This window comes from Rhodococcus coprophilus NBRC 100603, from assembly GCF_001895045.1.
GTDB lineage: Bacteria > Actinomycetota > Actinomycetes > Mycobacteriales > Mycobacteriaceae > Rhodococcus > Rhodococcus coprophilus.
Genome location: NZ_BDAM01000009.1, coordinates 171,214 through 227,301, shown reverse-complemented (window position 1 = coordinate 227,301; position 56,088 = coordinate 171,214). Strand labels below are relative to the sequence as shown.

Here is a 56,088-nt window from a genome sequence, read left to right as displayed (position 1 = left end):
CGCCCGAAGATCGGGCCGCGGCGCGACGAGGCGCAGCGGGTGCTGTCCGACGTGCTCGGTGCCCCTGTCTCGGTGTCCGCGACGACCACCGACGGCCTCGGATTGACCGGACGAGGCGAGGGTGTGGCGGCCGTCGCCACCGCGCTCGTCCTGCAGCAGAGCGACGACCGGTAGGATCGACGGTCGTGACCTTGCGCCTTTACGACACCGAAACACGGGATGTGCGGGAATTCGTGCCGCTCGTCCCCGGCCATGCCTCGGTGTACCTGTGTGGTGCCACCGTTCAAGGCGAACCCCACATCGGCCATGTGCGCAGTGGCGTCGCATTCGACGTCCTACGCAGATGGCTCGCGGCTCAGGGGATGGATGTCGCGTTTGTGAGAAACGTCACAGACATCGAAGACAAGATTCTCCGCAAGGCCGCCGAGGCCGGGCGTCCGTGGTGGGAATGGGCCGCGACATTCGAGCGCGCGTTCAACAAGGCGTACGACGTGCTCGGTGTCCTCCCTCCGTCGATCGAGCCCCGCGCTACCGGGCACATCACGCAGATGGTCGATCTGATGGAACGACTCATCGCGGCGGGTCACGCGTACCCCTCCGACGGCAACGTCTACTTCGACGTGAAGAGCTATCCCGAGTACGGGTCGCTGTCCGGGCACAAGCTCGACGACGTGCACCAGGGTGAGAGCGCCGGGCTCGGCAAGCGGGATCCGCGCGACTTCACCTTGTGGAAGGCAGCGAAGCCGGGCGAGCCCTCGTGGCCCACTCCGTGGGGACGCGGCCGTCCCGGATGGCACCTCGAATGCTCCGCGATGGCAACGTTCTATCTGGGCGGAACCTTCGATATCCATTGCGGCGGAATGGATCTCGTCTTCCCGCACCACGAGAACGAAATCGCCCAGGCTCGGGCGGCAGGCGACGGCTTCGCCCGGTACTGGCTGCACAACGGCTGGGTCACCATGGGCGGCGAGAAGATGTCCAAGTCGCTCGGCAACGTGCTGTCGGTGCCGAACGTGCTCACCAAGGTGCGACCGCAGGAGTTGCGGTACTACCTCGGCAGCGCGCACTACCGTTCGATGCTCGAGTACTCCGAGGCAGCGCTCCAGGAAGCGGCCGCGGGCTACCGGGGACTCGAAACCTTCGTCCTCAAGACCCGTGATCGTGCGGGCGAGGTTCCCGTCGGCACATGGACGGACGCCTTCGCCGACGCACTCGACGACGATCTCGGTGTGCCCAAGGCGCTCGCCGAGATCCACGGACGACGCAGCGAAGGCAACAAGGCACTCGACAACGGTGATCTCGACGAGGCCGTCCGGATCGCGTCGCAGGTGCGCGCGATGCTCGGAATTCTCGGAGTCGACCCGCTCGATGCACACTGGAGTGACTCCACCGCCGACCGATCGGCGGCCCTGGAAGCGCTCGACGTGCTCGTCTCCGCGGATCTCGTCCGGAGACAGAACGCGCGGGCAGACAAGAACTGGGCGATCGCCGACGAGGTGCGCGACCGGTTGACAGCGGCGGGTATCGAAGTGACCGATACGCCGAACGGACCCGAGTGGTCTCTGAAAGCAGGACAGTGATGGCAGGCAATTCCCAGCGCCGCGGCGCGATTCGTAAGGGCGGAACCAAGAAGGGGCAGGTCGTCGGCTCCGGCGGGCAGCGCCGTCGTGGTCTGGAACCGCGCGGTGCGACACCCAAGGCCGAGGATCGTCCGTACCACGCCGCAGCACGGCGTTCCCGTGCCGCGGCAAAGGCGACCGACACCTCCTCGCGTGGCGGCGGACGGCGACCCGCCGGCCGCAAGCCCGAGGACGGTCCGGAGATGGTGCTGGGCCGCAACCCGGTCGTCGAATGCCTGCGCGCCGAGGTTCCCGCGACCGCGCTGTATGTCGCGGTCGGAGCGGAGGCGGACGAGCGACTCAAGGAAGCCGTGCAGCGTGCGGCCGACATGGGCATCTCGATCCTCGAGGTGTCGCGCGCCGAACTCGACCGCTTGTCCACGAACGGAATGCACCAGGGCGTGGGTCTCCAGGTGCCGCCGTACCGGTACGTGCATCCCGACGACCTGATCGCGCGGGCCAAGGAGCACCACGAGCGGCCGCTGCTGGTCGCGCTCGACAACATCTCGGATCCGCGCAACCTCGGTGCCGTCATCCGTTCGGTGGCGGCCTTCGGCGGTCACGGCGTGGTCATTCCGCAGCGACGTTCGGCTTCGGTGTCCGCTGTTGCCTGGCGGACCAGCGCCGGTGCTGCGGCACGGCTGCCGGTCGCACGCGCCACGAACCTGACCCGCACGCTCAAGGACTGGCAGGCGCAAGGTGTGCGCGTGGTCGGTCTCGACGCAGGCGGAGACACCACGCTCGACGAGTTCGACGGCACCGATCCGGTGGTCGTCGTGGTGGGCTCGGAGGGTAAGGGCTTGTCCCGGCTCGTACGGGAAACCTGCGACGCCATTCTCTCGATTCCGATGGCCGGTGACGTGGAGTCTCTCAATGCGTCCGTCGCCGCGGGCGTGGTCCTCGCCGACATCGCCCGGCAGCGCCGCGCGTAAGCACCACATAGCTGGAAACCGCGACCGCCGCTGCTGCGGCGGTCGCGGTCGTCTTTCTACCGCGGAGGTGCGGTGGGTGACCAGCCGGTGAACGGCGGGACCGACACGCACGGCACCGGGCGCGGGTTGTCCGGGTCGAGCGCGTTGAGGACGACGGCTGCGGCAACGGGGTCGTTGACGATGGCGACGTGTTCGGCCCAGTCCGCCTCGCAGTGGTCCTGCAGCACGAAGTTGGTCGCGTTGTCGGCTTCGCGGTATCCGCTGGTGTGCGGGAGCACCAGTTCGTCGTAGCGGGAAATGATGTTGGTGTACTGCACCCCCGGCGCGTAGACCCCGTCTGCGTGCAGATCCCGGAACCACTGGGATCCGGCGAGCACCTGCGGGCACGCGCCGCAGCCCACGGTTGCGACGAGTTGTTCGAGTTCGTCGCGCAGACCGGCCTGACCGAACAGGGAGAACGTCGCCTCGAGCAGGAACGCGTGGCTACCGTCCCACAGCGGTGCGAGGGAGATGAGGTTTCGCACCTCGGTGCTGCCGCCCAGGCGATTGAGGTAATACGTGGGCATGAGCGTGCCCTGTGAATGGCCGACGAGGCTCACCTTTTCCGCACCCGTGACGTCGAGTACCCGGTCTACGAATGCCGCCAGTTCGACGGCACTCTGTTCCATGGGCTTGAGGCCGCCGACCGCACTGAACGGCCACGGCAGCTCGGGATAGTTGCCGTACGTGAGCGCGAAGACGCAGTAACCCTCGTTGGCGAGCAGCGGCGACAGGTAGGCCCAGTTGTCCTGTCGATTAGCCATGGTTCCGTGCACGAGGACCACCGGTTCCGGGTGCTCGTCGGAGGGCTCGCACGACCAGTCGTTGGAGCCGGGCGCCGAACCTCCGGGGTTCGCGAGTTCCATCCCGATGCCGTCGAGGAAGGTAGGAGCGAGCGGATATTGCTTCGTAGCAGTGTCTTCGGCCTGTGCGATGCCGCCGCCTGTCACCGCTCCCGCTGCGACTATCACCGTACCCATGACTGTGGCCATTATTCGACGCAGCATGTCCCTACCCTGTCCCGGCTGTGGATGTACCCGGGAAGTTAACAGAAATTCTCATGCCTCACGTGCGTTTGTCCCGATTCGTGCGAATTGTCGGCTCCGACCGGTGTGGAACGGCTCCGAAGGGGGTAAAGGAGAGCAGTCGACGTGGGGAGGCACCGTATGTACAGCGCTCGATTCGACGGTCGGTTCGAGGTGTCACCTCCTCTGAATGCCGACGAGATCGAGTTCCTCCGAGGCTTCGCGGGGCCCGCGAGCGGGCCGCACAACGCGGGTCGGGACGGTCTTCCGTCGCGGGGGCGTCCGCTGTCGTGGTGCCAGTGGGTTCCGACCGCCGACGGATCGGCCCTGGTGTGGGACGGCGACGAACACTTCTTCCGGCACACCGAGTGGCTGGCCTATCTCGTGCAGACGTTCCTGTCGCCGCGTGCGCGTATGCGGCGGGTGCTCAGGGGCCGCCGCGACAAGTTCCCGGCAGCGCTGTCGCACTTCACTTTCGACCATGTCGTCGACGGTGTGGTGTCGGTACATTCCAGTTCGGGAGACGAGGAATGGATCATGGTGCGCGACAACGTCATCCAGAGCGTATCTCGGGTGAACGACCGTCTCCGTTCCGAGGCGACCCGACGTCCTCAGGGGGTGTGCCTCAGTGGAATCCTCCGTCCCGACCACGGAACTGTTCCGGAAGTGAGCAGGGTCCTCTAGTGTTGCCGCCGTGCCCGCTCCGCTCCCGCTTCGTACGAAGATCTTCGCTCTGTTCGAAGGGCTGATCGGTGCCTCCATCGCCGACGAGCCGCCCGAGGCCATCCCCGCGCGGCGTGTCCGCCGGGAGAAGTTGCTCGCCTCGCCGGTAGGGCGATCGATCGCCGGCAGGCCGCACCGCGACGCGCACATCGTCGACCGTACCGTCGAGTTGCCGCCCGCCGAGATCGCGGGACTGGACCGGCCCGCCGAGCCTGTCGGTGTGCGCCTGCGCATCTACCGCCCTTCGGCTTCGGGGCCTGGCCCGCTTCCCGTCGTGGTGCTCTTCCACGGAGGAGGCTGGGTGCTCGGCAATCCCGAACAAGACGAGTGGTGGGCGAGTCACATGGCGGTGGAGGTGCCGTGCGTCGTCGTATCCGTCGATTATCGTCTCGCGCCTGAAAACCCCTATCCAGCGGCAGTATTCGACTGCTGGTCGTCGCTGCTGTGGGTGACAGAGCATGCCGCGGAGCTCGGCGTGGACGCGACACGCATCCTGGTCGCGGGCGACAGTGCGGGTGGCAATCTGGCCGCGGTCGTGGCGGATCTCGCCGCGCAGGCCGGCCGGCCCGCACTGGCGGGGCAGGTGCTGGTCTATCCGGGGACCGAGATGGAGGATGTCTTTCCGTCCGAGCGTGAGCATGCCGAGGCGCCTGTTCTGACGTCGCGGGGTATGCGAGCGTTCGTCCGTCTCTATCTCGCCGGCGCGGACCCGTACGCTCCCACCGCCGCTCCGCTGCGCGGCGGTCTGGCCGGTGCGGCGACGCCGGCATTGATCCAGGTCGCCGGCCACGACCCGTTACGCGACAACGGCGTGTTCTATGCGGAGGCGCTCGGAAGCAAAGGCGGCGACGTCACGCTGACCGAATACGACAACGCAGTGCACGGATATCTGAGTCTGCCGGGGATCTCGCCGTCCGCGCGGAGTGCGCTCGCCGAGGTAGTCAGCTTCGTGCGCCGGGTGACGGGTGCGAAGATCCCGGGGGAGACGCCGCAGACCCGCTCGGAGAACTGAGCGGGCTCCCGCGTCAGGGCTCGGTCGGTGAATTGTCCTCGCCCGCATCGCATATCGTGGCGCATCCCGGTTCGCCGTGCGGCTCGCGATCGAGCGCGCCGACGGCACCCATCACGAAGGGAACGACCCGCGCGACCACTTCGTCGACTGCGCCGCCCTCGGCGAGAGTCTGGCGGTGGGGATCCAGGCAACCCAGGATGCAGCGACTTGCGGACCGTGCGTCGATCAGATGGAACACACCGGAACGTTCGCCTTCGACCAGGATCCGGTACACCACGTCTTCGAGTTCGTTGAGCTGAGACGTGAACTCCAGCTTGGTTGCGTTCGGGATCAGGCTCATCACCGGTGGCGTCACGGGGTGTGGTCCGGCGAACTCGAACAGGACCAGTTCGACGACGGTCTGGAGCATCTCCCGCGGATCATCCATGCCCGCGAGTTTGTGCTCGAGGAGGTCGAGGAACCGCTCGATCTCGTGCGCCGACCAAGCAAGCAGCATCTCGGACTTGTCGGAGTAGTAGTTGTAGATCACGGTCCGGGTAAGACCTGCCTGCGCAGCGACGGCCTTGAACGACGCGCCGTCCCACCCCTCGCGCGCCAGTACCTCGCCAAAGGCACGCAGGATGCGCGTTCGGGTGGCCGACTTGTGCTCGGCCACGGTGTGCCCGGCATTCAGAATAGGCACGCGATGCTCCGGGATCGGTCGGGGAATTCGGGGACCGCTCGAAGGGTACACCCAGGCGCCTCGGCGAAGGACCGCGCGAGCCTGTCCGGCGGCCTTTCGAGTCCTCGTCGCACCCTCGGGACAATACTTTGACGACAAGTCGTCATTAAATTTCGAGGCGCGAATCCGATCGGATCAGGGAAGGATAACTGCAGTTCAAGCGTGGTTTCCGGGTGGGGTTGTCGTAGAAAACTACGCCCAGTCGTAGGTGAACCTTACTGGCAGAGTCCCGTTCGTTCTGTTGAAATCGGCCCTGCATACCGTCCCGCCGAGGCTGCCCCAGTCGCTGACGCCCGATCGATCCGACTCCCAGGAGCTCGTCTATGTTTCTCGCAGTGCGCGAACTTGTGTTCGCGCGTACCCGTGTATTGCTGATGGGATCGGTCATCGCACTGATCTCGGTGCTCATGGTGATCCTCTCCGGCCTGTCCTCAGGTCTCGTCGACGACGGCGTCTCGGGTCTCCAGCGGACCCCGGTCGACGCCTTCGCGTTCGAGGAGGGCACCAAGACCGATTCCGCGTTCTCCCGGTCGGTCGTCACGTCCGAACAGGCCGAGGCATGGGCTGCCCGGCCGGACGTCGCGAACGCGGAGTTGATGGGCAACGCCATCGTCAATGCTCACACCGGGAACGGAACGGCGATCGACCTGACACTGTTCGGCATCACGCCGGGCTCGTTCCTCGAGCCGGAAGCAGCCGAAGGCACGCAGCTGAGCGGAACGCGCGACATCATCCTCAGTTCGACCGCTCGGGACGAAGGCGTCGCGGTCGGTGACACCGTCACCGTCGATCGCCTCGGAATCGAACTCTCGGTCGTCGGCTTCACGGGAGACAAGCGCACCTTCGGTCACGTGGACGTCGCGTACGTGCCGCTGACGACCTGGCAGGAGATCAATGCCGGTACGCCCGCAGGTGACATGACGGATTCTCGCGAGTACGAGCAGGCGAGCGTCGTCGCCATCCGGGGAACGGATGGAGCACCCGATCTGGCGGCCGGCGATGCCGCCGCAGGGACCGCGACCAAGACCGTCGAAGAGTCGTTCGACTCCTCGCCCGGTTACAGCGCGGAGACGATGACCATGTCCATGATCATCGTGTTCCTCTACGCGATTTCGGCGCTGGTCGTCGGCGCGTTCTTCAGCATCTGGACCGTCCAGCGCATGCGTGAACTCGCAGTACTCCGCGCGATGGGTGCGTCCACCGGATACCTGATGCGCGACAGCATCCTCCAGGCGGCCGTCATCCTCGCCGGATCTGTCGCCGTCGGTGTCCTGATCGGTCTGGGACTCGGCTCCGGGCTCGAAGGCACCGGCATGCCGTTCTCACTCCAGTCGGGTCCGATCATCCAGGGCGCCCTCATGCTGATCGTGCTCGGCCTCGTAGGTGCCGGGATCGCGATCGTGCGCATCACCCGTATCAACCCCTTGACAGCGCTGGGAGAGAATCGATGAGCGCCACCACCACAACCACGGGCCTGAGCCTGAAGAACGTCGGCCTGCAGTTCGGCGACGGCGACAGCACCGTCACCGCGCTCGACGACGTGAACCTCGAGGTCGCCCCGGGCGAACTGGTCGCGATCGTCGGTCCGTCCGGCGCGGGCAAGTCCAGCCTGCTGGCCGTCGCCGGAGGGCTGACCCAGCCCACCAGCGGTTCGGTCGTCCTGCGGGATATCGATCTGACTGCCACGCCGCAGCGTCAGCTCGCCGAAATCCGTCGCAATCAGATCGGTTTCGTGTTCCAGTCGTCGAATCTCCTGCCGTCGCTCACCGCTCTCGACCAGTTGCGGTTGATGTCGACGATCACGGGACGTCCGGGCCGCGACCCGAACGAACTCCTCGAGTCGGTCGGGATGGCACATCGTGCCGGCAAGCGCCCGGGCCAGTTGTCGGGTGGCGAACGCCAGCGCGTCGGGATCGCTCGCGCCCTGGTCACCGACCCGGCCGTGCTGCTCGTGGACGAGCCCACCGCGGCACTGGACCGTGCGCGCAGCCATGAGGTCGTGCAACTGCTGGCGGACGAAACCCATCGCGCAGGGGTCGCCACGATCATGGTCACCCACGACCACGACGTGCTCGTCCACTGCGATCGTGTCCTGGAGATGATCGACGGCAAGCTTTCGCCTCTGGCGACCGACGCCGCCTGACCTGAAGTCTGTGCGACCGGGCTACCTCGTGGGGCGAAACCTCACCCGGTAGCCCGGTCGTAACTGCGCTGCAAGCGGAAGATCGGCGCGTACGACCACCGCGATCACCGGATATCCCCCTGTGACCGGATGATCGGCCAGGAACAGGACCGGGTGGCCCTCCGGGGGCACCTGCAGGGCCCCGGGCACCATTCCCTCACTCGGTAGTTCTTCCCGGCGCGACCGGTGGAGGGGTTCTTCGCCGCGCAACCTGATGCCCACCCGGTCGATATGCGGTGTCACAGTCCAGGATTCGCGCAGCAACGCCTGTACCGACGCGGTGGTGAACCAGTCGTCGCGTGGCCCCGGAGCCACCCGCAGTTCGACCGGATCACCGATCGGCGCGGGCGGCGGGAACTGGTCCTCCGTCGGCAGGGTGCCCGTGAGCCCACCCACCTGCAGCCGGTCGCCCGTCCGTACCGGCGCGGGTCCGGTGCCAGACAAGGTGTCGGTGGAGCGGCTGCCGAGCACTTCCGGAGCCTCGATGCCGCCGCGCACCGCAAGATACGACCGCAGCCCGTTCGATGGAGCCGCGATCGACAGAAGATCGTTGTCCTGCAGATGGATTCGCGCCCAGTCGCCGCGGGGACGGGTGTTGACGGTGACCTCGGTGCGAGCGCCCGTCACCGCGACGATCGTCGAGCCCGCACTGCGCAGGACGAGACCCCCGGCCGTCACCTCGAGCGTGGCCGCCCCCGGATGGTTGCCGACGAGCCTGTTCGCGGCGTCGTGGGCAGTCCGGTCCGCGGCTCCCGACGCGGTGAGACCCGACCCGCCGTGCCCGTGGCGACCGCGATCCTGCACGGTCGTGAGAACGCCGGGGGAGACAACTTCGAACCAGGCCACGATTCCCATTTTGGCGGATGTCGTCAGACGGCGCGGAACCGGACGCGCAGACCGGGCCGCAGCAAGGCGGGAGGAGTCCGCTCCGGCTGCCACAGTTCGGCATCGGTCGTCCCGATCAGTTGCCAGCCCCCCGGTGACTGCCGGGGATAGATTCCGGAGAACTCACCCGCCAGACCCACCGCCCCCGCAGGTACCGCGGTGCGCGGCGAGTCCCGCCGGGGTACGCGCAGCCGATCGTCACCTCCGGTGAGATAAGCGAATCCAGGGGCGAACCCGCCGAACGCGACGGACCAGGTTCGCCCGGTGTGAGCCGCAACGACGCCTTCGGCGCCCAGCCCCGTCCGCTCACCGACCTCGTCGAGATCGGGGCCGTCGTATCGCACATCGATCACGACCTCGTCGGACACGACAGTGTCCCTGCCGTCCGGTGCGGTCTCACCGATCCATCGCCGTACGGTATCGGCTTGTACCACTTCGGGTTCGAATCGCACCAGCACGGTTCGGGCACCGGCAACGAGATCGACGACGCCGGGTGGGCGGCTCGCGTCGAGTGCCGGGAGACAGGCGAGCACCTCGTCGAGAGAAGCGAATTCGGCGAGGAACGCGGCGTCTCCGTTGGGCAGGATTCTCATCCGTCGGGTCTCACACGAAAGCTTCGATGCCGATGTTCTCGGCGTCGAGCAGCGCCCGCACCGCGACTGCCATCGCGGTGGCGGCGGGAGAGTCGCCGTGGATGCACACCGACTGGGCGGCGACGGACACCTCGCTGCCGTCGTGCGCCGTGACCACGCCTTCGGTCACCATGCGCAGAACCCTCCGGGCGACGGTGTCCGGATCGTGCAGTACCGCACCGGGTTCACGCCGCGAGACGAGTGCGCCCTCGGGTGTATAGGCGCGGTCGGCGAACGCCTCGGCGACCACCTGCAGCCCGGCGCGCTCGGCCTCGTCGAGCAGCACCGAGCCGGGCAGGCCGAGAACGGGCAGCGAATCGTCGTACGCACGGACCGCGGCGACCACAGCGCGGGCTTGGTCACGATGGTGTACCACCGCGTTGTACAGCGCACCGTGCGGTTTGACGTAAGCGACGGTAGAACCTGCGACCCGGGCGAGGCCCTCCAGCGCGCCGATCTGATAGATCACTTCGGCGGTGAGTTCGGCGGGTGTCACGTCGATGAACCTTCGGCCGAAGCCGGCGAGGTCTTGGTAACCCACCTGCGCTCCGATCCGCACGTCGCGTTTCGCGGCGGCCCGGCAGGTGTCCAGCAACGTCGAGGGGTCGCCCGCGTGGAATCCGCAGGCGATGTTGGCGCTGGAGACGAGACCGAGCATGGTCTCGTCGTCGCCCAGTCGCCACTGACCGTAGCTTTCGCCGAGGTCGCTGTTGAGGTCGATGCGAGGCACGAGCCAAGTCTAGGGCCGGGGGCACTGCGCGATCCCGTCGGTGACGGGAAGCGCGCCGTCAGAACACGACGCCGACGTCCCGCGCGACGATATGGTCGAGCGCGCGCTCGACCACCGCCGCGATCGTCATCGACGGATTGCATGCGGCGGTGTTGCCGGGCATGAGCGCCCCGTCGAGCACATACAGGCCACGTTGCCCGAGGACCCGCCCGTCGAGGTCGCAGACCGTGCCCATGCACGCTCCGCCGAGGGGATGCCAGGTGGACGGGACCACGGTGTTCGTGTCCATCAGAACGTCGCGCGGTCCTGCGATCATCCGGGCGACCGGATCGATGTGCCCGTTCTGGATCGCGGCGTCGCCGTCTCGCGGCCATTTCAGGACCGCGTCGTCGAGGCCGGAATCGTAGACGAATCGTCCGCGACCCTGGCTGACCCCGAAACCGACCATCACGGTGCTGCGCGTATCGACCGAGTAGACCGACGGGATCGACGCCTGGATGATGGTGAAGGCCGCGTGCGGGTCGTGCCAGTTCTTGCTGCCGTACACCACCGGGCCGCCCTGCACGGCACCGAAGCTGTCCTCGATGCTGGTCCAGAGGTAGATGCGGTCGGCGTTGGAACCCCAGCCGCCGCCGAGGTCGTCGGGCAGGTCGGTGATCCGGCCTTGCGCTGCGGCTCGGACGAGAAGCCTGGTCGTGTTGAGACTGCCCGCGGACAGTACGAGCGCGTCGGTGACGAGGATCTTGTTCTCGACGACGTCGCCGGTGGTGTCGATCCGGTCGACGTAGACGATCCATCGCCCGTCCGCCGCGCGTTCGACGTCGGTGACCTGGTGCAGGGCTTCGACCGTCACCAGGCCGGTGTTCTCGGCAGCCGCGAGATAGGTGACATCCACCGAATGCTTACCACCGTTGTTGACGCCGAGGGCGCCGGAACCGTCGGTGTAGGACGGTCGCATCTCACCGCGGAGTTCGGCGAGCGCGTAGTCCCAATCGATCGGCATCGGGATCTTGTCGAGCGGAAGACCCGCCCGTGTCACACGTTCGGCGAAGATTCTCGACGTTCGGTAATGGGGGGTTGCGACCAGTTCGTCGGGTGCGACAGCCAGCCGGAGCATCCGTGCCACCCGTGGGTAGTGCACTCGATCCATGGCGTCCCAATCCAGTTCGTTCGGAAGGTTCGCCTCGAACACGGACCGGCTCGGCTGCAACGACATTCCCTGGTAGAGCAGCGAGCCGCCACCGACTCCCGCGGCGCACAGCGCGGTCATGTTCTCGCCGGCCACCGCCTCGACGAGACCGGTGTACGGCTCGAACGCGAGTTTGCGCCCGAACAGTTCAGGGTTCGATCGGTGCCACAGGATCCGCTTGTCGGGCGCATCGATTCGGGGAAAGGTATTCGCGTCGGGCCCGGTGGGCCAACGTATTCCTCGTTCGAGCACGGTGACGGGAACGCCCGCCTCCGCCAAGCGCAATGCGGTCACGCCACCGCCGAATCCGGACCCGACGACGATCACGCGGTGTTCTTCCCGCGTCAGCGGGACCTTGTTCACCCGGGCTCCGATACCCGGTGATGCCGTCGCGGTGGAGATGCCCGCGACGGTGAGCCCGGCGGCGGCTGCTCCAGCGAGAAACGTGCGGCGTGTGATGTGCGGCAATGCGGAACCCCCCGGTCGGCAATGTCGTCCTCGCGGCACGGTCGGTGCCGGAGGTGCCGCAACAGTTAGACACTCAGGGGTGGAAGTGTCAAGATCGGAATCCCGTCTCAGACTTCGGCAGCAGACATCGCGGGCCCGAGCCACCGGGTCAGGAACCGCCTGAGCTCGTCGTCGGAATGCACCGTCTCGTCGTCGAACAGCACAACCGACAGCCCGAGGAACAGCACGATCTCGATGATGTCCTCGACGTGCGGTTCGATCTCGGGGTGCCGAGTGGAGAGCGGCGCGAGCAGGCTTCGGGCGATGGGTTTCGCCCGCGCGATCATTCCGGAGTCGAAGACCGGGTTCTCGTGTTCCGAACGCAACAGCATGGCCAGGACCGGGTCGTCGCGCACGACGCGGCGGCTCGCGACGATGAGCTCGACGACGTAATCGCACGGCGCCGCGACGCGTTCGAGACGGGTGTGGATTCCCGCGAGTGCTTCCACCGCGACACCGGCGATCGCCTGGGAGACAAGTTCTTCCCGCGACCCGAAAATCGAGTACACCGTCTGACGGGACACCCCGGCAGCGTGTGCCGCACCGGCGATGGTGACACCTTCGAAGCCGACCTTCCCGATCAGTTCGACGGTGGAGCGCAGGATCTTGTTACGGGACCGCATCGGGCGATTGTCCACCACCGCGCGCGGCGCCCGAGCGCCCACTCGGCGGGGTCAGTGCGCCGGGCTGCTCACGGTGCGACCGAGACCCCGACGTCGCCGAGACGACCCGATCACCCGGCACACCAAATAGATGACGAAGGCGATGGCCGTGATGAAGCTGGACACGGGCACTCCCGGCGCGAGCGCGAGCAGGATCCCGCCGACAGCGGCGATCTCGGCGAAGATCACCGCCAGGACGGTCGCGGCCAGTGGTCCGCTCGCCACCCGGGACGCCGCCGCGGCGGGCGTGATCAGCAGCGCCATCACGAGCAGCGCGCCGACGATCTGCACACCGAGGGCGGCGGTGATGCCGACGAGTATCGCGAAGACGATCGAGAGGGCGCGTACCGGCACGCCCCGCGCGGCAGCCACTTCCGGGTCGGTGCTCGCGAACAACAGCGGACGGTAGATGAAGACCATCGTGCCGATGACGGCGACCGCGCAACTCGCGAGCAGCGTGATGCCGGTTCCTCCGGGTGCGACGATCTGACCGGTGAGCAGCGAAAACGCCGCTCCGGTGCGGCCGTCGTAGGCCCACAGCAGCAATACCGCGAGTCCGAGGCCGAACGCCATGACCACGCCGATCACCGAATCCCGCTCGCGTGCACGCGTTCCCAGAATTCCGAACAGAACGGCGGCGACCACTGCGCCCACAACCGCACCGACTCCGACCGAGACCCCGAGCAGCAGGGCAGCGGCCGCACCGGTCAGAGACAACTCGGAGGTGCCGTGAACCGAGAACGCCATCTGCCGGCTGATGATCAACGGGCCGATGATCCCGGCCAGCAGACCGAGAATCGCGCCGGCGACGAGAGCCTGCTGAACGAAGTCGTACTGGAGGAGTTCGGCGGTGGTGCGGAAATCGAACAGCCGTCCCATGGCGTCGGTGAACTTGCTGCTCATAGGTCGTCCTTGTGGTCGTGATGATGAACGCCTTCGCCCGGACGCAGACCGCCGGCACTACCGAGTGCGTCGATGGCGTCCCCGGTCCCGACGACGACCAGGCGGCCGCGCATTTCGAGGACCTCCACGTCGGTGCGGTACAGCTCGGAGAGCACCTTCGAGGTCATGACTTCGGACGGCGTGCCGATACGGAACTGACCGTCGACGAGGTAGAGCACGCGATCGACGAGCGGCAGGATCGGATTGATCTCGTGGGTGACGAAAAGGACGGCGGTGTCGTGATCGCGCCGTCGCCGGTCGATGAGCGACGAGACGAGATGCTGGTTGGCGAGATCGAGGCTGAGCAGCGGTTCGTCGCACAGCAAGACGTGCGGGTCGCCGACCAGCGCCTGTGCGATCCGCAAGCGTTGCTGCTCGCCGCCGGAGAGAGTGCCGACGGGAGCCCCCGCGTAGGCCTGCGCCCCGACCTGCTCGAGCGCTGCGTCGACCGCGACCTTCCTCTGTTTCCAGAAGCGGATTCCGGTACCCCATCGATGGCCGTCGACGCCGAGGCCCACGAGGTCCCGCCCGCGCAGAGGGATGCCGTCGTCGAGCGTTTTCTGTTGCGGTACGTAGCCGAGGTGCGAATTGCCGGTCCGCACCGGCGACCCCGCGATGGTTGCGGTGCCGGAGCTGAGCGGCAACTGACCGAGCAGAACTTTCAGCAGGGAGGTTTTGCCTGCACCGTTCGGCCCGAGAACAGCGATGAACTCACCCGGTTCGACGGTGAGGTCGAGATCGTCCCAGAGCACACGGTCGCCGAATGCCAGCCGCGCGCTGCGAAGTTCGACCGCGTGCGGGCGGTCGGGTGTCGAAGAATTCACCAGAGTCCGTGTTCTCGAGCGGGTGGTCAGGATTCGGTGTCGAGTGCGGAAGCAAGCGCCTCGGCGGTTCGGCTCTGCCACTGAATGTAGTCCAGACCTTCTGGCAGGGTTTCCGAAACTTCGACGACGGGGATACCCGACGCCTCTGCAACGGTGCGCATCTCGCGGCTCACCTTGTCCTCGGTCTGGGGGTTGTAGAGCAGTGCGCGCACCTGCTTGTCGAGGAGAAGTTGCCGGGTGGCGGCAATGGCGGCGGGCGACGGGTCGGTGCCGTTCTCGATCGCATTCGCGAAGTCGGCGGGTACCGCGTCGCGGAGTCCGGCCCCGGTCACCAGGTAGGTGGCGATGGATTCCGTCTGTGCGACAGGGGCGTCGGCGTGATCGGCCGCGATCGACTCGACGAGGTCGGAGACGCCGTGGAGATCGTCGTGGAATGCGGCGGCGTTGGCCTGGTAGGTGTCGGCACCCTCCGGATCGAGTTCGGAGAGGCGATCGGCGACGGCGTGCGCGACGGCGTCGGCGGTCGCGAGGTCGTACCAGACGTGTTCGTTGACACCGCTGTGGTCGTGGCCGTCGTGCGAATGGTCGGTGTGTTCGGCGGCGTGGGCGCCGGTGTCTTCGGCGGCGTGGTCGTCGGTGGGTTCGTGGGCGTGCTCATCGCCGTGATCCGAATGCAGATCGGCACCTGCGCCGGACTCGAACAGCGCGAACGCCTCGACGGTGGCGGGGTTGCCGCCGCCGGACTCGAGGATGTCCTCGACGAACTGGTCGTATCCGCCGCCGTTGTAGACGACGAGCGAGGCGTCACTGATCGCTGCCGCGTCGAGCGGGCTCGCCTCGTAGGAATGCGGGTCGGCGGACGGTTCGGTGACGAGGGATTCGACCTCGATGCGATCACCGGCGACGGCCTGGGCGACCGATCCCCACACATTCGTGGAGGCGACGACGCGCAGCGTGCCGTCGTCGGGTCCGGTGGTCGAGGTACCGCACGCGGCCAGTGTGGTCGCAGCGGCCACGGCAGCGGCCGCCAGCGCGGCACGGGAGGACGAACGCACGGTGTTTTCTCCTGGATCGAAAGGTCGACGAACGGCCACGACGGACTCGCCCAATCGTTATTGGTAATCGTTACCGTTCCACTTTAGCGGATCGCGGAGGCGGATCAGCCCGTCCCCGCGTGCGCGTGACCACACCCACAGGGAGTGTGACGACGCCCATAGGGATACGGTCCCCTCATGCCCAGGTCCAGTCAGCCCCGCCGACAGGCGACACTGGCCTCGATCGCAGCCGAGCTGAAGATCTCCCGCACCACCGTCTCGAACGCGTACAACCGCCCCGACCAGTTGTCCGCCGAACTGCGCCAGCGCGTGCTCGACGTGGCCAAGCGCCGCGGCTACGCCGGGCCCGACCCGATGGCACGGTCCCTGCGCACCCGCAAGGCCGGCGCCGTGGGCGTGCTGCTGACCGAGGCGCTGAGCTACTCGTTCCGGGATCCCGCGGCGATGCGATTCCTGTCCGGTCTTTCCGAGGCGTGCGAAGCAGCAGGACAGGGCCTGCTCCTCATCCCTGCCGGTCCGGGCCGCGCCGACACCGAAGCCGCCCAGGTCGTGCACCGATCGTCGGTGGACGGGTTCGTCGTCTACTCCGTACCGCCCGAAGATCCGTATCTTGCCGCGGTGCTCGAGCGGAATCTGCCCATCGTTGCGTGCGACCAGCCGCGCGGTCTCGATCACACCCCGGTGGTGGGCATCGACGACCGCGGGGCGATGCGGGATATGGCGGCACACCTCATCGGGCTCGGCCACCGGCACATCGGCATCGTGTCGATGCGGCTCGGGCGCGAACGCCACGACGGCGTCGTCGATGTGTCCCGGCTCGGCAGCAGCGGATTCCACGTCCAGCGCGAGCGCATCCTCGGAGTGCAGGACGCGATGAAGGCGGGCGGGCTGGACCCGGACACCCTCACCGTCGTCGAGCGCTACACGCACACCTCGGAGAACGGATTGTCGGGCGCGGCGCAGATCATGAGCGTCAACCCCCGCATCACCGCCCTGATGTGCACGACCGACGTCCTCGCCCTCGGTGCCCTGGCATGGGCCGATCGGACGGGACTGGACGTGCCGGGCCACCTGTCGATCACAGGCTTCGACGGAATCGACGAAGCGCTGCGCGAAGGACTCACCACGGTGCGTCAGCCGCAGAAGGACAAGGGACGCCGGGCCGGCGAACTGCTGCTCGCGGCCCCGGCGCACTCCGGAGTGCCCGCCCTCGAGACGCTCGACACCCAACTCTGGTTCGGAAAGACCTCGGGCGCGGTCGAGCGCGAGTGGTACGCGGAATAACCCGTCAGCGCCAAGGGCCTCTGTCAGTGCGGAGGAGTCTCCGTCAGCGCGGCGGCGCCGAGAGTAACTGGGCACACCGAAGCAGGCCGATGTGGCTGTAGGCCTGCGGATGGTTGCCCAGTGAGCGTTCGGCCACGGGATCGTATTCCTCACTGAGCAGACCGGTCGGTCCCGCTGCCGCGACCAGCTGGGTGAACAGCGCCTCGGCGTCGTTGCGCTGCCCGACGAGGAGATACGCGCCGACGAGCCATGCGGCACAGAGGTGGAAGCCACCTTCGGTACCGGGAAGCCCGTCGTCGTGCCGGTACCGGTACACCGTCGAGCCGCTGCGCAACTCTGCCTCGGTCGCCTGGACGGTCGCGTGGAAACGCTTGTCGTCCGGGTCCACCAGCCCTGTCAGGCCGATGAACAACGTCGCCGCATCGAGATCGGTGCCGTCGTATGCCGCGGTGTACGACTGGACGTCTTCGTTCCAGCCCTTCTCCGTGACCTCCTCGGAGATCTCGCGGCGCAGCTCCGCCCAGCCTTCACCGGCGGGCCGGCCGAACTTCTCCGCGAGGGTGAGGGCGCGGTCGACCGTGAGCCAGCCCATGACCTTCGAATACACGTGGTGCCGCGGGTTGTCGCGGATCTCCCAGATGCCGTGGTCGGGCTCGAACCAGCGCCGCTCGACCGCGAGAACCATGGCGCAGACCAGTTCCCAGTCGCGATCGGTCAATGCCTCCGCGTGGTCGACGCCGCGTTCCTCGCGGCGATGGGCGAGCTCGGAGATCAGGTCGACGATCGGACCGAAGACGTCGAGCTGGACCTGCTGGTTGGCCGCGTTGCCGACGCGCACCGGGCGTGAACCCGCATAGCCGGGCAAGCTGTCGAGGACCGCTTCCGGGGGCAGCGCGCCACCTGCCAGGGTGTAGAGCGGATGCAGTCGCTCGGGGCCGGGCAGCGTCTCGAGCACCCCGTGCACCCAATCGAGGTAGTTCTCGGCCTCTTCGAGCGACCCGACTCGCACGAGTGCCTGCGCGGTCATGGCCGCGTCCCGCAACCAGCAGTAGCGGTAGTCCCAGTTGCGGACGCCGCCGATCTCCTCGGGCAGGGACGTGGTCGCCGCCGCGAGGATCGAACCGGTCGGTGCGTGCACGAGCCCGCGCAGGGTCAGAGCCGAGCGCTTCATCAGGTCCGGCTTGAGCGGAGGTAGTTCGAGGCTGTTCGCCCACGTGCTCCAGTACGATTCCGCCTCGGCGCGGCGCTCCTTCTCAGGAACCGGATGTTCGCTCAGATCATCGGTACCGCAACGCAATTCGAGTACAACGTCCCCCTGGGAGGGGTCCACCACAGCGTGCGCGGACTGGTGCGCGCCGTCGGTGCTGATGTCCCACCGCACGCCGGGGGAGCGCAGCACGTAGGGCTCGTTGAAGCCCATCACTCGGATTCCGTCGTCGGTGACCTCCAGGGTCACCTGTCCCTGTCCGAACTCGGGACGGGGGGCGAAGGTCACCAGTGCCGTCGCCCGTCCGGTGATCACGCGGGTGAGGTCGGTCCGGCCGGGGTCGACGTCGTGAGGCAGGTAATCGACCACCGCGAGCGCGGCCCAGCGGGTGACGACCGTCATCGTCGAATCCACATAGCGCTGGCTCAGCGGCAGCGATTCGCGAGTCGGGCCGATGGTGAAGTGGCCGGCGGCTTCCCCGCCGAGCAGGTGCGCGAACAACGCCGCCGAATCCGGTTCCGGATGGCACATCCACGTGATGGTGCCGTCGGGGGTGACGAGTGCCTTGGATCGTGGGCTCGCCAGCATGGTGAGCCGTTCGATGGGAGAAGCGCTCGCACCGGACAGCCACGTCCGCCGCTCCTCGAGGAGAAGCGCGAGAGCCGAGTTGACGTCCTCGGTGGAGCTCACCCGGTACTCCGCGGCGGTGTCGCCGTCGCCGACCTTGACGCCTACGTCGGGGCCGTGCAGCGATTCGAACGCCTTCTCGTCGGTGACGTCGTCGCCGAAGAAGACCGCCGCGGTCGCCGCATCCTGGTGCCGGATGATGTCGAGCGCCGCGCCCTTGTCCGTGGGCACCACCGACAACTCGATCACCGACTTGCCTTCGGTCGCCTGGACACCCGGCCGCAAGGCCAGGTCGCCACGCACGATGTCGAGGGCCCGCTCGGCGTCCTCCGCGGACGCCCGGCGTACGTGCATGGCGACACTCGCGGGCTTGACCTCGATGTGAACCCCGTCGAACCGCCCGGCGACCGACGCGAGCCCGTCGACGAGCACGGTCAGCAATTGTTTCGCGGCGGGGTCGATCTCGTTGATGAACCCGATGTCGAACTCGGACCCGTGGCTGCCGACCAGCTTCACCTCGATGGGAAGCCGCGACAGCGCGGCGAGATCCTTCAGGGAGCGGCCGGAGATGACCGCGGCCGAAGTCGAAGGGAGGGCGGCGAGTCCACGCAGCGCACGGACGGCGTCCGCCCGGGGATACGCCTGGCCGGGGTCGGCGACGATCGGCGCGAGGGTGCCGTCGTAGTCGGTCGCCACCAGCAGTCGCGGCGTACGCGCCGCGGCGACGAGGGCTCGTCGGAGGTCGATCGGTAGGTCGTGGGCACTCACTCGAACCAAGGTAAGCGAAGAAAAGCCACCAGGCGCCGCCGGACCGGCCTCCGGGACCGTGTTTCCCGTTACATCAGGCGCCGGCGGTGGCGGCGGACGAACGAGCGCCCTCACCGAGCAGCAGATCGACCGTCAGTTCCAGTCGCCGCGCGACATCCGTCGCGGACGATCTGCGGGTGAGCCACGCAACGAGGTTGGACAACCACACGTCGCTGATCACGCGGGCGATCGCAAGTTCTTCTTCGTTGGGCTCGCCGTCGTTCATGGCCCGGGCGAACAACCGGTCCATGAGCTTGCCGACCTGGTCTACTTCGGCGGCTGCGGACGCGTCGGCGAACATGAACGCGCGCGTCATCGCTTCCGTGAGCAGTGGGTCGCGCTGCATGGCCTTGGTGATGAGACCGAGGATGAGATGCATCCGTTCGAGGGGGCTGTGGCCCGGCGGAATCTTGCCCTTGCCTTCGATCCGGGCGAATTCGCGGCCGAGCGCCGAGACCAGCAGGTGCACCTTCGACGGGAAGTACCGGTAGAGCGTGCCCACGGCGACGTCGGCGCGTTCGGCCACGGCCCGCATCTGGACCGCCTCGTATCCACCCTTCGACGCCAGCGCGAGGGTGGCGTCGAGAATCCGCTTACGGCGTTCCTTCTGGGCGTTGGAACTGAGATCGTCCTCGGTGAGGGCGGTCAACGTTCCGTTGCCGTTGGAACGCGAGCGGGACGGGGTGGCCATAACTTCGTATCCTCACGCCTTGACTCTGAACCGGTGTCATATTAGAACACGTTCTAGGTAATCATGTCATTCCGAGAGGCGGAGACCCGCTGTGAGTATCGCCACCACCGAAGAGCAGCGGGCCGTCCAGGCGTCCGTGCAGGCCTGGTCACGAGCCACAACTCCACTGGCAACCATACGACGAGAGCCCGACGGCGCGTGGCGTGACGGGTGGTCGTCACTCGCCGAACTCGGGCTCTTCGGTGTTGCTGTTCCGGAGACTTCGGGAGGGTTCGGGGCCACCACCGTCGACCTCGCGGTCATGCTCGAACAGGCCGCGCACGAACTCGCGCCGGGGCCGGTGCTGACCACCGCGGCCGCGGCGCTCGTCTTCGGGCGCGCCGGGGACACGACGGCAAAGATCACCGCACAACTCGTGGAGGGCGCGGTGCCGACCGCCCTCGCGCTGGACTCCCGCGTCCCGGCGGAACCCGCAACCGACGGGTTCGTCCTCACCGGAGACGCGGGCCCGGCGCTCGCCGCGGAGCCCGGGGTGGCGGTTCTCGTACGACTCGCCGGCGACAGCGAGCGCTGGGCGCTCGTCGACGGGGACGCCGACGGTCTGACCGTCGAGGCCCTGGACACGATCGACAAGTCGCGCGCGCTGGCCCGCGTGCGACTCGAAGGTGTCACCGTCACGGCGGACCGGGTCGTGGAGGTGCCTGCGGGATTCGTTCGGGACGTCACAGCCGGACTCGCCGCCGCCGAACTCGCCGGTATCGCCGGGTGGGCACTGGCCACGGCCGTCGAGTACGCGAAGATCCGTGAACAGTTCGGCAAGCCTATCGGCGCGTTCCAGGCCGTCAAACACCTCTGTGCCGAAATGCTCTGCCGCGCAGAGAAGATCCGTGCAGTTGCGTGGGATACCGCACGGGCGGTCGACACGGACCCGGATGAGCTTCCCGTCTCGGCGGCAGTCGCGGCGGCCGTTGCACTGGACGCTGCTGTCGACACTGCGAAGGACGCGATCCAGGTCCTCGGCGGCATCGGCTTCACGTGGGAGCACGACGCGCACTTCTACCTCCGCCGTGCCGTGGCCACCCGCCAGTTGCTGGGTGGCGCGACCGTCTGGCGTGCCCGCGTCACAGAGTTGGTTCGCGGTGGAGCCCGCCGGCATCTGGGTATCGATCTGTCGGAGTACGAGGACGACCGCGCGCGGATCCGAGCCGACATCGCCGACATCGCGCGGCAACCCGACACCGGCCGCCGCGCTGCGCTGGCCGAATCCGGCTATCTGGCCCCGCACTGGCCGCCGCCGTACGGACGCGGAGCGAGCCCGGCCGAGCAGATCCTCATCCAGCAGGAACTTGCCGAAGCCGGCATCGACCGCCCCGACCTGGTGATCGGGTCGTGGGCCGTGCCGACGATCCTCGAGCACGGAACTCCTGAACAGCGGGAACGTTTTGCGTTGCCGACACTGCGCGGCGACATCGTGTGGTGCCAGCTGTTCTCGGAGCCGGGTGCCGGCTCGGATCTCGCCGCGCTCCGCACCACCGCAGAGAAGGTGGACGGCGGCTGGGTTCTGCGGGGGCAGAAGGTGTGGACGTCGCTCGCACACGAGGCCGACTGGGGGATCTGTCTCGCACGCACCGATCGGGATGCCCCCAAGCACAAGGGGATCACCTACTTCCTCGTCGACATGAAATCCGAGGGCATCGCCGTGTCACCGCTGCGGGAGATCACCGGTGACGCCCTGTTCAACGAGGTGTTCCTCGACTCGGTCTTCGTGCCGGACGAGTGCGTCGTCGGACCGCTCGGAGGTGGATGGAAGCTCGCCCGCACGACCCTTGCGAACGAACGGGTGGCCATGGGGGGCAAGTCGTCGTTCGGCGCGGCCATCGAGGAGCTACTGGAGTTGTCCGCACCCGGCGACGCGGTCGCGAACGACCGGATCGCCGTGCAGATCGGCGAAGCGACGGCCGGATCGCTGCTGGACCTGCGCACCACGCTCGCGCAACTGGGCGGCCACGATCCGGGCGCTGCCTCGAGCGTGCGCAAACTCGTCGGGGTCCGTCAGCGGCAGGACACCGCCGAACTCGCGATGGATCTCGCCGGCGAGGCAGGCTGGGTGGAAGGCCCGCTGACCCGCGAGTTCCTCAACACCCGTTGCCTCACGATCGCGGGCGGCACGGAACAGATTCTCCTGACGGTCGCGGCGGAACGACTCCTCGGCCTACCCCGGGATTAGGGGCGCTTCCCGCGGGACACCGCGAAGTGCTACAACTGGAACACGTTCTAGCAAGAGGTGGTAACGGTGGACTTCGCACGTGACGAGACGCAGGACGACGTGGCCGGCGTCGCGGCCGACCTGCTCGCCCGCGACCTGGGCGACGAAGACCTGTGGAGGGCGATGGCCGGCGCCGATCTGCTGTCGCTGGCCCTGCCCGAGCGGCTCGGGGGATCAGGCCTCGGCGTCGCCGAGGCGGCCACCGTGCTCACCGAGGTCGGGCGTTCCGCGGCGAGGATCCCTGCGCTGGCGACGATCGGTTTCGGAGTACTCCCTGTTCTCGCGCTCGCCACCGCGAGCCAGCAGGACAGCTTGCTCGACGGTGTCTCCGGCGGCGCGGTCCTCTCCGCCGCGCTGGCCGAACCGGGCCGGCCGTTCCCCGGCCGGCCCGGAGCCACCGCGACCGCCACCGACGGCGGGTATGCCGTCACCGGATCGTTCGTCGCGGTGCCGTATGCCGATCGCGCTCGGTACGTCCTCGTGCCGACGGACGTCGGCGTCGTGGCGGTCGATCCGAAGGCAGACGGCGTCACGTCGAGGATCAGTCCGTCGGCGGTCGGCGATCCCGAATTCTCGATGCGGCTGGACGGTGCGGTGGGCATGCTGCTCGGCGACGGCACCGACGGTGCCGACGCGGTAGCGACGCTCTATCGCCTCGCGCTCGCCGGCATCGCCGCGTACGCGGATGGACTGCTCTCGGGCGCAACCGAACTCACTGCTCGACACCTCAGCGAGCGACATCAGTTCGGCAAACCGCTCGCCACCTTCCAAGCCGTCGCCCAGCAGATCGCGGACGTCTACGTCACCGCTCGGACCCTCCATGTCGCTGCGTTGTCTTCGGTGTGGCGCGTCTCCGAAGGCCTCGACGCGGCAGACGATCTCGACGTCACGGCGTACTGGATCGCCGCGGAACTTCCCCCGGCCATGCGGGTGCTGCACCACCTGCACGGCGGCATCGGTGTCGACGTGACATATCCGCTGCACAGATACTCGTCGACCGCCAAGGATCTCGCCCGCCTGCTCGGCGGAGCTTCGTACCGACTCGACCTCGTGGGGGCCCGGTGTTCATCGATCTGACCGACGACCAGCGTGCGCTGCAAGCCGAGTTGCGCAGCTATTTCTCCACTCTCGTCTCTGCCGACGAGGCCGCGATCATGCGCACCGAACGGCACGGCCCCATCTACCGCGAGGTCGTCCGCCGGATGGGCAAGGACGGATGGCTCGGGGTCGGCTGGCCGGTCGAATTCGGCGGCCGCGGATTCGGCGACGTCGAGCAGCAGATCTTCGCCAACGAAGCGATGCGCGCCGACGTGCCGTTGCCCGGTGTCACCCTGCAAACGGTCGGGCCGACCCTGCAGGTCTACGGAACCGAGGAACAGAAGCGGAAGTTCCTGCCGGCCATCCTCGCCGGTGAAGTCCATTTCGCGATCGGCTACTCCGAGCCGGACGCCGGTACCGACCTCGCCGCGTTGCGCACGACCGCGGTCCGGGACGGCGACGACTACGTGATCAACGGCCAGAAGATCTTCACCACGGGCGGTCACGACGCCGACTACATCTGGCTTGCCGTCCGCACCGGTTCCGCCGACTCCCGGCACCGGGGGATCTCCATCCTCATCGTCGACACCACCGATCCCGGATTCAGCTGGACGCCGATCATCACCTGCGACGGTGCGCACCACGTCAACGCCACCTACTACAACGACGTGCGGGTGCCCGCGAGCATGCTGGTGGGTGAGGAGAACAAGGGCTGGCGCCTGATCACCACCCAGCTCAACCACGAGCGCGTGATGCTCGGACCCGCGGGCAGGGTGGCGGGGATCTACGAGCAACTCCACGCATGGGTCCGGCGCCACGACCTGCTGGACGAGCCCGACGTGCGACGCGCACTCGGCGAAATCCACGCGACGTATCGCCTCAACGAACTGCTCAACTGGCAGGTCGCGGCGAGTGAGAACGATGCGGTCGACATCGCCGACGCTTCTGCCACGAAGGTTTTCGCCACCGAACGCATTCAGCGTGTCTGCCGCCTCGCCGAGGAGATCGTCGGCCGTCACGGCGATCCTGCCGACACCGACACCGCGGATCTGCTGCGCTGGCTCGACATGATGGCGAAGCGGAACGTCGTGATCACCTTCGGCGGCGGCGTCAACGAGGTCATGCGCGAACTCATCGCCACCGCGGGTCTGGGAATGCCCCGGGTGCCACGGTGACGGGCGCATCGAACGCTGGCACGGGGAACGCAGCCGAGATCCTCGCCGCGGCCGATCGCGTACGCGACGACGGTCCCTCGGCACCCCGGTTCGGTCGTGATCCGGTCAATCTGCCCATGATCCGGAACTGGCTCGAAGCCATCGGCGACGACAACCCGATTTACACCGACGAATCCGCGGCGCTCGCAGCCGGACACGGTGGCCTCGTCGCACCGCCCGCAATGGCGCAGGTATGGACGATGCGCGGCCTCGGCGCCGAGCGCGAGAAGGACGATCCGCTCGGCCGGATGACGCAGATACTCGACGACGCCGGGTACACCTCGGTTGTCGCGACCAACTGCGACCAGATCTACCACCGCTACCTGCGCCACGACGAACAGGTGACGATCGAATCCACGCTCGAGGACGTCGTCGGGCCGAAGAAAACCGGTCTCGGCGAGGGTTGGTTCTTCACCACTCGCAACCTCTGGAGGGTGGGTGACGAGGTCGTCGCCGAAATGCTGTTCCGCATACTGAAATTCGCACCCCCGGGTCGATCCACCGCAGACACTGCGCGCGCGAGCGTGCCCGAGGATCTCGACCCCTCACGGCTGATGCGGCCGTCGGCGTCGCGCGACACACAGTTCTTCTGGGACGGTGTCGCCGCGCACGAATTGCGCATCCAGCGCAGGCCCGAAGGCACGTTGCAGCACCCGCCGGTGCCGGCACTCTGGCTCGGCAAGGACGAAACGACAGAGTACGTCGTCTCGTCGGGCCGGGGGAGCGTGTTCAGCTTCGTCGTGCACCACGCCCCGAAAGTTCCTGGCCGGCAAGTGCCGTTCGTTGTCGCGCTCGTCGAACTCGACGAGGGTGTGCGCATGCTGGGTGAACTCCGCGACGTCGACCCGCAGGACGTGAGGATCGGAATGCCGGTCGAGGCAACTTATCTCGATTTCCCCGGCGACGACGATACCGGCGGAGAGCCGTGGACCCTGTACGCCTGGAAGCCACTCGAGGAGGATTCGTGAGTATCGATGCGGTGACGGCCGGAGATGCGCTTCCGCCGCTGTCGATCCACGCCGACCCGACGTTCGTCGTCTCGACGGCGCTTGCCACCCGCGATTTCCAGGATGTGCACCACGACCGAGACAAGGCGCGGCAGCGCGGCTCCGAAGACATCTTCGTCAACATCCTCACCGACACCGGTCTCGTCCAGCGCTACATCACCGATTGGGCGGGCCCACGCGCGGTGGTGCGATCGATTTCCCTGCGCCTAGGAGTGCCCTGGTACGCGTACGACACCCTCACTCTCACCGGCATTGTGACGGCCGTCGACGACGGTCTCGTCACGGTCGATGTCGTCGGGCGCAACGCGCTCGGCGACCACATCACCGCGAAGGCGTCCTTCGTGATCGGAGACGCCGCATGAACGACTTGTCACGCAAGGCGGTCATCGCCGGTATCGGCGCCACCGACTTCTCGAAGGATTCCGGCCGCAGCGAATTGCGCCTCGCGGCGGAAGCCGTACGCGACGCACTCGACGACGCCGGACTCACCCCCGCCGACGTCGACGGTCTGGTCTCCTTCACCATGGACACCAATACCGAAGTGGCGGTTGCACGTTCGGTGGGTATTCCGAGCCTGAGGTTCTTCTCCCGCATCCATTACGGCGGCGGCGCCGCATGCGCGACCGTGCAGCAGGCGGCGATGGCCGTCGCGACCGGCGTGGCGGAGGTGGTGGTCGCCTACCGCGCGTTCAACGAGCGCTCCGGAGCGCGGTACGGACAGGTGAACAGCACGCTCGCGGCGCAGGTCAACTCCTCGGGAACCGACAACGCTTTCTCCTACCCCCACGGACTGAGCACACCGGCGTCGTTCGTGGCGATGGTGGCGCAACGCTACATGCACGTCTCCGGCGCCACCGGCGAGGATTTCGGCGCTGTGGCGGTTGCGGACCGGGCACACGCGGCGAACAACCCGAAGGCGTTCTTCTACGGAAAACCGATTACGCTGCAAGACCACCAGGATTCCCGGTGGATCGCCGAGCCGTTGAGATTGCTCGATTGCTGCCAGGAATCGGACGGGGGTGTCGCGCTGGTGGTGACCACTCCCGAGCGCGCGAAGGACCTGAAGCAGGTCCCCGCCGTGATCGCGGCGGCGGCGCAGGGCAGCGGCCCGGATCAATACATCATGACGAGTTATTACCGCGACGGGCTGACGGGTCTCCCGGAGATGGGCATCGTCGGCGATCAGCTGTGGCGACAATCGGGTCTGAGTCCTCAGGACGTCCAGACCGCGGTGCTGTACGACCACTTCACGCCCTACGTCCTCATGCAACTCGAGGAGCTGGGATTCTGCGACCGGGGCGACGCCAAGAACTTCGTCCGCGACGGGATCGAACTCGGTGGCAGGCTACCGATCAACACGCACGGCGGGCAGCTCGGCGAAGCGTACATCCACGGTATGAACGGAATCGCAGAAGCGGTCCGCCAGATCCGCGGTACGTCGTGCAACCAGGTAGACGACGTCGAGAACGTGCTCGTCACAGCAGGAACGGGCGTGCCCACCTCCGGCCTCGTCCTCACGCACTGACGGGTGGACGAGCCGGACTCGGGCCACCACCGAGGGTCACTCGGGATCGTCGACCACGGGCGCGGGGTCCGGCTCGCGTAGAGCGGCGATCCCCGCGAGCACGAGACCGAACACGACCCAGCAGGCGAGAACCATGCTCGGGTAGCCGCTGCCGATGCCGCCGAAGAACGCGTTCGCGCGCAGGAGCGAACCGGTTGCCCCCGGGGGCAGGAGCTGCCCGAACGTGGACCAGCCGTCGGGAAGCCAGTTGCTTCCCGTCCCCAAGGCCGAGAGCGGATTGCCTATGAACATCATCAGGACAGCGCCGACGCCGATGCCGATCGGCCCGAGCACGGCTTCGAGACCCAGTACTGTCAGCGCGAGCGCGGCCATGCCCAGCGCGAGACCCTCTGCGGTGAGCCAGTAGTTTCCGGCCAGCGACCCGGTTCCGAACTGCAGGATGGCGGTGAGCGCGGCACCGGCGATCACCGCGAAAGCAACGACACCGACCACACGCAGCAGGAGGCGGTTGCGCCCGGGGAAAAGTTGCGTCAGCGCGATCGCCGGAACGAGTCCACCGAAGACCATCGGAAGCGCCGCAGCGGTCAGTCCGGCTCCGCGGGGGTCGTCCGCAGGAAACGGCACCACGTCGTGCGTCCGCACCGGCAGTTGCTGCTGCTGGGCGACGACCGTTCCGAGCGCGGTGACGGCGGCGGCACCGGGAGCGCCGGCCGCGGCGGCGGTGTAGACATCGACAGCCTCGGCCGTGAACGCGAGTCCGCCTGTAGCTTCCCGCTTCTGGATGCCGGCGGCGAGAGCTTCGGGGGTCTCGAAGCGGACGACGGTCCATTCATCGGGGGCGAGGTTTCCCGCGACGGCGTCGACTGCGGGTTGCGGCCCGGCCAAGCCGAGTTTCATCTCGTGTGGTCCGCCGTGGATGGAGGGGAGCGCGAAGGCGAGGAGCATCCCGCCGACAACCGCGGTGAGCCCGATGAGCACCGTCACCAGCCGAATCCACGACGAACGGGTCGTCTTGTCGGTGTGTGCACTTGCGGCGGGGTTTTCCTCCGGTCCGCCGTCAGGGGTGGAGCTGGGCATCCTGCGTCCCTTCGAGACATGTCCGGTGGATGCGTGGAGGCCGAAAGCTGGTCCCGGTGACAATCGTTCCACAAGTCGCCGGCTCCACAAGTCACCGGAAGACCGCCGGGTTCCGGATTACACGACGACGTCATGGCTTGGAGGGGCTGCCGGAGAGAAAAATCGATCTTCCGGACGGCAGCTGTGACCGCGCGCATAATACGAAGATCACTCGCCTCCGGAAAGGACGGCCATGTCCCAAGAAGTGCGTGCGACCCGGCGTGAACCCAGCATGAAGCAAGGTATCGCTGCGGGAACGTCGGTAGGTGCTGCCATCATTCTCGCGACGCTCGGCGTCATGTCCCTGTTGCAGGGCATCGCGGCGGTGGCAGAGGACGAGATATTCGTCGTCGGTATGGCTTACACATACGAATTCGACGTCACGACCTGGGGTTGGGTCCATATCGTGATCGGCGTCCTGATGATCATCGTCGGTGCGGCGCTGTTCACCGGCACCACCTGGGCGCGCGTGACCGCAATCGTCATCGCGGCACTGTCCATCATCGCCAATTTCCTGTGGCTGCCGTACTACCCGTGGTGGTCGATCCTCATCATCGCGCTCGACGTCGTGGTCATCTGGGCGGTCTCCACCTGGGATCCCCGGGCGTACGCGTAGGTGGGGTCCGGGAGCGTAGCCGCACGGTCTCCCGGACCGGCGCTCGCGCTCCCGGTACCTGCTGATGTCCGCGCTGGTCGGCGAGTCCGAAAACCGCTTCGCTCTGTGGTCGGCGCGCGCCGCATGGATTCTTCTCGCGGCGGCGCTGATCGTGCCGATCGCCGTCGCAGGACTGCGCGGTGCAGTACTCCTGACCGCGACGGGTATTGCGGCGGTGGTGGTAGGTGTCCTCGCAGCCTTCGGAATCCTCACGCGTCGTGGTCTTCTCCGGGCGACAGCAATGGTGGCGGCGATGCTCGCACCGCTCGTCGTGCTGATCGTGATCGTGCGGGAACGTGAGTTCTGGGTGATCCCGCTCGAGGTGGGTCTGCTGGCTGCGTCGTACGGATGTGCCCGCGCCGCGCTGCGGATCCGTTCGTCCGAGTCGACGATGCCCGAGTATCCGGCGCCGGCTGTGCATCGTCCGTTTCTGGTGATGAACCCTCACTCCGGAGGCGGGAAGGTCGTCCGTTTCGACCTGCAACGCCGGGCGGAGGAACTCGGGGCCGAAGTCGCTCTGCTGGACGGATCCGAACTCGTCGACGTCGAAGATCTTGCGCGCCGGGCGGTGGAAAGAGGAGCGGATCTGCTCGGTGTCGCAGGTGGCGACGGTACCCAGGCACTCGTCGCGAGCGTTGCGGCCGAACACGGGATTCCGTTCCTGGTCATCAGCGCCGGGACCCGCAACCATTTCGCGCTCGACCTCGGTCTGGACCGCGACGACCCTGTTGCGTGCCTCGAGGCGCTTCGCGACGGGGTCGAGTTGCGCGTCGATCTCGGACGGCTCGACGGCCGCCCGTTCGTCAACAACGCGTCGTTCGGTGTGTACGCCGAGATCGTGCAGAGTCCGCAGTACCGAAACGACAAGGCCAAGACCGTTCTCGACCTGCTCCCCGATCTGCTGGACGGTAGCGCACAGCCAGGATTGCGCGCGCACATCGAGGACATGGTTCTCGAAGGTCCGCGCGCACTGCTCGTGAGCAACAATCCGTACACCACCGACGACCTCGTCGGAATGGGGAGACGCCTGCGGCTCGACCGGGGCAGGCTCGGGGTCGTCGCGATCTCGGTGAACCGGGCCGGCCAGGTCGTCGGATTGCTCCGCCGGGCCCGCACCGGGGGGCTCGTCCAGCGCACGGCCGCAGAGGTCGTCGTGTACTCGGACGATCCGGAGATCTCGGTGGGTGTGGACGGAGAATCGGTGCGGATGCCGTCCCCGGTTCGCTGCACCGTCGTCCCCGGCGCGTTGCGTGTCCGCGTGCCGCGCAACCGGCCCGGTATCCGGGTTTCCCGGCCCGTGCTGGACTGGGTGCAGCTCTCCCGGCTGGCGGGGCACCGGCAGTTATCCGCCGGGTTCGGAACCGACCGCCCGGCGGGGTAGCCGCCCGGTGCCGAACAAAGCGGCCACGGCGAGGAGTGCGGTGATGCCGAATGCGGTCTGCAGTGCTTCGAGCCGGGCATCCTTGTTGACTTCGACGATGGCGTCTCGCGTCGTCTCCTCCACGCCTGCATCGCTCAGGGCCTTCTCGAGTTGAGTATCGGAGAGGAACGGAACGCCGGAGGCGAGCCGGGTGTCGGCCTCTTGCTGCACGGATGGTGGGACAGCGGGATTGTTCTCGATGCCGACGACCGCCGACGACGTGAGAGTGGCGATCATGACGGATCCGATCAGGGCGGTGCCCAGCGAGGCGCCGAGATTGGTGGCGGTGTTCTGCAGGCCCCCGACCTCAGCGCTCTGCGAATCGGGCACTGCCGACACCGTGACGGCGCCGAGTTGTGACGCGAGTGCACCGAGCCCGAGCCCCATGAGCAACATCGGCACCGCGACCACGGCGGCATCGGCGCCCGGGTCCATCCCTGCCGTCAGGATCGCGATACCGACGATCATGACGCCGAGACCGGCACGCACGACGCGGCGGGGGTTCGCGTGGGGCCGCAGTTTCGGGATTCCTGCGGCGGCGAAAACGAGCGCGATCGACAGAGGAAGGATGCGCAGTCCGGTTTCGAGTGCGCTCAGTTCGAGCACGACCGACAGGAACAACGGAACGGTGAAGAAAACCCCCGCCTGTACGACGAACTGCGCAAAAAACATACCGAGTCCGCCCGTGAGCTGCCGGTCGCTCATCAGATGGGGATCGACCAGCGGAACCTTGCCTCGGTCCAGCAATGCGCTCTGCCGTCTCATGAATCCGTAGAGCACCAGCAGTCCCACGACGAGGAGCCAGATCACCGGCGAGACGCCGAGCAGTTCCGGGCCACCGGGAGTACTTCGGATCCAGCCCCATTCGCTCGAACGCAGGACACCGAACACCACCATGGCGAGACCCGCGACCGACAGGACCGAACTGATCAGGTCGAGCGAAACGCGCTCCGGTGGAACATTCTTCACTTTCCTCAAGGCCAGGAGAATCACCAAGACGATCACCACTTCGCCGAAGAACACGTAGCGCCACGAGAAGAACGTCGTGACGGTACCGCCGAGGAGGGGGCCGACGGCGACGGCCATGGCACCTGCGGCGGCAACGAGTCCGTATGCGGCAGAACGGCGTTCAGGCAGAAAGTTCGCTGCGACGAGAGAGACGATGGCAGGCATGATCAGTGCGGCGCCGAGCCCTTCGAGGAGCGACCATCCGACGAGCAGTACGGCGAGGTTCGGAGCGAGGCCGGTGACGAAGGAGCCGACACCGTAGACCATCAGGCCGATGGCGAGTGCGCGCCGGCGACCGAGGATGGTGCCGACCTTGCCGCCCGTGATCATCGTCGAGGCCATCACCAGGGTGTACAGCGTGATCGCGGTCTGGATGCCGGTGACGGTGGTGCCGACATCCTGTGCGACGGTCGCCATGGAGACGTTCATCACCGACGTATCGAGCGTCATGAGGAACTGGCTCGACGCCAGTACCGTGAGCACGAGCGTGGAACCCGATCGTGTCGTCGGTGGCGGGGACATCGCTGGGCTCATCGGTGACCGTCTTCGTATGGCACGAGGCGAATCGACTTCAGCACCCAGTAGAGCAGCCTACGGTGGTACGCGCGGCATATCGCCCGCCTTCACAGGCCTGTGCGATGAGAAAACCTGTCGAAACGTGTCGGTCCTTTCGTGCAGACTGACGAGCAACCCACCAGTCAGGGAGGACTCATGGCGGATGCCATAGTCGCAGAGGGACTGATCAAGAGGTACGGGGATGTCAAAGCCCTCGACGGAATCGACCTCAGGGTGCCCGAGGGGACGGTCACGGCGCTGCTCGGCCCCAACGGGGCAGGCAAGACGACGATGGTCCGGGTCCTCACTACCCTGATCGTGCCCGACGCCGGTCGCGCCACGGTAGCGGGCTTCGACGTGGTTGCCGACGCCCGCGCGCTCCGGTCCCACATCGGGGCGTCCGGGCAGTACGCGGCGGTCGACGAGTACCTCACCGGCTTCGAGAACCTCGAGATGGTCGGCAGGCTCTACCACCTCGGCGTCAAACGAAGCAGAGACAGAGCGCGCGAGTTGCTCGCGCAGTTCGACCTCGACGAAGCGGGCGATCGCCCGGTAAAGGGTTATTCGGGAGGTATGCGCCGCAGACTCGATCTCGCCGGCGCGCTGGTCGCCGAACCGCCGGTCCTCTTCCTCGACGAGCCCACCACCGGCCTCGACCCTCGAGCCCGGCGGGCGTTGTGGGAGGTCATCGACACACTGGTCGCGCGGGGTACCACCCTCCTGCTCACCACGCAGTACATGGACGAAGCGGAGCGGCTCGCCGACGACATTGCGGTGATCGACCGTGGCAAGGTCATCGCTCGCGGCAGCGCCGACGAACTCAAGAGCAAGGTCGGCGCCGAACGCATCGAGATCGGGGTGCCCGACCCCCGGCACCAGGAGATCGCGTGTCGCGAACTCGTGTCGGTCGCGGCGGGAGAAATCAAGCTCGATCAGAGCACCGGGACGATCACCGTTCCCCTCAGCGGTGTCGGGGACAGTATGGGCGCCGAGGCGCTCGCCGAGGCGTTGGGGAAGCTCGCGGTGGTGGGCGTGAAGGTGTCCGACGTCGCCTTGCGGAAACCGACCCTCGACGACGTGTTCCTGACGCTGACGGGCCATGAGGCCGAAAAGGTCGAGGAGGCTGCCCAGTGAATTCATTGCAGATGGTCACGTCGGACGGGCTGACCATAGCCAAGCGCAACATGATCAAGATCAAGCGAGTGCCCGACCTCATGGTCTTCACGATGCTCTCGCCGATCATGTTCGTGCTGCTGTTCGCGTACGTGTTCGGGAGTGCGATCGACATTCCCGGGATGTCGTACCGCGAATTCCTCATTGCCGGCATCTTCACGCAGACGGTGATCTTCGGCTCCACCTGGACCGGGCTGGGCATGGTGGAAGATCTGCAGAAGGGCATCATCGACCGTTTCCGGTCGTTACCCATGGCGCCGTCGGCGGTCCTGATCGGGCGGACGACGACGGACGTGCTCATCAACGTGGTCAGCCTCGTGGTGATGTCGTTGACCGGCCTGGTGGTGGGGTGGCGGATCCATTCGTCGGTCGGCGAGGCCGTGGCGGGTTACCTCTTGTTGCTGCTGTTCGCCTACGCGTTGTCGTGGGTGATGGCAGTGGTCGGAATGTGGGTCCGTACTCCTGAGGTGTTCAACAACGCCAGTTTCATGGTGATCTTCCCGCTGTCGTTCGTCGCGAACACCTTCGTCGATCCGTCTACGATGCCGCCGGTGCTCCGTACGGTCGCCGAATGGAATCCGCTCTCGGCGCTCACCCAGGCCGTGCGCAACCTGTTCGGGAACACCAACCCGATGGTGCCGCCGCCCGACGTGTGGCCGCTGCAGCATCCCATCGTCGCATCCCTGTTGTGGACCGCGCTGATCCTGATCGTGTTCGTACCGTTGGCCATCTACCGGTACAAGAAGGCGGTCAGTCGCTGAGTCATCCGAAGGGGTGCTCGCGAGCGGACTAGCCTGCTTGCTGCGCCGACCAGTCGTCGATCGCCGCCGCGAACTCCGCCGAGACGGGGAGCAACGCCACCACGTCGGCGGCGCTGGGCGGCAGCGGACCGAGTTCTTCGAGACTGTGGTTCGCGGTAGTGAAGTGCTCGAACCGCAGGTCCGTGTGCTCGAGGGCGCGCCGCAGCGGGTCGACTTGCGCGCAGCTGATGTTGAGATCCTTGTCGGAGCAGGTGAGCATCACCGGGGTGCCGGGCGTGAGTCGCGCAGCGAGTGCCGGCGGGTCGAGCCGATCGGCTTCGGAAAGGAACTTGGCGTTGGCCTCGTTCAAGCCGAGTTGCGCGACGAGCGGGTGTACGTCGGCCGGGACGTTCCCGGTGGTGCGCAGGGACTCGACGGCTCGTGCCACGTCGGTCCGTACCGTCTCTGCCTCGTCGGGGCTCAGCTGTCCGGAATCCGTCACCGCGGCGAGCTGAGCGGAAAGCAGATCGAGGTACCGCATCGGAAGAGGTTGCAGGAGCCCGAACCCTCTCCCGACTCCCCGGTCTGCGAGAGCGAGCGCCGTCAACCCTCCCTCGCTGTGTCCGAGGACGAGGATGTCCGACGTGGGGAATCCCGTGCGCTCGGCGAGCAGGTCGGCCGCGGCGGCAGCATGGTCGACCTGGTCGGTGAACCCGTACTCGCCGATGGTCTCGGCGGTGTAGCTGCCCAGCCCCGTCTCGCCCGCACCGATCTTGTCGAAGCGCAGCGTCGCAATGCCTTGTGCTGCCAGAGAATCCGCAAGCCGGAGCAGGACATCCGACCGGGCACCGGCCTGGTTTCCGTTGCGGTCGGTCGGTCCGCTACCCGGAAGCAGCAGCGCGGCACCCTTGGCGGGACCGTCCGGGGTGCGGAGGCTGCCGTGGAAAGTGGTGCTGCCGGCATCGAAATCGACTGCGGCGTCGTGGCCCGAGTCCATGACGACCGAGCCGGTGGAGGGCAGCGCCGATGCCGTTCCCGCGAGCGTGATCCCGCCCGCCAGGACCAGCACCGGTACCGCTGCCACACCCATCCAACGCCGCAGATTCCGCATGAGGCAGAACCCTAGCAAAGCCGGTGGCCCACCTCAGGGGAGCAATGTATCGATGAAGGTGTTGCTGAACACGCGATGCGGATCGAGGCGATTGAACACCGCACGTGCGGAATCCCAGTTGTCTTCGGCCGGCACGCCTTCCCGATACGTCTCCGGCAGGCCCTGAGAAATGATGGCCTCGTCGGTGTACGGCAGATCCGGGCCGAACGCCCAGCCTTTCGACCATTCCGGCCGGAAAGTGGAATCCTCACCGTTGTAGCGCTGTCGCATCCACTGTTCCATCTCGCGGTAGAACGCGAACATGCCGGGCGTGCCCGGTACGCCGAGCACGTTGAGCCAGATCGCCGTGTCCCACTCCGGGTGGTCGGGGCGAGGACGCGTCGACGCGAGCGTCGGTGGCCCCGCCGAGGGGACCAGTACGTCTTCCGCTCGGTCGACACCGCAGCAGCGGATCTCGACGGGTCCGTTGAGCGGGTACTGCCCGAGCGCGCGGTAATGTTCGATGCGCTCCTGGAACCAATGCGTGAAGTCGTGGATCACGTTGGCGATGTTCGCGCGGTTGGTCAGCACCGCCCCGCCGCCTTCTGTCAGACGTAGCGTCGTCGCCTTGATGTAGAACTGCAGGTCCTTCGACCATCCCCAGATGTCGGACGACGCCGTTGCTGCCAGGCCCGCGACCGTCACTCCGTAGTAGGTCTGCCCGAACGCCGGAGCGATCGAAGTGTTTCCCGCCGTCAACTGTCCCAGCAGATCGGTGATCGGCTCCGGAACGTTGTCGGAGAACGGGTAGTTGTACGGGCCGTTCACTTCTCGGGAAGCAGCGGGTTTCTCGGGAGCGACAGACCAGACCTTCAGCCACGGCTTGTCCGTGAAGGGGTACCAGATCGCCTCGGCGCGACCCGCACTGCGCACGAACGATTCGAAGGTGCGGCCCGAAGCGCCGGCGGGGGAAAACAGTTCGTCCCAGGTGATATCGGTGAAGCTTTGGCAGCGCATCCGGTAGTTGGGGCCCGCCTGCATGGTGACGGAGGTGACGAACGTGCGGCCCAGATGGCTGAGCAACGGGGTGATATCGGAGTCCGCGCGGGTGAATGTGCGCAACGCGTATTCGCTGCCGTTCCACACGACGGCGGTGAGTTCCGTGACGAGGTTGCTCAGCGAGCCGAAGGTGTGTCCGGGAACCGAAGATTCGCCGTCGGCGGGCAGTGCAGCGCCGTGGGCGTTCACGGCGAGCGAGCCTGCGATCGTCAGTACTCCCGGGGCGGGAAGGTTCGCCCAGCCGAGGCCGTGTTGCTGAAGCGCGCTCGTGATCGCGTCTAATGTGGCACCGGGACCCGCCGTGACCGTGGCGGGTGAACCACCCGGATCGACGCTTACCCAATTCAGATGTGCGATGGTGTCCGCGAGGATGACGCGGTCGACGGGTGCGCCGTTGACTATGGTCAGGGGCGTCCAGCCGTGCATCGCGCCGCGAGGGCGGATCGTGTAACCGTTCTGATGTGCCCAATTGACCAGCCGCACTACGTCGTCCGGGGTTCTGGGAGCACAGGTCCAGATCGCGTCCAGCATGATCTCCTTGGACCAGTTCTGGTACGCCTGCTGGTAGAGGGCGATGCCCTCCGGGAAGGCGGGCGGCGTCGGAAGGGTGGCCGCTGCCGATCCGGACGGCACGGCGTGGGAAGGAACCCAGCCACCGAGTGCCGTGACCGCCAGGGTCCCGGCGCCGGCCGCAAGGAAGTTGCGCCGGGAAAGCCTCGGCGCAGAATCTCGAATTGTCATGTATGCAGTCAGCTTTCGGTATGGTCCGTGATCACGCCACGGTCAGGACGACATCGGCAAGTGCGGGTGCCAGATCGCGTTCGACCACCGAGGCGGTCACGAGCTTGCGGGAGCCCTCGTTCCAGACGCGCACGCGCAACGTCTCCCCGGGGAACACCACGCCCGCAAACCGTGCGCGGAACCCCGCGACCCGCGTGGCATCCGCGTCGAGCAGTGCGTCGGTGACCGCTTTGCACACGATCCCGTACGTGCACAGTCCATGGAGGATCGGCGCGGGAAATCCCGCAGCCGCTGCGAAGTCGGGGTCGGAGTGCAGCGGATTGCGGTCACCGCACATCCGGTACAGCAGTGCTTGCTGGGGCAGGGTCGGCACGTCGATTTCCGCGTCGGGCCCGCGATCGGGAAGCTCGACCGACTCGGACGGTCCGCGCTCCCCGCCGAATCCGCCTTCCCCACGCGCGAAGATCGACGAGCGGGCCGTCCACAGCCGGTTACCGTCGAGATCCTCGGTGGTGGACTCCTGGACGATCACCGCCGCCTTCCCCTTGTCCCACACCTCGGAGATCCGGGTTACGGTGCGCCCCTTGCCCGACGCCGGAATGGGCGTGTGCACGGTGACCTCCTGGCTTCCGTGCACGACCTTCGCAAGGTCGATCTCGATCCCGGGGAACGACACCCTCGGTGGCTCGATCTGGTGGAACGTGGCGGCAACCGTCGCGAAGGTCGGCAGCACCTGCGGGGCGTGGTCCTTCAGGTATCGCAGCTCGCCGGGATCCGTCGGGCGTGATCCGGCACCGAGACCGAGGTTGTAGAGCTGAACGTCGCTGCTCGTCCACGAGAATTCCTGGGCGGGCAGCTCGGCGCCGAGGGCGACGGCGGGGTCGATGGGCACGCGGAGTGGTCCTTTCGAGAGACGGGGCGCAGCGGTCCGGGATCAGAGACTTTCGGCCGGTTCGGTCAGTTCGTCGTCGACGTGTCCACCGTGCGGGGAGTCGAGGATGTCGAGAACCGCCAGGTAGCCGAAGGTCATCGCGGGGCCGATCGTCGCGCCCGGTCCCGCATACGTGTGACCCATGACGGGGGAGCTGACGTTGCCGGTGGCGTAGAGACCGTCGATCACCGTGCCGTCCTCCCTCAGAACCCGCGCGTGGACGTCGGTGACGAGGCCACCCTTGGTGCCCAGATCGCCGGGCACGACCTTGAACGCGTAGAACGGGGCCTTGTCCACGACCCCGAGGCTCGGATTGGGCTTGTTGCGGGGATCGCCGTAGTAGTGGTCGTATCCCGATTCGCCGCGGCCGAAGTCCTCGTCCTTGCCGGCGCGTGCGAATCCGTTGAACCGTTCGACGGTGTCGGTGAGTGCCGAGGCAGGTACCCCGATCTTCTCGGCGAGGTCGCTGATCGACCCGGCCTTCACGAGTACCCCGGCCTTCAGCCAGCGGCCCGGAAACGGGGTGCGTGGCGTGATGCCCGCGAAGGTGTACCGGTCGCGGTAACGCTGGTCGAGGATCAGCCAGCTCGGAATGTTCTCTCCGGGTCCGTCTCCGCGTCCGTACTTTCCGCCGTACATCGCGTGGGTCGCTTCGACGTACGGTGCCGACTCGTTCACGAATCGTTTTCCGGCGCTGTTGACCATCATGCAGCCGGGAAGGCTTCGCTCCGACAATGCGAACCACGGTCCGCCGGTGAGGGGGAAGGACGGACCCCACCACGCGTCGTCCATGAAATCGACCGCAGCGCCGAGCCTTTGGCCGGCAAGGATGCCGTCTCCGGTGTTGGCCTTGGCGCCCACCGTCCACTCGGTACCGATCGGTGCACGCTGGTACTTCTTGCGCATCTCGTCGTTGTGCTCGAAGCCCCCACTGGCGAGGATCACGCCCTTGCGGGCACGAATGACCTGCTGCTCACCGTTCGACTCGACGGTGACGCCGCGGACGACGCCGTCTTCCACGACGAGGTCGGTCAGTGCGGTGTCGAGCAGCAGTGGGACGTCGGCGTCGCGCAGTCCGATCCGCAGGCCCGCCATGAGGGCCTGACCCCGAACCAGCAGGTGCTTCTTGGTGATGTTCGCCCAGACGAAGCGTGCTCCGACCCGGAAAGCGCGGAGGGGACCGCGGGGATTGCGCACGAGCAGGTTCAGCCATTTGTAATCGGCCTGTGTGATGACGAAGTTCTTGGGTGCCCGAGCGTAATCCGGTTCGAGGAGCGCGAGATCGTCGCCGAGCCGGCGGCCGTCGAAGGGTGTCGGCTCCACCGATCGGCCTCCCACGCGGCCACCGGGTGCTTCCGGATAGTAATCGGAATAACCCGGCACCCACTGCAGTTCGAGCGCGCTGTGCTTCTGTACGAACGACAGCATCTCGGGTCCGCGGTCGATGTAGGTGTCGATCTTCTCGGCGGGTACGACATCGCCGATGATGCTGTGGAGGTAGGTGCGGGCGGCCTCGGGAGTGTCTTCCACGCCGGCCGCTCGGAGGGCGTCGTTGTTGGGGATCCACACGCCGCCACCGGAACGGGCGCTCGAACCGCCGTAGCGGGATGCCTTCTCGATCAGGACGACGCTCGACCCCTTTCGGGCGGCGGTGATCGCGGCGGTCATTCCGCCGGCGCCGCTGCCGACGACGACGATGTCGTACTCCTGATTGTTCATGTAGAACACGTTATAGAACGAGGGGGTTGCTAGTCCATCTTTTGTGTACGGCACGGCATCCGCGCGAGCAGTCTGGAGCGGAACGCGTTCCAATATTTCGGGCGGCCGGACGACACCGCGGCGAGGCGGCGTGAGCCCGGCGGACAACCGTCGTTGGTGCGCCGCGAATGACCGCATTGCCCGCTTGGTGGAAAACGGTGTGTTTGTTCGTTTTCGAGATGGGTATCCGCAGCGCGTCCGAACCTGTCGGACACATCATCGACTGCGAGGTGGAGCCGTGCGTTTGTTGACTCTCTTGGTGCTGGTCTGGCTGGTGATCGGAGGCGTCGCTGGTTGGCAGCGTGGCTATTTCGGAGACTCGGAGCAGAACTGCAGCAGCCTGGCCACGGTGGCGACCACCGTCGTTGCCGGACCGCTCAACTATGCGGGTGTCAACCCCCAGGTCGAGTGCGAGGGGCTTCCCGAGCCGAGCCAGTAAGCCGGCGGGACCTTGGTTCGCAATCCTGTACCGGTGAGTGCACCGGATCGCTCTATGTCACATCCCCGGCGGAAGTTCTCCGCCGGGGATGTCTCTGTTCGGGCACGGGTGCCCGTGTGGCTCCGGAGGTCTACGGCCCTGACGGGTCGGGTACCGAGATCGCACCGTCGAGCACAGCGCGCTCGATCGAGGCCTGCAATTGCGGACAGCCCTCGCGGGGGCTGATCGACGTGCCGGGGACGACGCCGGAGTCCCGGAAGGTGGGGCACACCGTGTCGGGATCCTCCTGCCACTGCACACTCGTGTGCTTGTAGCTGTTCTTACGCACCAGTACGCAGGTGCCGCATTCCCGGCATCTCACCTCGTGCTGGCCGGAGTCGAGATAGTTGATCTTGTCGATCGCTGTCTGGGTGGCGATGGCCTCGACCCGATCGGGCCGATCGGCGAAGTCGGGAGACTTCGCCCACCTTCGCTGTCGGGTCGAGGAACTCATCGTCAGACCTCGGCTTCCTGCTTGCCGGACTTCTCTTCGGCTTCCCTGCGCGCCAGATTCTCCGCGACCTCTTTCTCCCAGGACTCGTTCGCCTTCGCCGTATCGACCTCGAACTCGAACCTGCCGGTCATCTTCTCGGTGACATCGGCGACGTCGACGTAGAACTGTTCGTACCAGCGACGCAGTTGGTAGACGGGTCCGTCCTCGTCGCACAGCAGCGGATTCTCGATCTTGGTCTTGTTCTTCCAGATCTCGACGTCCTGGAGGAAGCCTTCACCGATGCCCTCGGTGAACTTGGCTGCCAGTTTGTCGGACTGCTCGTCGGACATTCCGGTCGGCTTCTTCACGATGATGCCGTATTGCAGCATGAAGGAGTCGTGCGTGACCGGGTAGTGGCAGTTGATCAGCACCGATTCGACGTTGTATCCGCCGTAGCTGTTGGTCATCGGGTTGATCATGTAGGAGGGCCCGTAGTACGCCGCGTACGACTCGAGCGTGGATTCGAGTCCGTACTGCGTGGACATTCCCTTGTCGGGGCGACCGCGCGTGTTGAGGTACTGCTCAGCGATGTGGCCCTCGAAGACGTTCTTGAAGAACGTGGGGAAGGCGAAATGGATGTAGTAGAAGTGCGCCATATCCACGACGTTGTCGATGATCTCGCGGCAGTTCGCGCCCTCGATGAGGATCTGGTTCCACGTCCAGTCCGTCCATTCGCCGGTGCCGTGATGCTCGATGTCGGGAATGGTGACCTCGGGCGGAGGTGGATTGCCCTCGGGGTCGTTCCAGACGAACAACTGGCCGTGTTTGACCATCGTGGTCCAGGCGCGGGTGCGTGCCAGTGGTGGAACTCGACGCGAGTACGGAATCTCGGTGCATTTGCCGTTGCCGCCCCACCGCCAGTCGTGGAACGGGCATGCCACCGAGTCGCCTTTGATCTCGCCCTGGGTGAGGTCGCCACCCATGTGGCGGCAGTAGCCGTCCAGCACGTTCAGATCGCCCTTGCTGTCCGCCCAGACCACCAGCTTGGTGCCGAAGGCTTCGACGGCGTGCGGGCGTCCGTCGGCGAACGTCCTGCTGAGCCCGAGGCAGTGCCAGCCTCGAGCGAACCGCGTCCGGGTCTCGCCGATGTCGATCTCGCGAATCTGCGCCATGTCAGCTCACTTCCTTCCACAATCTCTTGTTAGAACACGTTATAGAACCAAGCCTCACAGGGGAAGCGAACCGGGACTTTGGTCCCGTGCACTAAAGGGTGTATCCGCAGTCTCCCGATCCTCGACACAAATAAGAACATGTTCTAGTCTCGGTACAAGCGATCAATTCCTGAACAGACGGGAGCGTCCAGTGGGTGACCACGACAGCCACGAGGTACTGCAGCGCATCGACGCACTGCTGCCCACCCTGCGCGAACGCGCGCAGGAGGCCGAGGATCTGCGCCGCGTGCCCGACGACTCGGTGAAGGCGCTCCAGGAAGCCGGCTTCTTCAGGTTGCTGCAACCCGCGCAGTGGGGTGGCTATGAAGCAGACCCGGTGACCTTCTACACCGCGGTACGCAATATCGCGAGCGCGTGCGGGTCCACCGGCTGGGTCTCCGGCATCATCGGTGTTCACAACTGGCACCTCGCGCTGTTCGGCCAGCAGGCGCAGGAAGACGTGTGGGGCGAGGATCCCGACGTCCGGATCTCTTCGTCGTACGCCCCGATGGGTGCGGGTGAGGTCGTCGACGGTGGTTACAAGGTCAACGGTGCCTGGGCGTGGTCATCCGGATGTGACCACGCGAGCTGGGTGGTCGTCGGCGGGCCCGTGATCAAGGACGGTCGTCCGGTCGACTTCGGCAGCTTCCTCATTCCCCGGTCCGAGTACGAGGTCGACGACGTGTGGAACGTGGTCGGACTGCGCGGGACCGGCTCGAACACCATCGTCGTCAAAGATGCCGTCGTGCCGCGTCATCGCTTCCTCAGCTTCAAGACGATGAACGAACTCGCCTCGCCCGGTCTCGAGCAGAACACCGCCCCCGTCTACAAGATGCCTTGGGGCACCATCCACCCCACGACCATTTCGGCTCCGATCGTGGGAATGGCGTACGGCGCGTACGACGCTCACGTCGAGCACCAGGGCAAGCGTGTCCGCGCCGCCTACGCCGGTGAGAAGGCCAAGGACGACCCGTTCGCCAAGATCCGTATCGCCGAGGCGTCGAGCGACATCGATGCGGCGTGGCGCCAGCTCTCGGGCAACGTCGCGGACGAATATGCCTGCCTCCTGCGAGGGGAAGACGTTCCGATGGAGATCCGGCTGCGGGCACGCCGCGACCAGGTCCGCGCGACCGGTCGTGCGATCGCCTCGATCGACCGGCTCTTCGAGAACTCCGGAGCCACCGCCCTCGCCAACGGGACACCGATCCAGCGGTTCTGGCGCGACGCGCATGCCGGCCGCGTGCACGCTGCCAACGATGCCGAACGCGCGTACGTGATGTTCGGCGCCGCCGAATTCGGTCTCCCGCTCACCGACACGATGGTCTAGGAACGCCCGTGACTGCAACAGAAGAGATCACCTACGAGTCGACCTCCCGGTTCGCGCAGGTCCGCGACGATCTGCGCCTGCACTACCACGAGGCCGGGGTCGGTCACGACACCACGATCGTGTTGCTGCACGGCGGGGGCCCTGGGGCGTCGTCGTGGTCGAACTTCGCGAAGAACATTCCGGTACTCGCCCGGCAGTTCCATGTTCTCGCCGTCGACCAGCCGGGTTACGGTCGTTCGGACAAGCCCACCGAACATCCGCAGTACTTCGTGCACAGTGCGTCGGCGCTGGCGGATCTGCTCGACACCCTCGGCGTGACCGGTCGCGTGCACCTGCTGGGCAATTCGCTCGGCGGCGGCGCGGCGGTGCGGTTCGCACTCGACTACCCCGATCGCGCCGGCAGGCTCGTGTTGATGGGCCCCGGAGGGTTGAGCGTCAACCTGTTCGCACCCGACCCCACCGAGGGTGTGAAGAACCTCGGCAAGTTCAGTTACGAGCCGACCCGGGAGAACCTCGAGGCATTCCTGCGGATAATGGTGTTCGATCAGTCGCTGATCACGCCGGAACTCGTCGAGGAACGATTCGCCGCCGCGAGCACCCCGGAATCTCTGGCCGCGGCCAGAGCGATGGGCAAGTCCTTCTCCAGCGGAGAATTCGAGAAGGGAATGCTGTGGCGCGACGCCTACAAACTGCGCCAGCGTGTCCTGCTCATCTGGGGTCGTGAGGACCGGGTCAACCCCCTCGACGGCGCGCTGGTCGCGTTGAAGATGATTCCGCGCGCACAACTGCACGTCTTCGGTGGCTGCGGACACTGGGCGCAGCTCGAGAAGTTCGACGAATTCAACAGGCTCACCGCGGACTTTCTGACGGACGGAGACAAGTCATGACCATCCGCTCCCTGGCGTACCTTCGCATCGGCGCGACCGACATGGGCGCGTGGCGTGAGTACGGGCTCAAGGTCCTCGGCATGGTCGAGGGCAAGGGTTCGGACTCCGACGCCCTGTACCTGCGGATGGACGATTTTCCCGCGCGACTGGTGATCGAACCCCACGAGTCCGACCGCCTTCTCGTCTCGGGGTGGGAGACCGCGAATGCCGCAGAGCTTCAACAGGTTCGCGACAATCTCTCGGCCGCCGGGGTTCCGTTCAAGGAAGGTACAGCCGAACAACTGGCAGATCGGCGCGTCGTCGAACTGATCACCTTCCAGGACCCGTCGGACAACACCCTCGAGGTGTTCCAGGGCGCGGCGCTGGAGCACCGCAGGGTGGTGAGCCCCTACGGGCACCGGTTCGTCACCGGGGAACAGGGTCTCGGCCACGTCGTGCTCTCCACGCGGGACGACGAGGAATCGCTGCGGTTCTACCGCGACGTGCTCGGGTTCCGCCTCCGCGATTCCATGCGTCTGCCCCCGCAGATCGTCGGCCGGCCCGCCGACGGCGATCCGGCGTGGCTCCGGTTCTTCGGGTGCAACCCGCGTCACCACAGTCTCGCGTTCATGCCGATGCCGACTCCGAGCGGCATCGTTCACCTCATGATCGAGGTCGAGAACTCCGACGACGTGGGGCTCGGCCTCGATCGTGCACTGCGCAAGAACGTCAAGATGTCTGCGACTCTCGGCAGGCACGTCAACGACAAGATGTTGTCCTTCTACATGAAGACGCCGGGCGGGTTCGACATCGAATTCGGTTGTGAGGGGCTCCAAGTCGAGGATGAAGGCTGGATCGCCCGCGAATCCACCGCGGTGAGCCTGTGGGGCCACGACTTTTCGGTGGGGATGCAGCCGTGACCGTGCCGGTCGGCGACGCCGGGGGTGCGATCGACCCGAAGGCATTCCGTACCGTTCTCGGACAGTTCTGCACCGGCGTCACCATCATCACCACCATGGACGGCGACGAACCCGTCGGGTTCGCGTGCCAGTCGTTCGCTGCGTTGTCGCTCGACCCGCCGCTCGTGCTGTTCTGCCCGACCAAGCAGTCGCGGTCGTGGGGAGCCATCGAGAACTCCGGTCGCTTCTGCGTCAATGTGCTCGCCGAGGAACAGCAGGAGACCTGCGCCCGGTTCGGCTCCCGCGAACCCGACAAGTTCGCAGGTATCGACTGGACTCGGTCGGAGTCGGGATCGCCGATCCTGACCGGTTCGCTCGCCCACATCGATTGCACCGTGGAGACGGTTCACGACGGTGGCGACCATTGGGTGGTGTTCGGCAGGGTCGCCTCGCTCAGCGAGGTGCGGGACGAGAAGGAACGTCCGCTGCTGTTCTACCGGGGCCAATACACGGGCATCGAGCCCGAAAAGACGGTGCCCGCGCCGTGGCGCGACGACCTCGAAGCGTTTCTCACCACCGCGTCCGAAGACACCTGGCTGTAGAGCCGACGGGAGGGCGCCGGTTCCGGGAACGAATCCCCGGGCCGGCGCCCTCTTTCGTCTCTGCGCTCGCCCGGTGGGTCGATCACTCAGGACCGGAACGACCGCTCGGGACTGTATTGCTCAGGACTGGGTGGAATCGTCCGGAGTCTCCTCGTAGTACTCCGTCGTCACCACACGCTTCACCAGGCGCGGCTTGCGCGGCTCGCCGCCACTTCCGTGGCTCTTGCTCTCCTGGCCGGGACCGTGATCGGTCGTGGAGGGGGTGTCCGGTGTGCCGGTGACGCGGGAATCCGTGCTGGTGTGGCCCGCGTGCACGTCCGGCGTGGTACGAGCGTCCGGCGCGGCATGCGTGCCGTGCGTGGAGTGCGTGCCCGAGGTGGAGTGCGTGTCGGGTGCAGAATGCGTGCCCGAAGTAGGGGTGGAGAGGGTGCCGGGAGCGGGGTTGTGGGAGTGCCCCGCAGATCCGATGCCCGACGTGCCCTGCGACGGGGCCCCTGCGGTGTGCTCGCCCGATTCGGACATGCCGCGTGCGGTGCCCGAGGGGGTGGTGGCGGTGTTGCCGGGAACCGAGTGCTGGAGCGAATCGTCGCGCTGGGTGTCGTGCGACGGACGGTAGTCGCCGGCGATACCTTCGCGCGCTGCATCCGGGGGCAGCGTGCCGGACCGGTCGGTATCTCCGAATCGGCTGGTGTCACCGGTGCGCCCGGCGTCCGCGCTTCGATTCGTGCGATTCGCGTCGGCGGACGTCGAATCGTTTCCGTGAGACCGGCTGTAGTAGCGGTACAGTTCGTCTTCCTCGAGCGGAGTGAGCTCGCCGTTCTCCTCGACGTTGGGCGCCCCTGTCACGGTGTCCTTGTCGAAGGGAACGTGCACTCCCGTTCTGTCGAGGGTTGCTTCGTCCACAGGGACGAAGTGTCGGCGGGTACCGAACAGTCCGGTCACGACGGTGATCCAGCCCGGTTCGCCGCTTCGGTTGTCGAGATACACCTCGCCGACTTTTCCGAGCTTGGTGCCGTCCGGACCGTACGCGGTGGCACGAGCGAGGGTATCGAGTTCATTGTGCGTAATCATCATTACCTCATCGGTCGGCGCTGTTGTCGCTGAGGGCATTCCCTCCAGGCACCCCGGCGAAACTCTGGGCGCGGCGAAGCGGCGTCGCCGGGCAGCGGATCGGGCACTGTCTCGGAACCGCGCTCACTGTTCCCGAGGCGGGTTGCCCCGCATACCGTTGCCTTCGGCGTGCGCTCATGTTATGCATATTGTCGACAATCTGACAACGGAAAGTGCCCGAATTCGGTAGGTGCATCCCGGGAGGGCCCTCATGGCACGACTGTCACCACTTCTTCTTCAAGCCACCCCGGTCACCGTCGACCACGCGTCCGGTTGCTACCTGTACGACAGTGAGGGGCGCCGCTACCTCGATTTCACCGCAGGCATCGGTGTCACGAGTACCGGGCACTGTCATCCGCATGTCGTCGAGGCGGCGCGGCGGCAAGCCGGCACCCTGATCCACGGTCAGTACACGACCGTCATGCACCGGCCCCTGCTCGAACTCGTCGACGCACTCGGTCCGGTGCTGCCCGAAGGTCTCGATTCCCTCTTCTTCGCCAATTCCGGAAGCGAAGCCGTCGAAGCCGCGCTGCGTCTGGTCCGGCAAGCGACGGGTCGCCCCAACGTGGTCGTCTTCCACGGCGGGTTCCACGGCCGGACGGTCGCTGCCGCCTCCATGACGACTTCGGGTACCCGGTTCTCGGCCGGCTTCTCCCCGCTGATGGGAGGTGTGCACATCGCACCCTTTCCCACCGCCTACCGGTACGGCTGGAGTGAGGACGAGGCAACGGATTTCGCGTTGCGAGAGCTGGACTACCTGTTCACAACGGTCACCGCGCCCGACGAAACCGCGGCATTCGTCGTCGAACCCGTTCTCGGCGAGGGTGGTTACGTCCCCGGAAACACGCGCTTCTTCCAGGGCCTGCGGGAGCGCGCCGACAGATACGGCATCCTCCTCGTCTTCGACGAGATCCAAACCGGATTCGGACGAACCGGAAAGTTCTTCGGACACCAGCACTTCGGCGTTCGTCCGGACGTGATCACGATGGCGAAGGGGCTCGCGAGCGGATTTCCCCTGTCCGGGATTGCGGCGTCGGAAGAACTGATGTCGCGTGCCCGCCCGGGATCGCAGGGTGGCACCTACGGAGCCAATGCGGTCTCGTGCGCGGCGGCGGTGGCGACCCTCGAGGTGATCGAGAAGGAAGGACTTGTGGCGAATGCGGCGGCCCGGGGTACCGAATTGCTGGCGGGTGCGCACGAGCGGGCGACGGTCGCAGTCGGTGACGTCCGAGGACTCGGCCTCATGGTGGGATCCGAATTCGTCGATACGGACGGCGCCCCCGACCGCGATCGCGCGACGGCTGCGCAACAGGCTGCCGCACGAAAAGGCTTGTTGCTGTTGACATGCGGTCCCTACATGAACGTGGTACGCATGATCCCACCGTTGATCGTGACAGGAGAGCAGACGGAGGAGGCGCTCGATATCTGGTCGGAGGTTCTCGCCGAGGTCTGACGTCGCACGTACGAAGGAGATTCCGTGGCCCGGTTCATCACAATCTCGCTCGACAAGCGCGGCGTCTCCTGCCGTGCCCGCCTCCTCGATGCGGAGGCGCCGCTCACGTGTGAGGCGGTGTGGAATACACTCCCGCAGAACGGCTCTGCATTCCACGCGAAGTACGCTCGCAACGAGGTGTACACGCTCGTTCCGCGGATCACCGCCGCCCCGCGGCGGGAGAACCCGACGGTGACACCCATTCCTGGAGACGTGTGCCTGTTCGATTTCGAACCGTGGGAGATCGGAAACTCCGCGTACGGATACGAACCCGGATCGGAGGCGCACGCAGCGCAGGGCGCCACCGACCTGGCGCTGTTCTACGGGCGGAACAACCTGCTTCTGAACGGGGACGTGGGATGGGTGCCGGGCAGCGTGTTTGCCACCATCGAGGACGGGCTGCCGGCCCTGGCGGTGGCATGCAACGACCTGTGGACCGAGGGCACAGTGGGAGAAACACTCACGTTCGCCCGCGCCTGACCCCATTCCCCGGCCGGCCGTAGACGGTCAGCCGGCGTCGTACTCTTCGCGGTGCTCGAGCACTTCGTCCATATGCGCCTCCGCCCACACCTTGATGCCGAGAATCACCCGATGGAGAGAGAGTCCGAGCTCGGTGAGCTCGTAGGTGACAGTGACCGGCACGGTCGGGACGACTGTCCGGGTCAGCAGGCCGTCGCGCTCGAGTGATCGCAGTGTCTGCGTGAGCATCTTCTGGCTCACGCCCGCGAGCCTGCGGGAGAGCTCGGAATAGCGCATCGCCCGTGGTTCGCCTGTGCATTCGGTACCGGGTCCGGCGGGGCCGTCGCTCCCGAGGGCGGCGAGGATCAAGGCCACCCATTTGTCCGAAATACGCGCGAGCAGTTGACGGCTGGGGCACTCCGCGAGGAATGCGTCGTATTCTGCCTGCACTCGCGCCCGCTTCTGCGCTGCCGTCATCGTCGGCATGAGTGCCTCCTTCCTACCGGTGGGTGGCATACGCACTTTCGAGTGCGTACTTCCCGTCGGAGAGCTACCTGCCAATGATGAAGCGGAGGGCAATTCGAAACAAGTAGTGGGGAGCAGATCGATGAACAGCACGACATTCCGCACCGCAGTGGTGCGTGTTCCCAGCGGGCCCGACTCCATCGAGATCATCGACGTTCCGGTGGTGAGCCCGGGGCCCGGACAGGTCCGGGTGGCAATTGCGGGCGCACCGGTGAACCCTGTCGACCTCGGAGTCGCCGGTGGCTTCTTCCACAGCATCGGCATGATCGACCAACCCGGGCACACGGGTCTGGGATGGGACTTCGCCGGCACTGTGCTCGAACGCGGGGAGGGTGTGGATCTGGCGGCCGGCACTCGCGTCGCCGGCATGGTCGGAGGATTCGACCGCGACTACGGCACGTACGCCGAGCAACTCGTCGTGCCTGTGACGGCGCTCGCGGTCGTGCCGGACGATCTCGACCTGCTCGAAGCCGCCACGGTGCCCGTCAACGGATTGGCGGCAGCGCAGATGCTCGACCTGCTCGACGACGCGCCCGCAGACGGAAACCGCCTGCTCGTAACCGGCGCGGGCGGGCTGGTCGGGGGATACCTCGTTGCGCTCGCCGCAGAGCGTGGCTGGGACGCCACCGGTCTCGGCCGGCCCGACGACGAGAAGTTCGTCCGCGGCCTGGGTGCCGGATTCGTGTCGCACGCGGAACCGGGCTGGGACGCGGTCGCCGACGCTGCCTCGATGCAGGAAGAAGCACTTGCGCTGGTCCGCGGCGGTGGGAAGTTCGTCGGCGTGAAGCCGAACGCCGTCCCGGCCGCGGAACGCGGGATCTCCGCCTCCGCTGTGGAAACGTATCCCGACGCGGCACGTCTGAGCGACCTGCTGGCCCGAGCCGCTTCCGGTGTACTGCCTGCGCGCGTGCACGCGGCCGTGCCGCTGGACAACGCCGCCGAGGCCCATCGTGCCGTCGCCGCCGGAGGCGTACGCGGGCGCTACGTCCTCGTGCCCTGATTGCGCTAGCTCAACGTGTGTTCGGCGAAGCGGGCGACGGCGAGCAGCAGGTCGTCGGAATGACGTGGCCCGACGATCTGCAGCCCCACCGGCAGGCCCCCGGCTGTCGTGCCCACCGGAATGCTGATCGCCGGTTGCTGCGTGAGATTGAACGGGTACGTGAACGGCGTCCACTGCGGCCACCCGCTCGCGGGGGAACCGGGCGGGACGTCGTGACCCGCCTCGAACGCGGGGATCGGCACGGTCGGGGTGAGAAGCACGTTGTGCGTCTGGTGGAAGAGACCCATTGTGATTCCGAGCGCGGTCGCGACCGCTCGTGCGTCCAGATAGTCGACGGCGCGGACCTGCTCGCCGCGTTCCCAGATCTCACCCAGACCTGGGTCCACCTTGTCGCGCGTGCCCTGGGGAAACGTCGCCAGCATCGCCGCTGCGCCGGCGGACCACATGATCTCGAACGCCGCGAGAGGGTCGTCGAAGCCCGGGTCCGCTTCGGTCACGGGCAGTCCTGCTTCGTCGAGTTTCCGGACGGCGGCGTCGACGATGTCACCGACCTCGGGATCGACCGTCACGTATCCGAGCGTCTTCGAATAGGCCACGCCCATGCCGAGAACCTCCCGCGCGAGCGCGCTCCTGAACGTCGTGAGAGGGGGTGCGAGCGCCGTGGGATCGCGGTGGTCCGGAAGCGAAAGTATGTCGGTGAGCAACGCGGCGTCCTCGACCGTCCGGGTGATGGGGCCGGCGTGGGCCAGCGGGCCGAACGGGCTCGCCGGAAACAGCGGGATCCGTCCGTGTGTGGGCTTGAATCCCACGACACCGCAGAACGCGGCGGGAATCCGGATGCTGCCGCCGCCGTCGGTGCCCACCGAGCACGGCCCCAGCCCGGCGGCGACGGCCGCGGCGCTCCCGCCCGACGAGCCGCCCGCGGTCTTGCCGGTGTCGGCGGGATTGCGGGTGACACCGCACAACGCGGAGTCGGTCACCGCCTTCCAGGCGATTTCCGGTGTGGTCGTCTTTCCGAGGAGCACCATGCCGTCCTCACGCAAGCGGGCGGTCACCGGGCTGTCGACATCCCACGGCTGATCTTCGTCGACGGCTTGGGAGCCACGCAGGGTCGGCCAGCCCGCGGTGAGGAACACGTCTTTGATCGAGATGGGCACGCCGTCGAGGAGACCCTTGGAATACCCCGTGCGCCAACGCTCCTCGGAGCGTCGCGCCTGGGCGAGCGCCTTCTCCTCGTCGACCAGGCAGTACGCGTTGATCTCACCATTGCGCGCGGCGATCTCGTCGAGAACGGACCGGGTCGCTTCCACCGGAGACAGCTCACCCGAGGAGAACGCGGTGACGAGTTCGACGGCGGTCATGTCGGTGGGGTTCATCGTGCTCTCCTTGTCCCGGTGGTCTACCGCGATCCGGTCGGGCGCGGCACACCGTCCCTCACGAACTCGGCACGTAACCGAGTCGCTTGTCCACGACATTCTCGAGTGGCGATCCTGCTCTCCAACGCCGGAAGTTTTCGGCGAATGCATCGACGAGTGTGTCCTGCCACCCGAAGAAATCACCCGAATTGTGCGGGGTGATCACGACGCCGGGCAGATCCCACAGGGGGTGATCGGGGGGCAGCGGCTCGGGGTCGACCACATCGAGGGCGGCTCCTCCGACGGCGCCCGACCGCAATGCGTCCACGAGGTCGTCCGTGCGGACCAGTTCGCCACGCCCGACGTTGACCAGCCGTGCCCCCGGTCTCATGGCCGCGAACATCTCGGCGTCGAACAGTCCGTGGGTGCTGTCGGTGAGGGGCGCTGCCAGAACGACGAAGTCGGCCACCGCAAGCGCCGCGGGGAGATCCTCGGTCGCGGTGACGGTGCCGAAGTCCGGGTCGTCGTCACGGCCGCGACGACCCGACCCGCTGACCTTCATCCCCACGGCGGTGAGCAGCCGGGCGATCGCACGCCCGATGGGCCCGGTACCCACGACCAGGACGCTGCGACCGGCGATGCGCTCGGAGTCGCGGTGCTTCCAGACGTGGTCCCGTTGCAGGCGCAGCGACTCCGGGATGTCCTTGGCGAACGAAAGGATCTGGGCCAGGACGTATTCGGCGATCGGGGCATCGAAGATCCCGCGTGAGTTGGTGACCGTGACGTCGCTGTCGCGCAATTCGGGAAACATCAGGGGGTCGACACCGGCCGAGGCAGCGTGGATCCAGTCGAGTCTGTTCGCGGCGTGCCACGCGTGGGGGAGTGCGTCGGTTCGGAAGTCGTAGACGAACAGGACTTCTGCTCCGTCGAGTGCGTCGGGAAGACCGTCGCGGCGGGTGTATCGGACGGTGGCGTGCTCTGCCACCGGAGCCATTCGCGCCGGGTCGGGGAGCGCTTCGGCATGAAGCACTGCCACGACCGGGTTCGCTTCCACGTTGACACCGTATGAGCGCATCGTATTATTGTCAACAATCTTGCCCGCCAGGGAGAGTGTCGGAGTTGTGACGTTCGGGGGACCGTATGGAATTGGACATCCCCGAATTCGAGGGGCCGCTGTTGCAGCGAGGAGTGGGCGTCATCGCGCCCTTCGATCTCGCGCTGGAACGAGAACTGTGGCGCTGGGCGCCGCTCGAGGTGAGCCTGCATCTGGCGCGCACCCCCTACGAGCCGGTGCCCGTCAGCCTCGAGATGGCCGAACTGGTCTCGGAAAGACGACATCTCGTGGCTGCGACGCGCGACGTCCTGCACGTCGAACCGGAGGTCGTGGCCTATCTGTGTACCTCCGGGAGCTTCATCAAAGGGATCGGATACGAGAAGACACTGCGCGACGCCATCTGCGATGCCGGTGCTCCTTGCGCGGTCACCACGTCGGGGGCGCTGCTCGAAGCGGTGCGTGACCTCGAGCTCACCCGCATCTCGGTGATCACGCCGTACGACGAGCAGCTGACCAAGCTCCTGCACAGCTTCCTGGCGGAAGCAGGCACCGACGTCGTCCGTTCCACCCACCTCGGTCTCGGCGGCGGGATCTGGAAGGTCAACTACCGCACCATCGCCGAGCGCATCATCGCGGCGGACGACCCCGACTCCCAGGCGATCTTCGTCAGCTGCACCAACCTGCCCACCTATGACCTCATCGCACCGCTCGAGCGCGAACTGGGCAAGCCGGTCCTCACGGCCAACCAGCTCACCATCTGGGCCTGTCTCGGACGGATGAAACTACCCATGAGCGGACCGGGCAAATGGCTGAGAGGAGTCTTCTGATGTCGCAGCACCCCGCGGTGACGGTCGGAATCATCTATCCCGATCACGCAGCCGAAGACGAGTACGAGTTCGCCGCCGGTCTCGTCGGTGCAGCCTTCCCCGTCGCGCACATCTACGGCACCGACCTTCATGCCGTGCCCGAATTGCTCGACCTGGGCAGCCCCGCGAAGCTCGTGGACGGGGCACAGCGACTCGCGGCGAAGGGCCCGGACTCCGTCGTATGGGCCTGTACGTCGGGAAGTTTCGTCTACGGAGTGGACGGAGCACGCGCTCAGGCCGACGGAGTGTCGGCCGCTGCCGGGGGAGTGCCGGCGTCGAGCACGAGTTTCGCGTTCGTAGAAGCCCTGCGAGCACTGGACATCACGCGGGTCGCGGTCGTAGCGAGCTACCCGGTCGACGTCGGTGAACTGTTCGTGGAGTTCCTCGGGGAATCCGGAGTCGATGTGGTGTCGTTCGGCAGCGCGGGCATCGAGACCGCAGCCCGGGTGGGAACGTTGAGTCCCGGTGAAGTGCTCGATCTCGCGGCGGCCAACGACCATCCCGACGCCGAAGCGATTCTCGTCCCCGACACCGCGATGCACACCCTTCGCATCGTGCGGGAACTCGAAAAGCAGGCCGGCAAACCGGTTCTCACCGCGAACCAGGTAACCGTGTGGCAGGGGCTGCGACTTGCCGGATATACAGTGATGCGCCCGGAACTGGGCACTTTGTTCGAGGAAGGTACTGATCATGGCGCTCGGTGATCTCGACGATCTCCGTCCCGTGGCACGTCCGTCGACCGCGGAACTCATCTCGGAGCAGCTGAGGTCGGCGATCGTCAAAGGGGCGCTTGCACCGGGCACCCAGCTCGGGGAAGCCGAGTTGGCGGCGCACTTCGCGGTGTCGCGTGGACCGCTTCGGGAAGCGATGCAACGGCTGCTGTCGGAAGGGCTTCTCTACAGCATCCGCAACCGCGGAATCTTTGTGACCGAGCTGACCTTCGACGACGTGGTCGACATCTATCGGAGCCGTCGCGTCATCGAAGGGGGCGCCCTCGACATGATTCTTGACGGTCGTCGCGAACATGCCTGGCGCGACCTCGCGCCCGCGATCGACGCCATGCGGGCGGCCGCCGAACGGGACGACCCCGCCGGTGTGTCCGACGGAGATCAGCGGTTCCACGAAATTCTCGTTGCGAGTGCGACGAGCCCGCGCCTCGTCCGCGCGGCACGCACCCTCCTCGTCGAGACCCGTATGTGCCTCGGTGCCCTCCAGACCACTTACCCGGATCTGCACGTGCAGGTCGACGAGCACGTCGAGTTGCGTGATGCCATCCGGACCGCCCCGGCCGAGCACGTGCACCACATGCTCGGTGAACACCTCGAGGATGCGGTGCGGCGGCTGGAGGGTCTGCAGGGTGCCGACGGACCCGCTGCGGTCTAGGGGCCGACTTCGGTGGCGCTGCCGAAGGTCATCTTCAGATCCGGAATGGACGACGTGACCAGCGGGCGGCGCGGTAACCCGAGCGACCGCAACTCGTCGGCGATGGGATGCGTCCCGAGGGTCAGGGTGCCGCCTGCAGGCCGGGTGCGCACTCCGCTGGGGTTCATGTCCCAGGTCGTTCGGCGCGTCACCCCGTCGAGACAGGAGTAAGCGGCGAGCGACGCGGCGATTCCCTTGCCGGGCACTGCGATCCCCGGCGAGACGGTGAGTTCGGCGATCAGCGCTCCGTCGGCGCTCACCGAACCTCGCCTGGTGCTGCTCGTGTGATCGACGTCGAACTCGGCGAGCGTCTTCGGGAAACCCCAGATGCCGCGGCCCGCTGCGAGCGTGAAGTCCCCGTCCACCGGCAGGTGGTGGATCAACGCGCCCGCGCCGCCGGTCGAGAGCTGTTTCAGATCGCCGAGCACGCCGCCCCCGCGCTGCCGGTGATCGCGGACGAGAAAGCACACTCCGAATTCGTTGTACGGCCCGAGGTCGCCGTCGATGTAGTCGACGAACACGAGTGTGCACAGCGCCCGCCCCGGCCGGTACCGGAGGACTTCGAGACCGGTCGAGGCGATCGACGACTGCGCGCGGTCGGCCGACACGGAGAACACGCCCATGAATGCGGTCGCGGTTCGCACCTCGACGGGCATCTCGACCGATCTTCCCTGAATCAGGTGGGTCGTGGTGTCGCTCATCGCTACCTCTCCGGAGACTGGAACGGGTGTCAGCAATGAGAACACGTTCCAGTCCCGGAGGGGAAGAGATCAGTCGGGGGCGCCCATGTTCATCTCGTCGGGATGCATGCCGACTCGCTCGCCGTCGTCGAGCGTCGCGATCTCGCTGAGATCGAGGTCGTCGAGTTCGAAATCGAACACGTCGATGTTCTGCGCGATCCGCAGATCGTGCACCGACTTCGGAATGACGATCAGACCGTTCTGCAGGTGCCAGCGAATGAGCACCTGCGCCGGTGACTTGCTGTGCCGGTCGGCGATTCGCGTGATGATCGGGTCCACCAGCAGCGTGTTCGGCTTCGAGTTCGGACCCCACCCGGCATTGCTCGTCCCGCCGAGGGGGCTCCACGACTCGACGGCGATGCCGTGATCGCCCGCGAAGCTGCGGATCTCGTGCTGCGGGAGATGAGGGTGGAGTTCGACCTGATCCACCGCGGGAAGCATGCCTCCGCGGTCCACGAGGAGCTGAAGGTGATGCGGTTCGAAGTTGCAGACGCCGACGGCCTTGGCCCGCCCCGACTCGGCGATCTTCTCGAGTGCATCCCACGTGCGCAGCAACCGGTCGTTGTCCTGCAACGGCCAGTGGATGAGGTACAGGTCGACGTAGTCGGTGCCCAGACGGGCGAGGCTGTCGTCGAATGCGGCGAGGGCGCGGTCGTAA

Annotated in this window: 55 protein-coding genes (2 of these 55 cut by a window edge); 29 read left to right on the top strand and 26 right to left on the bottom strand. The window is 66.7% G+C overall.

Annotated elements, in window-relative coordinates:
• The 3 genes in view from ispF to rlmB are tightly spaced (at most 11 nt apart) and all read left to right on the top strand, a layout consistent with a single transcriptional unit that may run on beyond the window.
• Positions 1-174, top strand: the 3' portion of a protein-coding gene (gene ispF / locus RDCOP1_RS16305) for a 2-C-methyl-D-erythritol 2,4-cyclodiphosphate synthase (protein ID WP_072702539.1). It extends 303 nt beyond the left edge of the window; 174 of the gene's 477 nt are visible here — the last part of the coding sequence; the start codon falls outside the window, past its left edge; its stop codon occupies positions 172-174.
• Between the two features lie 11 nt (positions 175-185).
• On the top strand, positions 186-1,580 hold the full coding sequence (gene cysS, locus RDCOP1_RS16300) for a cysteine--tRNA ligase (RefSeq protein WP_072702536.1): 1,395 nt from the start codon (positions 186-188) through the stop codon (positions 1,578-1,580).
• Positions 1,580-2,551 carry a 23S rRNA (guanosine(2251)-2'-O)-methyltransferase RlmB gene (gene rlmB, locus RDCOP1_RS16295; protein ID WP_072702533.1) on the top strand — a complete coding sequence of 324 codons (972 nt, stop codon included), beginning with the start codon at positions 1,580-1,582 and terminating at the stop codon, positions 2,549-2,551. The genes cysS and rlmB overlap by 1 nt, the downstream gene beginning before the upstream one ends.
• Before the next feature lie 56 nt (positions 2,552-2,607).
• On the opposite strand, the gene RDCOP1_RS16290 is transcribed toward rlmB, so the two are convergent.
• Positions 2,608-3,597, bottom strand: a complete 990-nt coding sequence (locus tag RDCOP1_RS16290; protein WP_307718200.1) for a lipase family alpha/beta hydrolase — start codon at positions 3,595-3,597, stop codon at positions 2,608-2,610.
• A 159-nt stretch (positions 3,598-3,756) separates the two neighbouring features.
• Here RDCOP1_RS16290 and RDCOP1_RS16285 point away from each other — a divergent pair, with 159 nt between their 5' ends.
• Positions 3,757-4,299: a hypothetical protein gene (locus RDCOP1_RS16285; RefSeq protein WP_072702530.1), complete on the top strand. Its 543-nt coding sequence runs from the start codon at positions 3,757-3,759 to the stop codon at positions 4,297-4,299.
• 10 nt (positions 4,300-4,309) lie between these two features.
• Positions 4,310-5,350, top strand: a complete 1,041-nt coding sequence (locus tag RDCOP1_RS16280) for an alpha/beta hydrolase (protein WP_072702527.1) — start codon at positions 4,310-4,312, stop codon at positions 5,348-5,350.
• 13 nt (positions 5,351-5,363) lie between these two features.
• Here RDCOP1_RS16280 and RDCOP1_RS16275 read toward each other — a convergent pair whose 3' ends face one another.
• Positions 5,364-6,032: a TetR/AcrR family transcriptional regulator gene (locus RDCOP1_RS16275; protein ID WP_072702524.1), complete on the bottom strand. Its 669-nt coding sequence runs from the start codon at positions 6,030-6,032 to the stop codon at positions 5,364-5,366.
• A gap of 362 nt (positions 6,033-6,394) precedes the next feature.
• On the opposite strand from RDCOP1_RS16275, the gene RDCOP1_RS16270 reads away from it, so the two are divergent.
• Positions 6,395-7,522: an ABC transporter permease gene (locus tag RDCOP1_RS16270; protein WP_072702521.1), complete on the top strand. Its 1,128-nt coding sequence runs from the start codon at positions 6,395-6,397 to the stop codon at positions 7,520-7,522.
• A complete protein-coding gene (locus tag RDCOP1_RS16265; protein WP_072702518.1) occupies positions 7,519-8,214 on the top strand; it encodes an ABC transporter ATP-binding protein in 696 nt (231 codons plus the stop codon). The genes RDCOP1_RS16270 and RDCOP1_RS16265 overlap by 4 nt, the downstream gene beginning before the upstream one ends.
• Before the next feature lie 21 nt (positions 8,215-8,235).
• On the opposite strand, the gene RDCOP1_RS16260 is transcribed toward RDCOP1_RS16265, so the two are convergent.
• From RDCOP1_RS16260 to RDCOP1_RS16225, 8 genes are all read right to left on the bottom strand, one after another.
• Positions 8,236-9,108 (bottom strand): 5-oxoprolinase subunit C family protein, encoded by an 873-nt coding sequence (locus tag RDCOP1_RS16260; RefSeq protein WP_072702516.1) that lies wholly within the window; start codon positions 9,106-9,108, stop codon positions 8,236-8,238.
• A 14-nt stretch (positions 9,109-9,122) separates the two neighbouring features.
• Positions 9,123-9,731 (bottom strand): 5-oxoprolinase subunit B family protein, encoded by a 609-nt coding sequence (locus tag RDCOP1_RS16255; protein ID WP_072702513.1) that lies wholly within the window; start codon positions 9,729-9,731, stop codon positions 9,123-9,125.
• 10 nt (positions 9,732-9,741) lie between these two features.
• On the bottom strand, positions 9,742-10,500 hold the full coding sequence (locus tag RDCOP1_RS16250; RefSeq protein WP_072702510.1) for a LamB/YcsF family protein: 759 nt from the start codon (positions 10,498-10,500) through the stop codon (positions 9,742-9,744).
• A gap of 58 nt (positions 10,501-10,558) precedes the next feature.
• Positions 10,559-12,157, bottom strand: a complete 1,599-nt coding sequence (locus RDCOP1_RS16245; protein ID WP_072702507.1) for a GMC oxidoreductase — start codon at positions 12,155-12,157, stop codon at positions 10,559-10,561.
• Positions 12,158-12,264: 107 nt separating this feature from the next.
• Positions 12,265-12,819 carry a TetR/AcrR family transcriptional regulator gene (locus tag RDCOP1_RS16240; protein WP_072702504.1) on the bottom strand — a complete coding sequence of 185 codons (555 nt, stop codon included), beginning with the start codon at positions 12,817-12,819 and terminating at the stop codon, positions 12,265-12,267.
• Positions 12,820-12,870: 51 nt separating this feature from the next.
• Positions 12,871-13,761: a metal ABC transporter permease gene (locus tag RDCOP1_RS16235; RefSeq protein WP_072702501.1), complete on the bottom strand. Its 891-nt coding sequence runs from the start codon at positions 13,759-13,761 to the stop codon at positions 12,871-12,873.
• The gene (locus RDCOP1_RS16230; protein ID WP_072702498.1) at positions 13,758-14,624 is read right to left on the bottom strand and encodes a metal ABC transporter ATP-binding protein; all 867 of its coding nucleotides are present in this window, start codon (positions 14,622-14,624) and stop codon (positions 13,758-13,760) included. Before RDCOP1_RS16230 ends, RDCOP1_RS16235 begins: the two co-directional genes overlap by 4 nt.
• Before the next feature lie 26 nt (positions 14,625-14,650).
• The gene (locus RDCOP1_RS16225) at positions 14,651-15,679 is read right to left on the bottom strand and encodes a metal ABC transporter solute-binding protein, Zn/Mn family (protein WP_072702495.1); all 1,029 of its coding nucleotides are present in this window, start codon (positions 15,677-15,679) and stop codon (positions 14,651-14,653) included.
• Positions 15,680-15,856: 177 nt separating this feature from the next.
• Between RDCOP1_RS16225 and RDCOP1_RS16220 the strand changes: the two genes are divergently transcribed.
• A complete protein-coding gene (locus tag RDCOP1_RS16220) occupies positions 15,857-16,963 on the top strand; it encodes a LacI family DNA-binding transcriptional regulator (RefSeq protein WP_072702492.1) in 1,107 nt (368 codons plus the stop codon).
• Positions 16,964-17,006: 43 nt separating this feature from the next.
• Here RDCOP1_RS16220 and otsB read toward each other — a convergent pair whose 3' ends face one another.
• Positions 17,007-19,565: a trehalose-phosphatase gene (gene otsB / locus RDCOP1_RS16215; RefSeq protein ID WP_072702490.1), complete on the bottom strand. Its 2,559-nt coding sequence runs from the start codon at positions 19,563-19,565 to the stop codon at positions 17,007-17,009.
• Positions 19,566-19,638: 73 nt separating this feature from the next.
• A complete protein-coding gene (gene kstR, locus RDCOP1_RS16210; RefSeq protein WP_072702487.1) occupies positions 19,639-20,295 on the bottom strand; it encodes a cholesterol catabolism transcriptional regulator KstR in 657 nt (218 codons plus the stop codon).
• A gap of 91 nt (positions 20,296-20,386) precedes the next feature.
• Here kstR and RDCOP1_RS16205 point away from each other — a divergent pair, with 91 nt between their 5' ends.
• The 6 genes from RDCOP1_RS16205 to RDCOP1_RS16180 all read left to right on the top strand — a co-directional run bounded on the left by RDCOP1_RS16205 (position 20,387) and on the right by RDCOP1_RS16180 (position 27,345).
• Positions 20,387-22,522, top strand: coding sequence for an acyl-CoA dehydrogenase family protein (locus RDCOP1_RS16205; RefSeq protein WP_072702484.1), 2,136 nt, complete (start codon positions 20,387-20,389; stop codon positions 22,520-22,522).
• A 66-nt stretch (positions 22,523-22,588) separates the two neighbouring features.
• The gene (locus tag RDCOP1_RS16200; protein ID WP_072702481.1) at positions 22,589-23,638 is read left to right on the top strand and encodes an acyl-CoA dehydrogenase family protein; all 1,050 of its coding nucleotides are present in this window, start codon (positions 22,589-22,591) and stop codon (positions 23,636-23,638) included.
• Positions 23,623-24,774: an acyl-CoA dehydrogenase family protein gene (locus RDCOP1_RS16195; protein ID WP_072702478.1), complete on the top strand. Its 1,152-nt coding sequence runs from the start codon at positions 23,623-23,625 to the stop codon at positions 24,772-24,774. The genes RDCOP1_RS16200 and RDCOP1_RS16195 overlap by 16 nt, the downstream gene beginning before the upstream one ends.
• Positions 24,771-25,781: a bifunctional MaoC family dehydratase N-terminal/OB-fold nucleic acid binding domain-containing protein gene (locus tag RDCOP1_RS16190; RefSeq protein WP_072702476.1), complete on the top strand. Its 1,011-nt coding sequence runs from the start codon at positions 24,771-24,773 to the stop codon at positions 25,779-25,781. The genes RDCOP1_RS16195 and RDCOP1_RS16190 overlap by 4 nt, the downstream gene beginning before the upstream one ends.
• A complete protein-coding gene (locus RDCOP1_RS16185) occupies positions 25,778-26,182 on the top strand; it encodes a MaoC family dehydratase (protein WP_072702474.1) in 405 nt (134 codons plus the stop codon). The genes RDCOP1_RS16190 and RDCOP1_RS16185 overlap by 4 nt, the downstream gene beginning before the upstream one ends.
• Complete coding sequence (locus tag RDCOP1_RS16180) at positions 26,179-27,345, top strand: lipid-transfer protein (protein ID WP_072702471.1); 1,167 nt, start codon at positions 26,179-26,181, stop codon at positions 27,343-27,345. The genes RDCOP1_RS16185 and RDCOP1_RS16180 overlap by 4 nt, the downstream gene beginning before the upstream one ends.
• A gap of 36 nt (positions 27,346-27,381) precedes the next feature.
• Here RDCOP1_RS16180 and RDCOP1_RS16175 read toward each other — a convergent pair whose 3' ends face one another.
• Positions 27,382-28,422, bottom strand: a complete 1,041-nt coding sequence (locus RDCOP1_RS16175; RefSeq protein WP_072702468.1) for a hypothetical protein — start codon at positions 28,420-28,422, stop codon at positions 27,382-27,384.
• A gap of 232 nt (positions 28,423-28,654) precedes the next feature.
• Between RDCOP1_RS16175 and RDCOP1_RS16170 the strand changes: the two genes are divergently transcribed.
• Positions 28,655-29,077, top strand: a complete 423-nt coding sequence (locus RDCOP1_RS16170; RefSeq protein WP_072702465.1) for a DUF7144 family membrane protein — start codon at positions 28,655-28,657, stop codon at positions 29,075-29,077.
• A 64-nt stretch (positions 29,078-29,141) separates the two neighbouring features.
• Positions 29,142-30,497: a diacylglycerol/lipid kinase family protein gene (locus RDCOP1_RS16165; protein ID WP_072702462.1), complete on the top strand. Its 1,356-nt coding sequence runs from the start codon at positions 29,142-29,144 to the stop codon at positions 30,495-30,497.
• Here the strand turns inward: RDCOP1_RS16165 and RDCOP1_RS16160 are convergent.
• On the bottom strand, positions 30,459-32,066 hold the full coding sequence (locus tag RDCOP1_RS16160; RefSeq protein WP_084722656.1) for an MFS transporter: 1,608 nt from the start codon (positions 32,064-32,066) through the stop codon (positions 30,459-30,461). The two genes, RDCOP1_RS16165 and RDCOP1_RS16160, sit on opposite strands and share 39 nt — an antisense overlap.
• A 189-nt stretch (positions 32,067-32,255) precedes the next feature.
• On the opposite strand from RDCOP1_RS16160, the gene RDCOP1_RS16155 reads away from it, so the two are divergent.
• On the top strand, positions 32,256-33,233 hold the full coding sequence (locus RDCOP1_RS16155) for an ATP-binding cassette domain-containing protein (RefSeq protein WP_072702758.1): 978 nt from the start codon (positions 32,256-32,258) through the stop codon (positions 33,231-33,233).
• Positions 33,230-34,033, top strand: coding sequence for an ABC transporter permease (locus RDCOP1_RS16150; protein ID WP_072702456.1), 804 nt, complete (start codon positions 33,230-33,232; stop codon positions 34,031-34,033). Before RDCOP1_RS16155 ends, RDCOP1_RS16150 begins: the two co-directional genes overlap by 4 nt.
• 28 nt (positions 34,034-34,061) lie before the next feature.
• Here the strand turns inward: RDCOP1_RS16150 and RDCOP1_RS16145 are convergent, their stop codons facing one another.
• Genes RDCOP1_RS16145 through kstD form a run of 4 tightly spaced genes read right to left on the bottom strand, consistent with a single transcriptional unit; the run spans position 34,062 to position 39,552 of the window.
• A complete protein-coding gene (locus RDCOP1_RS16145) occupies positions 34,062-35,123 on the bottom strand; it encodes an alpha/beta hydrolase (RefSeq protein WP_084722655.1) in 1,062 nt (353 codons plus the stop codon).
• A gap of 33 nt (positions 35,124-35,156) precedes the next feature.
• Complete coding sequence (locus tag RDCOP1_RS16140) at positions 35,157-36,902, bottom strand: cholesterol oxidase substrate-binding domain-containing protein (RefSeq protein ID WP_072702453.1); 1,746 nt, start codon at positions 36,900-36,902, stop codon at positions 35,157-35,159.
• Between the two features lie 31 nt (positions 36,903-36,933).
• Positions 36,934-37,794 (bottom strand): enoyl-CoA hydratase ChsH3, encoded by an 861-nt coding sequence (gene chsH3, locus RDCOP1_RS16135; protein WP_072702451.1) that lies wholly within the window; start codon positions 37,792-37,794, stop codon positions 36,934-36,936.
• A 42-nt stretch (positions 37,795-37,836) separates the two neighbouring features.
• Positions 37,837-39,552 carry a 3-oxosteroid 1-dehydrogenase gene (gene kstD / locus RDCOP1_RS16130; RefSeq protein ID WP_174555823.1) on the bottom strand — a complete coding sequence of 572 codons (1,716 nt, stop codon included), beginning with the start codon at positions 39,550-39,552 and terminating at the stop codon, positions 37,837-37,839.
• Positions 39,553-39,829: 277 nt separating this feature from the next.
• Between kstD and RDCOP1_RS16125 the strand changes: the two genes are divergently transcribed.
• Positions 39,830-40,030, top strand: a complete 201-nt coding sequence (locus RDCOP1_RS16125) for a hypothetical protein (protein ID WP_371836830.1) — start codon at positions 39,830-39,832, stop codon at positions 40,028-40,030.
• 130 nt (positions 40,031-40,160) lie between these two features.
• Here RDCOP1_RS16125 and RDCOP1_RS16120 read toward each other — a convergent pair whose 3' ends face one another.
• Both RDCOP1_RS16120 and RDCOP1_RS16115 read right to left on the bottom strand, forming a co-directional pair.
• Positions 40,161-40,523 (bottom strand): hypothetical protein, encoded by a 363-nt coding sequence (locus RDCOP1_RS16120; RefSeq protein WP_072702446.1) that lies wholly within the window; start codon positions 40,521-40,523, stop codon positions 40,161-40,163.
• A 2-nt stretch (positions 40,524-40,525) separates the two neighbouring features.
• Complete coding sequence (locus tag RDCOP1_RS16115; RefSeq protein WP_072702443.1) at positions 40,526-41,674, bottom strand: 3-ketosteroid-9-alpha-monooxygenase, oxygenase component; 1,149 nt, start codon at positions 41,672-41,674, stop codon at positions 40,526-40,528.
• Between the two features lie 190 nt (positions 41,675-41,864).
• On the opposite strand from RDCOP1_RS16115, the gene hsaA reads away from it, so the two are divergent.
• From hsaA to hsaB, 4 genes are read left to right on the top strand one after another with little or no spacing between them, the layout of a single operon-like run.
• Positions 41,865-43,040, top strand: a complete 1,176-nt coding sequence (gene hsaA, locus RDCOP1_RS16110; protein ID WP_072702440.1) for a 3-hydroxy-9,10-secoandrosta-1,3,5(10)-triene-9,17-dione monooxygenase oxygenase subunit — start codon at positions 41,865-41,867, stop codon at positions 43,038-43,040.
• An 8-nt stretch (positions 43,041-43,048) separates the two neighbouring features.
• Positions 43,049-43,927, top strand: a complete 879-nt coding sequence (hsaD, locus tag RDCOP1_RS16105; protein WP_072702437.1) for a 4,5:9,10-diseco-3-hydroxy-5,9,17-trioxoandrosta-1(10),2-diene-4-oate hydrolase — start codon at positions 43,049-43,051, stop codon at positions 43,925-43,927.
• Positions 43,924-44,826: an iron-dependent extradiol dioxygenase HsaC gene (gene hsaC / locus RDCOP1_RS16100; RefSeq protein WP_072702434.1), complete on the top strand. Its 903-nt coding sequence runs from the start codon at positions 43,924-43,926 to the stop codon at positions 44,824-44,826. The genes hsaD and hsaC overlap by 4 nt, the downstream gene beginning before the upstream one ends.
• The gene (gene hsaB, locus RDCOP1_RS16095) at positions 44,823-45,407 is read left to right on the top strand and encodes a 3-hydroxy-9,10-secoandrosta-1,3,5(10)-triene-9,17-dione monooxygenase reductase subunit (RefSeq protein WP_072702431.1); all 585 of its coding nucleotides are present in this window, start codon (positions 44,823-44,825) and stop codon (positions 45,405-45,407) included. The genes hsaC and hsaB overlap by 4 nt, the downstream gene beginning before the upstream one ends.
• Positions 45,408-45,527: 120 nt before the next feature.
• On the opposite strand, the gene RDCOP1_RS16090 is transcribed toward hsaB, so the two are convergent.
• Positions 45,528-46,478 (bottom strand): PRC-barrel domain-containing protein, encoded by a 951-nt coding sequence (locus RDCOP1_RS16090; RefSeq protein WP_111731677.1) that lies wholly within the window; start codon positions 46,476-46,478, stop codon positions 45,528-45,530.
• A gap of 250 nt (positions 46,479-46,728) precedes the next feature.
• Here RDCOP1_RS16090 and RDCOP1_RS16085 point away from each other — a divergent pair, with 250 nt between their 5' ends.
• Together RDCOP1_RS16085 and RDCOP1_RS16080 are read left to right on the top strand one after the other, a co-directional pair.
• Positions 46,729-47,970: an aspartate aminotransferase family protein gene (locus RDCOP1_RS16085; RefSeq protein WP_072702421.1), complete on the top strand. Its 1,242-nt coding sequence runs from the start codon at positions 46,729-46,731 to the stop codon at positions 47,968-47,970.
• A gap of 24 nt (positions 47,971-47,994) precedes the next feature.
• Positions 47,995-48,489 (top strand): DUF3830 family protein, encoded by a 495-nt coding sequence (locus RDCOP1_RS16080; RefSeq protein WP_072702418.1) that lies wholly within the window; start codon positions 47,995-47,997, stop codon positions 48,487-48,489.
• Positions 48,490-48,516: 27 nt separating this feature from the next.
• Here the strand turns inward: RDCOP1_RS16080 and RDCOP1_RS16075 are convergent, their stop codons facing one another.
• Positions 48,517-48,954 carry a winged helix-turn-helix transcriptional regulator gene (locus RDCOP1_RS16075; protein ID WP_072702748.1) on the bottom strand — a complete coding sequence of 146 codons (438 nt, stop codon included), beginning with the start codon at positions 48,952-48,954 and terminating at the stop codon, positions 48,517-48,519.
• A 121-nt stretch (positions 48,955-49,075) separates the two neighbouring features.
• Between RDCOP1_RS16075 and RDCOP1_RS16070 the strand changes: the two genes are divergently transcribed.
• On the top strand, positions 49,076-49,993 hold the full coding sequence (locus tag RDCOP1_RS16070; RefSeq protein WP_072702415.1) for an NADP-dependent oxidoreductase: 918 nt from the start codon (positions 49,076-49,078) through the stop codon (positions 49,991-49,993).
• A gap of 5 nt (positions 49,994-49,998) precedes the next feature.
• Here RDCOP1_RS16070 and RDCOP1_RS16065 read toward each other — a convergent pair whose 3' ends face one another.
• Positions 49,999-51,369, bottom strand: a complete 1,371-nt coding sequence (locus RDCOP1_RS16065) for an amidase (RefSeq protein WP_072702412.1) — start codon at positions 51,367-51,369, stop codon at positions 49,999-50,001.
• Between the two features lie 58 nt (positions 51,370-51,427).
• Positions 51,428-52,402, bottom strand: a complete 975-nt coding sequence (locus tag RDCOP1_RS16060; protein WP_111731601.1) for a D-2-hydroxyacid dehydrogenase — start codon at positions 52,400-52,402, stop codon at positions 51,428-51,430.
• A gap of 86 nt (positions 52,403-52,488) precedes the next feature.
• Here RDCOP1_RS16060 and RDCOP1_RS16055 point away from each other — a divergent pair, with 86 nt between their 5' ends.
• Genes RDCOP1_RS16055 through RDCOP1_RS16045 form a run of 3 tightly spaced genes read left to right on the top strand, consistent with a single transcriptional unit; the run spans position 52,489 to position 54,651 of the window.
• On the top strand, positions 52,489-53,229 hold the full coding sequence (locus RDCOP1_RS16055) for a maleate cis-trans isomerase family protein (protein ID WP_072702406.1): 741 nt from the start codon (positions 52,489-52,491) through the stop codon (positions 53,227-53,229).
• A complete protein-coding gene (locus tag RDCOP1_RS16050) occupies positions 53,229-53,972 on the top strand; it encodes a maleate cis-trans isomerase family protein (protein ID WP_072702403.1) in 744 nt (247 codons plus the stop codon). The genes RDCOP1_RS16055 and RDCOP1_RS16050 overlap by 1 nt, the downstream gene beginning before the upstream one ends.
• On the top strand, positions 53,959-54,651 hold the full coding sequence (locus tag RDCOP1_RS16045) for a GntR family transcriptional regulator (protein ID WP_072702400.1): 693 nt from the start codon (positions 53,959-53,961) through the stop codon (positions 54,649-54,651). Before RDCOP1_RS16050 ends, RDCOP1_RS16045 begins: the two co-directional genes overlap by 14 nt.
• Here the strand turns inward: RDCOP1_RS16045 and RDCOP1_RS16040 are convergent.
• Positions 54,648-55,391, bottom strand: a complete 744-nt coding sequence (locus tag RDCOP1_RS16040) for an acetoacetate decarboxylase family protein (RefSeq protein ID WP_072702397.1) — start codon at positions 55,389-55,391, stop codon at positions 54,648-54,650. The two genes, RDCOP1_RS16045 and RDCOP1_RS16040, sit on opposite strands and share 4 nt — an antisense overlap.
• Before the next feature lie 69 nt (positions 55,392-55,460).
• Positions 55,461-56,088, bottom strand: partial view of an aldo/keto reductase gene (locus tag RDCOP1_RS16035; RefSeq protein ID WP_072702394.1) — the 3' portion only. Its footprint extends 248 nt past the window's final position; the window shows 628 of its 876 coding nt (coding positions 249-876); its start codon lies off the right edge, out of view; the stop codon is at positions 55,461-55,463.

Excerpts from the sequence above, each read along its gene's own strand:
- RDCOP1_RS16240 (WP_072702504.1), bottom strand. The coding sequence starts at position 12,819 with ATGCGGTCCCGTAACAAGATCCTGCGCTCCACCGTCGAACTGATCGGG.
- rlmB (WP_072702533.1), top strand. The coding sequence starts at position 1,580 with ATGGCAGGCAATTCCCAGCGCCGCGGCGCGATTCGTAAGGGCGGAACC.
- RDCOP1_RS16120 (WP_072702446.1), bottom strand. The coding sequence starts at position 40,523 with ATGAGTTCCTCGACCCGACAGCGAAGGTGGGCGAAGTCTCCCGACTTC.
- RDCOP1_RS16155 (WP_072702758.1), top strand. The coding sequence starts at position 32,256 with ATGGCGGATGCCATAGTCGCAGAGGGACTGATCAAGAGGTACGGGGAT.
- RDCOP1_RS16290 (WP_307718200.1), bottom strand. The coding sequence starts at position 3,597 with ATGCTGCGTCGAATAATGGCCACAGTCATGGGTACGGTGATAGTCGCA.
- RDCOP1_RS16270 (WP_072702521.1), top strand. The coding sequence starts at position 6,395 with ATGTTTCTCGCAGTGCGCGAACTTGTGTTCGCGCGTACCCGTGTATTG.
- RDCOP1_RS16170 (WP_072702465.1), top strand. The coding sequence starts at position 28,655 with ATGTCCCAAGAAGTGCGTGCGACCCGGCGTGAACCCAGCATGAAGCAA.
- RDCOP1_RS16065 (WP_072702412.1), bottom strand. The coding sequence starts at position 51,369 with ATGAACCCCACCGACATGACCGCCGTCGAACTCGTCACCGCGTTCTCC.
- kstR (WP_072702487.1), bottom strand. The coding sequence starts at position 20,295 with ATGGCCACCCCGTCCCGCTCGCGTTCCAACGGCAACGGAACGTTGACC.
- RDCOP1_RS16220 (WP_072702492.1), top strand. The coding sequence starts at position 15,857 with ATGCCCAGGTCCAGTCAGCCCCGCCGACAGGCGACACTGGCCTCGATC.
- RDCOP1_RS16090 (WP_111731677.1), bottom strand. The coding sequence starts at position 46,478 with ATGATTACGCACAATGAACTCGATACCCTCGCTCGTGCCACCGCGTAC.
- RDCOP1_RS16255 (WP_072702513.1), bottom strand. The coding sequence starts at position 9,731 with ATGAGAATCCTGCCCAACGGAGACGCCGCGTTCCTCGCCGAATTCGCT.
- RDCOP1_RS16180 (WP_072702471.1), top strand. The coding sequence starts at position 26,179 with ATGAACGACTTGTCACGCAAGGCGGTCATCGCCGGTATCGGCGCCACC.
- RDCOP1_RS16265 (WP_072702518.1), top strand. The coding sequence starts at position 7,519 with ATGAGCGCCACCACCACAACCACGGGCCTGAGCCTGAAGAACGTCGGC.
- RDCOP1_RS16070 (WP_072702415.1), top strand. The coding sequence starts at position 49,076 with ATGAACAGCACGACATTCCGCACCGCAGTGGTGCGTGTTCCCAGCGGG.
- RDCOP1_RS16045 (WP_072702400.1), top strand. The coding sequence starts at position 53,959 with ATGGCGCTCGGTGATCTCGACGATCTCCGTCCCGTGGCACGTCCGTCG.
- RDCOP1_RS16260 (WP_072702516.1), bottom strand. The coding sequence starts at position 9,108 with ATGGGAATCGTGGCCTGGTTCGAAGTTGTCTCCCCCGGCGTTCTCACG.
- RDCOP1_RS16075 (WP_072702748.1), bottom strand. The coding sequence starts at position 48,954 with ATGCCGACGATGACGGCAGCGCAGAAGCGGGCGCGAGTGCAGGCAGAA.
- RDCOP1_RS16285 (WP_072702530.1), top strand. The coding sequence starts at position 3,757 with ATGTACAGCGCTCGATTCGACGGTCGGTTCGAGGTGTCACCTCCTCTG.
- RDCOP1_RS16160 (WP_084722656.1), bottom strand. The coding sequence starts at position 32,066 with ATGTCCCCGCCACCGACGACACGATCGGGTTCCACGCTCGTGCTCACG.
- RDCOP1_RS16235 (WP_072702501.1), bottom strand. The coding sequence starts at position 13,761 with ATGAGCAGCAAGTTCACCGACGCCATGGGACGGCTGTTCGATTTCCGC.
- kstD (WP_174555823.1), bottom strand. The coding sequence starts at position 39,552 with ATGAACAATCAGGAGTACGACATCGTCGTCGTCGGCAGCGGCGCCGGC.
- RDCOP1_RS16055 (WP_072702406.1), top strand. The coding sequence starts at position 52,489 with ATGGAATTGGACATCCCCGAATTCGAGGGGCCGCTGTTGCAGCGAGGA.
- RDCOP1_RS16085 (WP_072702421.1), top strand. The coding sequence starts at position 46,729 with ATGGCACGACTGTCACCACTTCTTCTTCAAGCCACCCCGGTCACCGTC.
- RDCOP1_RS16050 (WP_072702403.1), top strand. The coding sequence starts at position 53,229 with ATGTCGCAGCACCCCGCGGTGACGGTCGGAATCATCTATCCCGATCAC.
- RDCOP1_RS16115 (WP_072702443.1), bottom strand. The coding sequence starts at position 41,674 with ATGGCGCAGATTCGCGAGATCGACATCGGCGAGACCCGGACGCGGTTC.
- RDCOP1_RS16140 (WP_072702453.1), bottom strand. The coding sequence starts at position 36,902 with ATGACAATTCGAGATTCTGCGCCGAGGCTTTCCCGGCGCAACTTCCTT.
- RDCOP1_RS16165 (WP_072702462.1), top strand. The coding sequence starts at position 29,142 with ATGTCCGCGCTGGTCGGCGAGTCCGAAAACCGCTTCGCTCTGTGGTCG.
- hsaC (WP_072702434.1), top strand. The coding sequence starts at position 43,924 with ATGACCATCCGCTCCCTGGCGTACCTTCGCATCGGCGCGACCGACATG.
- RDCOP1_RS16040 (WP_072702397.1), bottom strand. The coding sequence starts at position 55,391 with ATGAGCGACACCACGACCCACCTGATTCAGGGAAGATCGGTCGAGATG.
- RDCOP1_RS16175 (WP_072702468.1), bottom strand. The coding sequence starts at position 28,422 with ATGCCCAGCTCCACCCCTGACGGCGGACCGGAGGAAAACCCCGCCGCA.
- RDCOP1_RS16145 (WP_084722655.1), bottom strand. The coding sequence starts at position 35,123 with ATGCGGAATCTGCGGCGTTGGATGGGTGTGGCAGCGGTACCGGTGCTG.